The sequence below is a fragment of the Saccharospirillaceae bacterium genome, from assembly GCA_022448365.1.
In the GTDB taxonomy this organism is placed as follows: domain Bacteria; phylum Pseudomonadota; class Gammaproteobacteria; order Pseudomonadales; family Oceanobacteraceae; genus Bacterioplanoides.
Genome location: JAKVCS010000004.1, coordinates 173,015 through 230,685, shown reverse-complemented (window position 1 = coordinate 230,685; position 57,671 = coordinate 173,015). Strand labels below are relative to the sequence as shown.

Here is a 57,671-nt window from a genome sequence, read left to right as displayed (position 1 = left end):
GCCTGGAATTAGCCCGCAGCTATTATTTTCTTGGCCAATTGGATGCTTCTGAAGCGGAATTCCGTCTGGTACTGGCACAGAATCCCCCCAATAAAGTACACACGACCATCGACAAGTTCCTGCGCCGTATAGAAGAGCGACGCCAGGCACTTACCCCACGTTGGTCAGCGTTAGCGAGCTACGGTGGTGGCTACGATTCCAATATCAATTCATCCACTGATATCGATGAAATTGATCTCATTCTGGAAGGAACCGAACAGCGAGTGCGGCTGAATGACAGCCAGAAAGAAACCGCCAGTGGCTTTTATAAATTGCGTGGTCAGGCAAGCTACAGTGCCCCGATTACAAAACGCAGTGGCTTCGATGTTCGTATTGGTGGCCAGCGAAAAGCCAACGCAAAAACCAATACCTACGACCTTAACTCAGTATTTTTACAGGGGGGCCTGCAGGTAATTCGCGGCTACCATCACTGGCGTTTGGGCGGCGGCTATCAGCAATACTGGCTGTCCGATGAAAGTCTGCAAAATACTTTATCCGCCAATCTGAACTGGAAATATCGTCTGTCACCGACATGGCGCTTTAACTCTCGTGCAGAACTACGCAACAACGATAACCAGATTAACGACGACCTTGACGCTCTGCAGCTGGAAATCAGTGCAGGCCCTGAGTATGCGAATGGAAGATTTTCAGCGCAAAGCTCCGCTATGCTCAGTACCGATTCCGCCGATGACAGCCCGCTGGCTAAAGATATCCTGGGGATTAATCTGGCTGCACAATACGCATTTACTGGTGAATCCAGTGCATACAGCATGCTCGCCTGGCGCAGTTACGAATTCCAGAAGAAAAATCCAGACGATCTGCTGAGCAATGGCAAACAACGCAGCGAGACCCTGACGCAATATATCCTCGGCTACAACCAACAAATCATTGCTCACCTGACGGCCTATGGTCAGTTCAGCTATATGGATAATTCGAGCAATATCGACGTGTATCAATACGATCGTCTGCTGCTCGAAGCTGGTCTCACATTGGCATTCTAACGGAGGCAAAACGATGAATAGTCTAATGAAGTTCTTGCTGATATTTACACTGATAATCTGGATGCCACTGTCTCAAGCGGGTGGCGTTGCCGGACGGGTCATTATGGTCCGCGGTGAAGCTCAGGCCACTAATATTGATGGCGAAGTGCGTCAGCTGAAGCGCCGGGATATGGTGTATTCCAGTGATGTTATCTCCACCGGCGATAACAGCCGGGTCCAGATTCGTTTTGTTGATAAAGGTATGCTGGCTTTGCGCGCCAACTCCAAACTGAATATCAAAACCTATCGTCAACCAAGCGATGCCAGCGACGAGGGTGAAGTATTAATGGAGTTGATTGAAGGCGGCTTTCGTACGCTGACAGGCAGCATCGGTAAGGGCGATAAAGAGGCGTATAAGGTAGATACGCCGGTTGCCAGCATCGGTATTCGTGGCACGGTATATCGCGTAGCCCTGGTTACGCCTGAGAAATTGTATCTTGGGGTTTCCTCCGGTGGCATCACAGTAAACAGCTCGCTTGGACAGATGAACCTCGGAATGGGAGCAGATTTTGATTTTGCCCTGGTGGATGGTCAAGGAGTTCAGGGGTTGCTGTCGGCACCGGATGCCCTTCATCAGCCAGCACAGCCATTAGAGAAAGAATCAGAATCCAGCGACTCGGATAACGAGCAGCAAGCTCCAGAGACCGACCTTGATGATGAGCAAGCTCCGGAAGCCGATCAAACCGTGGAAAACCCAAGTATCCAACAGACTGAACTGCCTAATGGGCTGGATAAAGAACAAGACTCCGGCAGTGAAGAACAATTAACTCAGCAGGTAATCGAGGATAACGCAAATCTGGGAGGTGATTCCGACAACAGCGGTAACCCGGATGGTGGCAATGGTGAGCGGCCGGAGCTGGCCTCACCAGACCAGCGGTTAAGCGACAGCGAGTACGCAAAATTCCTCAATAGTGATCAATATGGCGCCTTTATTATCAACAATAAAGTGACGCCAGGGACCACATTTATAGACGAAAGAGGTCAGACAGTATTTGTCTCTCTGAAAGAGGACGCAGATAATGCACTGGATGTCACTCGCTTTACCGGAATCAGCACCACCAACCAGCCAATTGCGAATGTCAGCTGGGGGGTTTGGAATGACGTAGCTGAAGGCAGTATCGAACAATACCGTGACTCACAAAGCACAGAACATGTCGATCTTCAGGGGCCGGCAGTCTGGATAAAATCGAAGCCCGTTCGCGTAACCGATTTGATCGGTCTGTCAGGAACCATTTCTTTCGCCGGTAATGGCCTGGCACCCGCGACACTCAATGGAACGCTGGTTGAAAATACCACCGTGAGTGGCAGCTTTGATCTGAACCTCACTTCAGGCGCTGTCAGCAATGGTAACCTGCAAGCAAACTTCAACGGTGATCTGTGGAATGCCAGTTTCAGCGGTGATATTCGCCCAGGCAATGCCACTCAGAACACGCCGGTTCTCGATCTGGATGTGACTAACGGTAGCCATGGTGGAATCAGTCTGGATCTGAATAATAGCGAAATTGGTGGAGTCCTGACGGCACCGGCATCAGCTGGAGGTATACCCGGTGTGGCCGGGGGGTTCCAACTGCAAGACACCGCCGAAACACCGAACACGGCAACCGGCTTAATTGCTTGGCCCGGGGCAGTAAATCTGACCGAATGAGGTATGAAAAGCGCAGGCAGAGTGACTCCGCCTGCTTTTTATTTCTGTGTGTGGCGGAAAACACCATCCCAGTCGTGTGGAAGGTTCTCCTGACGTAAGTCTGCAACCCGGTCTTTGTAAACCTGATACAATTTTTGCTCCGGGTAACTCTGAATCAGTTCAGAAAACGCCGCTGCCGCAGCATCCCATTGCTGCTCCATATATAACTGATGCGCTGCTTCGTATTGAGTCAGCTCAGCGGAAAGCGCACTGGTCATATCCTTTTGTAAACATAAAGGTTCATAAACCCGGACCGGCTCATTCTTCCCTTTTACCTGAATACGATCAACGTAGCGATAGATAAATTCCGGAGCCAAAGCCTGAGTATGCTCACCAAGCAATATTTTTGCACCGTAGAACTTGGTAATACTTTCCAGTCGTGACCCGAGGTTGACGGAATCTCCGAGGACGGTATAAGCACGACGATAAGAAGATCCCATGTCACCCACATTCATTGGCCCACTATTCAGACCAACACCAATTTCAACGGCAGGCCAGCCTTTCTTTGAAAATTCATCGCGTAGCCTTTGTGTCATTTGCTGCATTTTCAATGCGGTCAGGACAGCATGATAAGCGTGTCGCTCATCATCAATGGGGGCTCCCCAGAAAGCCATTACCATATCGCCGACGTATTTGTCGATGGTACCTTCATTATCGAAAATAATCTGAGTAATCGGCGTAAAATAGCTGTTAAGAAACCCTTTCAGTTCGGCAGCAGATAACGTTTCCGAAATATTGGTGAAGCTTCGGATATCACTGAACAGTACTGTTAATTCTTTTTGCTCACCCTCAAACTGATAGGCACTGGGATCACTCATCATCCGGTCGATATGTGCAGGCGGCACATACTGGTCAAACATTCCTTTTAGTAGTTTCCGGCTGGCATTTTCCCGTAAAAAACCGTATCCAAGATTCAACATAGTCAATACCACCACCAGCAAAATAATAGCCGCCAGCGGTAAATCAAGATTCAGCTTATTCCAGAGATAAAAATTGCCGGCAACGGCCAATAACATGGCGGTACCGCTGACCATTATCGCCCAGATAGGTCCCAGTCTTGGTAGCCATAATGACAATACAGCACCAATCAATACCAGTTGCATTAATGTTGCCCCAGCCTCCCATTCAGGTCGGTACGGAAAACCATCATTTAACATGGCATCAATAATATTGGCATGCACCTCAACGCCAGGATATTGCGTGCCTACTGGCGTGGTTCGTAAATCCGCCAGACCAATGGCTGAGGTTCCGATCAACACAATCGCACCCTCTAATGAATCGTTATCAATCCGACCGTTCAAAACATCCGTTGCAGAAAAATAAGGAAAGGTTTTTTTACCGCCCCGGTAAGGAACAATCACCCGGCCAGAGCCATCAGAGCGTGCCATTTGTTCCGTCAGGCCAATGCGTCGTAACACCTCGACCTGCCCAACCTCGGCTGTTTCCAGAACCAATTCATTATCAAACAGATAGGTCATAACCGTTGCTAACGAAAGCGATGGGTAAACATAATTGCCGTACCGGATAATCAGCGGTGAACGGCGTACTGCACCATCAGCATCCGCAAATGTTGTAACGAACCCGCCACCCTGCGCAGCTTGTTGCAGCAAGGGTAAGTTGGCGGCATAACCCGGTTTCGTAATCATCACCAGGTTTTGGCGTTGCGCGCTATTCAAACGATAAACCGGTGCCGGTAGCTGGCCAACGGTTACTGAGCCCTCATCGAGAAAAAAGAACCCAAGCACAACATCGGTTGACGGCAATTCCTGAGCCAGTTGACTATCGCCGTCCACCTGACGGTACCAGCCGGGCGGTACCTTCCAGACTTCACCATCGATGGCAATGCGTTGCTGAACTTCATCCACGGGATTCCGTTCAGGTTCGGAAAATACCACATCGAATGCCACCACTACGGCACCGTATTCGCTCAGCGTGGTTACCAGATCAGCGAGTTTATGGCGACTCCAGGGCCAGCGCCCTTGTTCTGCTAACGCCTTTTCATCAATATCAACAATAGCGATGGGTTGCTCGCCAATCTGCTTGGGTTGCCATTGCAATGACCAGTTAAACCGCAGGTCATACCACAGATAATCCAGCCGATTTAACCAGTGGCCGGAGTTCTGATTCAGCTGCAGGCTCATTAAAATCAGATAACCAGTGAGTAGCACGCCAAGAATTGCGGAAACCCGTGTGCGCGGAATACCGCTCCACTGCATAATATTGCCTCAAAAACGTCCTTGAATTGGGCAAACCCTAGCACAGGTGCACCAGGGTGTCGCATTTATAGAGGGTTGTAATCAGGCCATCACAACCTGTCCGCGATAAATCCGTTGTGTGCGCTTAGACGTGCGTTCAGCATCATCAACTATCTGCTGCGCACCACGATAGACCCTTGGCTCGGTCGTAAAGGCAGGGACTGGCTCCTGAGTTGGCAAAAATGACTCAATCAGCTGCAGTAACTCTCGACTTACGCCGCTTTGAACTAACGTTCGGAGCTCATTTTCCAGTGTTGGCGAGTCATAATGAATCACGCAACCTTGCTCATTCTTCGCCAGGCGTTTAATTTTTTGCAGCGTTGCAATGCTTTGACGGTTAAATTCCACCATTCGCCCCTCAATTATTTTTCAACTAACATCAAGAGAGCAAACCTCATACCATGGTTTGAATTTGTTCTGCCTTTTGTTCATGTGAGTGATAAATCGCAGCATGGACGTGCTGATCAAATTGCTGAGTCACTTTTGCCCAGCTGGCCTGCTCTGCGTTTTCACGGGCCTGTTGTCCTGCTACCAATAAATCCATGGACAACAGTTTTCGACAGGCTTGAGTGAAGGCATCAGAGTCATCTGCTTTCGCCAAATGACCATCGACACCCTGCCTGATAAATTGTGCAGCCGCCGCTAAATCATAAGCAACAACGGGTAAACCGCTCGCCATGGCTTCGAGTGTTACCAAACCAAACGTTTCTGTCTGACTGGCAAACATAAAAAAGTCCGCGGAAGCGTAATAACGTGCCAGTGCTTCACCGGTTTGAATACCGGCAAAAATAATATCCGGGTGTTGCTGTTCCAATTGCAGACGCAGCGGCCCATCGCCAACCATCACTAATTTTAAATCCGGCGTATGCTGTAACAGCTGACGATAACTTGTCACAATTTGAGGAATGTTTTTCTCTGCGGCAATCCGACCAACGTACAAAGCAACGGGTTGACCGTCTTCAACTTGCCATTGATTACGCAGATAGGCAGATCGACATCGTGGATGGAATAACTCACAGTTAACACCGTGCGGCAGAACATGCACATCATCAAAACCGTTGCTGCGTAAAAATGTTGCGCTTTCTGAAGATGGCACCAGTGTACCCAACGTTGAATTATGAAAACGACGCAACCAGTTCAACGTGAGGGTTTTAATCCACCCCATCCCATAATAACTGGAGTACCGGTGGAAATTGGTGTGAAAAGCGCTGAGAACAGGAAGACCGCGCCGCTGCGCTTCTTTTAATGCAGAATTCCCCAATGGTCCTTCGGTAGCAATAAACACCATGTGAGGCTGAAACTGATCCCAAACAGCCGCCATACGTTTAGCGCACGGCAATCCAATCTGCAGATCAGGATACATAGGGATTGTCAGGCCTTTGACCCAAACTTCTTCAACCTCTGGTGTCCAGGCTGCTTTAGGACGGGTGCGAATAATCTGAATACGGTACTTGTTGTTATCTAAAGCCTGAATTAAATGACGCAACGAGTTAGCCACACCATTTACATCGGGAACGTAGGTTTCACTGACAATGCTGATTCTAACAGGTGTCATACTCAGGTTCTCTGGCCGCAATCTGAATAGTGTGGCCCCTGAGTGATGACAATTTAATGAAAGCGGCTATTTGAAAATCAACCGCGTTGTTAGTGCAGGAGATTCGCTTCAGGCAGACTCTTCAGATAATTTCGACAAACGGTATCGCAGCTGTCTCGGCGTCAAACCAAGAACCTTCGCAGCCATGGTTTTATTACCATTACATTTTTCAATAGCAGCGTGAATGTCAGTCAACTCATCCGCCTGTACTCGCTGATAAGGCCTCGCGTACAAGGTTTTAAAATTCGGTACAACCTGTGTTGCCAGCATCTGCGCAATTTGAGTTCCCAGGAAACTCACGGCAGATAATTCAACGGCCCCCGGAGCATTACGCAAATCCAGAACCAGAACGGCCAATACTGACTGACGCAGCAACAGCGGCATTAACAAACAACGGTCCTGCCCTGTCAGCATGCTGTGTTGTGGAACAAACACGTCAGCACATTCGCTGCCTTCTTTGATGACTAGCCATTCGTGTGACTCGAACTGGCGGCACAATGCGTGCTGTACCGCAAAGCTGTATACGCCATTGGTCACACCCGTGGAGCAGAACTGAGCGCGGAAGCGGCTCGGAGAATCAGGCACGGCAACCGACACATTCTGCAATCCGGAAATGTCACAAATTAACGAAAGAATCCGCTGAATGCTGTCTTCGTCCTGATAGCGCTCCTGCAGAATAGACGTCAAAGAATCGAGCATATCCGGCTGAAAAACCGCAACTTGGTTAACAGGGCGGTAATCCTGAATATCCGCAACTTTGTACATAAACTACTCCTTGGTAATCGGACTTAAGTCTTGAACTGACATAAGCCGAGTTCGCAAACTCCGTACCAACCCGGTGAGGCATCGTAATATTCGTTGGCAGACCCCATTAGCACTGACAATGTGGCAAATCGTACTTTATCCCCGGCATAAAAAATGGCGCATAAATCGTGCGCTATTTTCTAGCATCTACCTCAGCAATGAACCAAGGCAGTGCAATTGCATTTTCTGTTCAGGCAATACTGGGGTCATTATCCGGAAGGTATTCTTTTTTCAACCATTTTGAGAAGCCACGACAAGCATCCTGACTGGTGAGAATGCCAGCAAGACGCTCCTGTCTGAGCACCAGTACAGCCGTAATATTCTGCTCGGCCATACCATCAAGTACAACATCCAGACGAGTATGCAGGTCCACCTGTTTGATTTGTTGCTGGCACATGTCACCGGCACATAGTTCAGTAACCTCAGCAGCTGAGTGCCCTGGTTGACGAGCCAACATGATGTCTTCGGCGCTGAGCAAACCAATCACTTTATGCCCGGTCATAACCGGTAAGTGGTGACAGTCATGTTCTTTCATCAGGTCGGCCGCCTGAGCCAGCGATGTGGTTTCATCCACATGCACCGGGAAAGCCGTCATGATTTCGCTGACCGTTGGCATATGACGCATATCTGTCTCCTGCTTTGATTTTAAAACTTGCTCAATTCACTAGACACCAATGCGTTCCAGGGTATCAACGATCTGACGTAATATTCCGGATAAGGTTGGATATTCCTGCTCAAAACGAATTGCCTGCTGCTGAACCTGCACAGCCAGATCATCATCTGACTGATTGGCGCCGCGGTGATCGGCAATATCGTCAGCAATGGTTCTCAGTAGTTGCCGGCTTTCATCATCCAGTTGAGGATGCTGTTGTAAAACATCATGCAATTGCTGCAACTGCTGCTTTAAGGTTTCCTGGGGCATGTCGATACTCCTGTGATGTCAAACTTCAGCTTAGCAACGACAGCCGGTGGATTCCTAACCTTAATCAGTATTGGGCATGAAAATAGAAGGACATATCACAAGTTGAACTAATGGCCTGCAACGAATTGCGGTTTGCAAGGTCACCAATATAGAACAAGCTGACGTCATCCAGCTGCATTTCACGAGCGCATGGAACAACCTGACGTAAAGTATGGAATATCATGCTGTGGCTGGAGGAAACGGGCACCAAAATGTGATTGGTATTACGCAGACTTTGCATCAGTTTGAGCATCCGCTGAGTGTTATATACCAGACTTTCTTTAGGGTTAGCGTAGAACAGCTGCACCGACCGGTGAGCTAAATCATGGCGTTCAGCCAAGTGCCACACCAGAGGCATGACATCCCGAATCAGCTCACTGAGTTGAGGGGTATAACCGAGCAGACCAGCACCCGATTGGTTATTGGGAATATTATGGAGAAATACCTGCGATTGACGACCGCTAAGGGCCTCCGGTACCACATAAGCGTTGAATACTTCAGCTGCTTGTATCCGGTTAACGGCGTTCATAACCTATCCTTGTGTTGTATTTCGGAATCCGTGATCGTCCTGACCACCGGGGCAGCAGAGTCTGCAAGGATCGCAACTGGCAAGTCGCAAGATCAACACTCCGACTCATGCTTCAACCCTCAACGTGACAGACATCAAAGGTATAGTCAAAGACTTTCGCCAGCGCGACTTTCAAAAGCGACAAAGTTGCTAAAAATCGCATGAAAGTCAGTCAATTACAGAATCAGAGCATGTCACTCATAAAGTTTTCCAGCACCAGCTTAATAACAAAGCCAAGCACACCAACAAACAGCCCGAGGTACAATACAAACTGCCCAAACTTACCGGCATTTGAGCGTTTACCCAGATCATAAATAATAAAAGCCATAAAGCCGATGAGTAGGGTCAGACCGATGCGTAAAGCCCAGGTTTCAAACTGCTCTGCGTTCATGATGTATTGCTCTGATTAAACCGGCGCGAATAATACCACATCTCAATGATGGCGTTCCCTCACCTTGGGTAACCAATGAAGTATCAGTTATGATGACGGCAAAATAATAATCCACCGTTCACCCATAGGATGACAGCATGCGCATCTTGATCGCCATCATGGCATTAATCAGTTCCCTTCCCCTACTGGCTAGCGAAAACGGCAAGCAGGTTTTTTGTATCTTCGATCCGGTTGGCGCCCGCGGCCCGGTATACTCCGCCATGCTCGATTACCAGACTCAGGCACTGGAGTGGGGAGCCAATCTAGAATTAAAAGCTTACACCAATGAAGCCGTTGTGGTTGCAGATTTCCAGGCTGGTCACTGCGACGCGATGGGCGTTACCGGTACCCGTGTTCGTCCCTATAATCCGTTTACCGCCAGTATTGAAGCACTGGGCGGTCTGAACGATTACAAAGAGATGCAGCAATTACTGGGCATGTTGACCAAACCCAAAGCTGGTCGTTATATGGTGCAGGGCGATTATGAAGTGGCTGCCATTTTACCCGGCGGCGCGGTCTATATTTTTGTTCGCGACAAGCAAATCGATTCGGTTGAAGCAGCAGCCGGTAAACGTATCGCAACCCTGGATTATGACAAAGCGTCGGTAAATGTGGTTGAACACGTCGGTGCAACCATGGTGCCATCCACCGTCGCTACCTTTGCTCCTCGTTTCAATAACGGTGACGTTGATATCGCCTATGCGCCAGCGGTGGCCTACCAACCGTTTGAGATGTACAAAGGTCTCGGTGACAAAGGGGGGATCTACAAATTTTCCATGGCACAGATGAACTTCCAGATGATTATCCGCCACGATAAGTTTCCTCTAGGGTTTGGTCAGAAAAGTCGCGAATACACGTATAAGCATTTTGATAAAGCACTGGAGCACATCCGCAAAGCAGAAGCCGATATTCCCGCCAAATACTGGCTGAACATTTCTGCCGACAAAGAAACGGATTACAAAGAAATGTTGCGCCAAATTCGCATGAAACTCAGCGACAAAAAGATTTACGATAAACGTATGATGAAACTCATGTTCAAACTTCGCTGCCGCTCAAATCCTTCACATTATGAATGTGCAGAGCGTCAAGAAGGCTGAACCGACTTTATTAGCACAGCACTCAGATACCGAAAGCCTGCTGATGCAGGCTCTCGGTATCTGGCGAACAGCATTATTGTGGTCCGAGGGGAATCGCCAAAGCCAGCCACAGTGCCAGAAATACACTCCAACTGAACACCATCATTAGTGAAAACGGCATCATCATTGCCAGCACAGTGCCAACACCAGCGTCATTACGATACTTCTGCACCAACGCCAGAACCAGCGGAAAATAAGGCATCAGAGGGGTAATGATATTCGTACTGGAGTCGCCAATCCGATAAGCCACCTGAGTAACCTCTGGATTGATACCCAGCAACATCAACATCGGAACCAACACCGGCGCCAACAGCGCCCATTTCGCCGATGCGCTGCCAAGCAACAAATTAATGACAGCCACCAGCATAATAAGAACGACCAGCGTCAGTGTTTCCGGCAATGCCAGCACCTGTAATACGGAAGCTCCCTCAATAGCGACCAGTAAACCCAGGTTGCTCCAGCTGAATGCTGCCACAAACTGAGCCGCAAAAAACATCAACACCAAATACGGTGCCAACGACCGGAAGGTCTCCTCGAGGTCCTCCACCAGCTTGTGACTGCTGCTGTAACGACCACTCAAACGACCGTATAAGGCGCCACTGACACCAAACGACAAACCAATCAGCACACTCAGGTTGCGCATAAACGGAGACTTGAGAAAGCCCTCGCTTCCCGCAAGCCAGGCACCGGGTACCGTGCCTGCCAGCAGCAGTAACAGAGACAGTGCCATAAAAAACCACAGTGATACCCGCGCAGCACCACGCTGCTGATCATCAAATACCGGCAATACCTCGGTCTGATCGTTGCTCAGCATAGGCTCAACCCAACGATGTAAAACGAAGCTGATCACCAGCGTCATAAAAACAGTCGAGGTAGCCATAAAATAATAGTTCGACACCAGTGATACTGCAGCAGACGGGTCAACCAGACGAGCACTTTCTGTCGAAATACCCGATAAGACAGTATCCACCGGACCGACCATTAAGTTGGCACTGTAACCGCCAGATACCGCAGCAAACGAGGCCGCAACCCCGGCTAATGGCGACCTGCCAGCCAGCTGAAACAGCACCGCACTCAGTGGAATCACCACAACATATCCGGCATCAAACGCCAGGCTGGATAAAATACCCACCAACACAACACCGAGCGTCAGCCCGACGCCGGGTAAGTGCCGCATAAGCTGTTGCAACCATTGGCCGAGCAAACCGCTTCTTTCGGCAAGGCCCAGACCCAGCATTACCACTAACACTGGACCGACCGGGGCAAAACCGGTGAAGTTCTTCACCGCCGTCGATAACATCCAAACGACACCCTCTTCACTGATTAATGCATTGGGCTGTATCTGCGCCTGAGTAGCCGGATGCAACGCCTGCCAGCCTGCCCAACTCGCCAGTGACGACAATACGATCACCAGCAGCCATAACCCAACAAACAACAGTGCCGGCGCTGGTAAGCGATTTCCCCAACGCTCGATACCGGCTGAAAATCGTTGCCAGAAAACAGTTTGATTCATAGAGTTCAAAATCCGGTAAAATTTTAGTCACATTAACATCAGACAGATCAAACCCAAATGCAGGCAGATTTTCAATTCTGTGTCATCGGCGCTGGCGTCGTAGGTCTGGCCATAGCCTATCAGCTAAGCCAGTATGGCAGCGTGATTGTGCTCGAACGACACCCGATTACAGGTTCAGAAACGTCCAGCCGAAACAGTGAAGTGATTCATGCTGGGTTGTACTACCCGACAGGCTCTCTGAAAGAATCCCTTTGTCTGCGCGGCAAGCAGCTACTTTATGAGTTCTGCGAGCAATACCAGGTGCCACACCAGCGCATTGGTAAGCTGATTGTTGCGCAGCAATCGGATGATGCCAAATTACTGCAACTTGAGCGTAAAGCACGGCAGCTGAAGATACCGATTGAGCGCCTGAATCAAAACCAGCTGCAACAGAAAGAGCCACACATTTGTGGACAGGCCGCCTTGTTTTCACCAACCACAGGCATTATCGACAGTCATGCTTATATGCAGACATTGGCGCATCAGGCACAGCGCCATGGTGCTTTGATTATGTGCAAGAGTGAGTTTCTGCGGGCTAAGCAACAACAGAAGTGTTGGTCAATTGATATCCAGACTGCGGATGGACCGTTTTCCTTCACCAGTGAAAAGATCGTTAACAGCGCGGGGCTATCTGCCCAGCAAGTGGCGAAAACCCTCCCGGTTTTGGACCAGCCTGTTCCTGAGCTTCATCCCTGTCGCGGTCATTACTTCAGTTACTCTGGCAGCAACCCGTTTAATCATCTGATTTACCCACTGCCGGAGGCGAACCTGGCTGGTCTCGGTATTCACGCCACCATCGACCTCGGAAATCAATTGCGATTTGGACCGGACACTGAGTACCTGGGTGATTCGCCTTTGTGCTACGACGTAAACGAACAAGGACTGAAAGACAAATTCTGCAACGCCATTCGTCAATACTACCCCCAGCTGGACAGTGAAAGACTTCATGCGGACTACGCCGGCATTCGTCCAAAACTGCATTCACAACATCACCCTGCCGCAGATTTCGTATTCAGTCGTAATAGTAACGTGATGCATTTGTTCGGCATTGAAAGTCCCGGCTTTACTGCTTCTCTGGCCATCGCTGAAGAAGTCACACAATGGGCCAATTCGGCGCTCTGACCGATTTCAGGAAAATCAGAAACAACGTCCCAAAAGTCGTCGGTAAGGTATAAAAATCAGTAGGTTATAACAATTTTTCTGAAGGAAACCGGGAGCCTGTACAGATTAATTACAATACGACTACACTGTAATTTGTCCGGCTACGAACGATCACGCCTTGTTATACAAAAAATCACAAGAAGGCCCTGATACGACACAAGTATGATATCCCGGACTGCTAATCTAAGAACAGTTGTTAAACATTCTGATGTAGCAAAGAGAGAATTATGAGTCAGCCATTGCGCTCAAAAGGTCAGCAAGAACACCCAACCGTCAGTACCATTCTGTCGGGGCACGTAATGGTGCCTATCTGCTGTGATCACTGTGGCCGGGAAACAGACGTTAGCCTGCAACAACTGAAAGCGCAGCACCCTATCTTGTGCGAGCACTGCTACACCGTGCGAACCTTCAGCGATACCGAGCTGAGGCTGACACGTATGCTGCTAGCAGACGCCGGGTTCCACTTTGCGTGACCCCCGCCTTCAAACGTTACCCAACAGTATATGTTCTTGATCAGCTGTGGCGCTGGCGTATCAAGTCAGGAATGATCAGCGCCAGGTAGCGCTTCAGTGTCCGACCAATATGATCGAAGTCGGCATTATCAGCACCTACCAGCAAAACGGAGTACTCTATCGAGTGGAACAATCCCATTAACATCTCAGCATCTTCCCGAGGTGCCGGTGAAGCAACCAGTTGCATGAACTCTTCAATCTTGGCGGACAGTACCTTGCGGTGCATTAACGCCAACTCACGAATGCGATCATTCACAATCGCTTCGTAACGGAACGCCTGCTCAGCGATCAACATATCACGCTCGTTTCCGGTCTGTTCTTTGACGTAGTTTGTTAACTGCGTGACCAGATACTCAAGTACCTTATCCAATTCTTCTGCAGTGACATTGTCGCCAGAAGTCAATGTCTTCAGATTGCTGACAGACATCTCTTTCAGCGGTAGATAAAACTGATCAGCAAAACGATTCACGACACCCAACGCCTTCTCGGTGTACAACGTGAACGTATCAACAATCAATTCCTGAATATCTTTAAAGTAATACGTGGTGGCAGCCAGCGGCACATCTGCTTCCTTCGCGACCGCGCGATGACGAATACCGCGAACACCTTCGCGCACCACAATTCTCAGTGCAGCTTCAAGAATCAGACGGCGCCGGTGTTCGCTCTTTGCCCGGCTGGCTTTGCGTCCCTGATACGCTAAGGACTTCCCATTACCTGTGCCATCTGGCGCCATACCTGTCTCCGTATATTCAGTTTGAAGTTCAATTATGCCAACTGACCAAAATATTGAAATGTAATTTTCAGGTACCATGGTCCCATCAACAGCGAAAAGGGGCAAACCCGTTAAAAATGTACATACGTACAGTTTTGAGGTTATATAAACACCAATAATTATAAACAGACCACCAACAATATGATTCGTTCCTTTAAAAAGGCCGTTCTTCTCGGCTGTCTTATTCCCTCGGTAGCATTTGCTCAGGATCAGCCAAAATCAGAATTTATACAGCAGTATCTTGACCGCGAGTCAAAGCATGCTGAGTTATGGCAGAGCGGCTGGTTGGGTTTATTTGCAAGCGTCGCCACATTGCAGGGGATTGCCTATACGCAAACTGAAAATGAGCCGAACCTGACCGATCGTGCGGTCGGTTTTACCACCAGCTTTCTTGGGGCCGCCGATTTATTGATGAGCCCACTGAATACTCACAAGTACGCAGAACAACTCGCGATGATGCCCGATGAAACAGAAGAACAACAAACAGCCAAACGCCAACAGGCTGAGCGTTGGCTGGAAGCGGTTGCTCAACGCGAAGCTTACGAGCAAAGCTGGGTTAATCACCTCTTATCTGGCCTGGTCAATGGCATTGCTGGTGCGATCGTGGCCAATGAAGGTGATCGAACCGGCCAGGGAATCGCCACTTTTGTGAGTGGTGTCGTAACCAGCGAGCTGAAAATCTACACAGCGCCCAAAAATGCAGAAAAAGTACTGCAACAATATCGCCAGGGGAACTACTCATTGACGGCAATATCACAACAACAGCGGTGGCAGTTTGCCGCTACAGGTCCTGTTTTTCATGCCAGCTACCGCTTTTGATGCCGTATATTCAGCCCCAAAACGCATTCTGAACGATTGGCATAACTCCTGCTGAAGTATCATCAGCAGGAGACATATTATGCAATTAGGCGCACTATCAAATTACCTACAGAATCAGCCACTAGGCACCGGTGCTACCAGTGAAAGTGCGGCAACAGGTGGCGTCAGTGATGATCAACAACCACTCGAAACAGGCGCATACAACCTGTCTCAGCGAGCAATTCTGGTTAATGCCGTTGCCAGCGAATTCGACGTTCAGCAACTTGAAACCGATGATGTCGGCAAACTGCAGCTCAAACTTCAGCAATACGGTTTACTACAAGGTAATGATCTGGGTGGATTTGCTTTGCTGCACAACGCCCGAGGTCAATTACAAACGGATGAAAATCTCGATGCAGTGCAGTTGCTTAATCTGGCAAAACAACGTTTCGACGCTGATCAGGTGGGTTACAGCGAACGGGTTCAGATCAGTCGCATGCACACATTGGTCGAAAATCTCGCTTCTGCGCGCAGTCTTATTCAACCGAAATCCGCCTGAATAATACGGCAGCATTAACCAGTCGAACATGAGACAGTATAAGGCAGGAATACATCGGGCGAAGAAATTGAAAAATGGTGGGACTGTCAGGGTCGATATGTCATCCGTTGCTGCAAGTCGCCCTCTTTCAGACATTGATTCATAAACCGGACTTTGTTATCCAACTCGCGTTGTTTCCACATCGTCAGGCTGCCATGAGCACGGCAAAGTTGCACCGTTTCCTCAACAATCATACGGAGTGACTCCCGCACTTCACAAACAGACATACTGCGCAACAAATCGTCGACCACAAACGTCCATTTATTCCGTAATAAAATCCCTGGCTCCAGACCCTGGCACACCAGCCATTCATCCAGCAGGGTATCGAACAAAGGCACAGGCTCACGCTCAATGCCAGGCTGATCCAGACCCGATTCAGTCAGTGCAGAATCAATCTGTGCCATGACTTCCAGCGAAGTTGGAACATTCGGTGTTTGAGGCATAAAGATAATCACATGTAAGGAATTAGTTGTTACGGTCACTCACCATCGCATAGGCTTGTCAGATGATTAGTGCTTTACTAATAATTAAGCATAGACAGCAAACTTAACTTTGAGAAAATTCCGCTCGGGAAATTCCTATGACAACGGGCCCTTCAACCTTTGACATCGAAGCCTTCCTTAACTCCCTGATACAGCGCCTATTCCCGGTCTGGTATGCCGCCCAGGCTGTAAAAGAAATGCCTTTGGCTGATATGGGCGTTCTTAATCCGAACAGTTTTTTGTGCCATCGCTGGCTCAGTCTGCACAGTGTTGTGCAAGCCATGCAGGGATCTCTGGAGAACGCCGGCAGTGAATGGCAAACGCTGCATCAGCTGCTGGGCAAACTGATTGTTGAACAGGATTATCAGCGACCGCTATCAATTACTGCAATCCAGGGCGTCGAGTTCTCCGGCCATGATGCTCACCTGCCAAACATCGCCAGCTACGCCGAGCACTACCTCAGTGATTTTCCATGGGAATCCGCAGAAGACTTTGAGCGTAATGTTAAAGCCGCTTTTCCCGATAGCGAGCAGCCATGCCGGGTGGTTTATCGCGAATGGGACGGTCGTTACTACTGGGTTAACAAACAAGAACCGGAACATTTTGCCGCTGCCCTGCTACACGCCCAACAAAAACAGCGTGATGCCACTATTACAGCGAATATCAACGTTGAAAGCCTGCACATGGCATCCCTGGACACATTACGTAATCAGTTCTGGCTGCTACTGATGACCCGCGACGATGCCTACCGGGTTCTCGAGCTCCTCAATCAAACGCCATTTAAAGTGATTTTGTGCGAATTTGAGTGGCGTCGCAGCGATCTGGTGGTGCTTTGCGCAGCAAAAAACCAAACCAAGCTGAATAATATCTTACTCAATCTGCAAAATGATCGCTCAAGCCAACAAGTGACCGATCTGGGGCGCTATCTGAACCGGCATCACCATCCATTCCGCAACCAATGAGAGCGGTGAATTCCGGCCATATTGTATAATCCAATTCGACATTTACAGCCACACGACAATCTCTAGCGCTTGATTTAGCGGAAAAGCCTGTCATGCTTAGGCCGTTATAAATAAAACAATAAACGGTAAGCGCATGATCAGAGGTACCTGGAGTCTTACTGAACCACTAGTGCCAGTTAACGTTCCGGCGACAATGGTTCGGGTCGGTCGAGAAAAAGGACTGCAACAGGATATTTTGTTAGATAACACCGGCATCACAGAAGAAATGCTGGCGGATCCTACTGCCCGTCTGACGTATCAGCAGCTGTTGTTATTAACTGAAAATCTGATTCGCAATTACCCCGTCAACACGCTGGGGATTGACCTCGGTGCTGCCGTCAATATTAATCAGTACGGCATGTTGGGCTATGCCATTCTCAGTTGTGCAGACGTCCGCAGTGCATTGCAACTTGGACTAAAATACCACTCACTGATTGACCCGGCTTTTACCTTTGAAGTGGTGGAGCAACAGCAAAACACCGCAATTCGTCTGACGACACACATTCCTCTTGATCATATTTATCGCATGTTATGCGATGTGTTTGTGGTGAACTTTGCCAGTCTGGGGCGCTTCCTGACCGGTAACAGTGCACTGCAACCGACAGAGGTGCACCTGAACCACCCCGCACCCGACTATATCGACGTGTATAAAGAGTATTTTGATTGCCCGATTCTGTTTGATCAGCCGCGTACCGAATTGCTGATTGATTCCGGCTATCTGGATTTGCCACTGATTATGGCTGACCAGGCAACTGCCGCGATGGCAGAAAGCCAGTGTGCCGAAATTCTTACCCGCATGGGACCTAAAGAAGGTATCGCAGCTAAGGTACGTCGCATTCTGCTATCCAATCCGGGTCAGTTTCCTCCGGTGGATGTGGTCGCCAGTCATCTGGCAACATCGACCAGAACTCTTAGCCGCAGCCTGCAAGAAGTTGGCACGTCCTACCAGCGCATTCTCGATGAAGTACGCAAAGAAATGGCTATCGAATATCTGCGCAATTCAGCCCTGCCAATCGAAGAGATTGCAGCGCTTGTTGGATACTCCGACCCCTCGAACTTCCGCAAGGCTTTCCGTCGCTGGACCACCCATGCGCCATCGTATTACCGCGAAGAAAACGATTAAGCATTTATCGCTGATAACCCCGTCAAAGCCCCTGTCTAATAAAAAGTCAGGGGCTTTTTAGTACCTGCAGCCCGACTTCACTGGACTGTCACAGCACTGCAAGAGAAGTGTCACATTTCAATCGCACAGTAGAAAAAAGACTGAAATGGCACATCGCTGCAAGGCTGAGAATGGATCTGACACTGACACGTATCACGCTGATTACAGAAACCTTTGCCCCGGAAATTAACGGTGTGGCGAATACACTCGGTCATTTGGTGCGTGGCATGCTGGCTGCTGGCATTGAAATTCAGGTAATCCGTCCGCGTCAGCACAAGCAGGACAAAAGCCATCAGAAAGGCCGTTTAACCACGACTACGTTACCCGGCTTGCCATTGCCCGGTTACAACGCACTGAAATTCGGCTTACCTATGAAGCGTCAGATTCTCGATGCCATGGCCCAGTTTAAGCCCCAAGCGGTTTATGTAGCCACGGAAGGACCCATGGGCTGGGCTGCTGTAAAAGCGGCACAACAACTGGGTTTAGGAGTGCTCAGCGGTTTCCACACCAATTTTCATCAATACATAGAACATTATCATCTGGGCATGCTGGAAAAACTGGCGTATCGCTATTTACGCTACTTCCATAACCAGACCCAGGGGACGCTGGTACCGACACGCAAACAACGTGACGAACTGGAGCAGCATGGCTTCGACAATGTCCGGGTGTTGTCCAGAGGTGTTGATAGTGAATTATTTTCACCGACAAAACGCAGTGATGCATTGCGGCGCCAATGGGGGGCAAAACCCCAGGATTTAGTGCTGCTTTATGTTGGCCGTATCGCTGGTGAGAAAAACATGGATCTGGCGTTGAAAACCTATCAGCAGCTTTTGAATACCGACGAGCGGGTAAGACTGGTTTTGGTAGGTGATGGACCTGAGCTCGAAAATATCCGCGAGCAATATCCACAAGTGATTTGCTGTGGCATGCAACGCGGAGAAGATCTTGCCCAACACTATGCCAGCGGTGATATTTTTCTGTTCCCGAGCAAGACCGACACCTTCGGTAATGTGGTAACCGAAGCTATGGCCAGTGGTCTGGCAGTAGTCAGCTTTGATTATGCCGCGGCCCACGAACACATTCGTAACAACGATAACGGCATGCTGGCCGACTTCGATAACGATCAGAGCTTTATTCAGCAAGCAGCCACTCTCCTCGACAGCCCGAATTTGCTGAATCAGATCCGGGCTCATGCACGTAATACCGCCAGGAACATTTCCTGGAAAACGATTGTAGAAGAATTTATTGCACGCCTTAACAGTACGCAAACTGAGGTAAATAACCATGGCACTCGCAAAACCAATGCAACCAAAAGCAGCGCTACTGTTTAGTAAAGCAGATCGCCTGGAACTGACGCTATGTCAGCAAATGAACCGTATGGGCTACTACCGTACGATCCGATTATTTTTCAGAGCAATCAGCCGCCTTGGTGACGGCGTATTCTGGTATTCACTGGCACTGGCATTGCCGTTTGTTTATGGTGCTGAAGCCATTCTGGCTCTTGGTCACATCACCCTGACAGCACTGTTGTGTGTTGCCGTGTATAGCCAGTTAAAAAATCGTCTGGTGCGTCAGCGACCGTTCATTTCTTTTCGTGATATTACCGCCCACACTGCACCACTGGACCTTTACAGCTTTCCATCTGGTCACACCATGAATGCGGTTAATTTTGCAGTTTTGTTTAGCGTCTTTTTTCCGGCGCTCTTGTGGATTGTTGCTCCGTTTGCCCTTCTTGTCGCTTTATCGCGGGTTATTCTGGGTATGCACTATCCGACCGATGTATTGGTCGGTGCCGCGTTGGGCAGCCTGATCAGTATCGGTTCATTGATCTTGTTTCCAACGGGTATGTTCGCTTAACAAGCGAAATCAGAATAAATTCAGTTGCTGCTCGTTAATTTGCGGGCAGCGACCACCAATACCCAATAACCTGACGCCCTGATCCTGACGTTTTATCGCTTTTTTGAATAGTCGGGCGAAGCCTTCCTCAGTCGCCAACTCATGAACATCCGCCAACGTTGTCTGAGTAAAATCAGTGAATTTCACTTTCACGTATGGCGCTAATTGCTCAACGTCAAATTCGGTTTTTTCCACTCGTTCCAGCCATAACTGCCAAAGACGGGGTAACTGTTCCAAGCAGGCCTGCTCGCCCAATAAATCTTCGGCAAAGGTACGCTCAACACCGATCGATTTACGCTCTCGCCCCATACTCAGCTGGCGCCGATCAATACCTCGACAGCGCTGATACAACATCGCCCCCATACGGCCAAACTGACGAACCAAATCCGTTTGGCTCCAGCCTTGTGCATCAGCACACGTGACAATTCCTTTTTGCTCCAGTTTTTTCTGCATCGCCGGACCAATTCCCGGTACCTTGCGAACATCCAGTAACCGCACAAAATCATCTACACGATGCGGTTTCACCACACATTGACCGTCCGGTTTATTCCAATCGCTGGCTACTTTTGCCAGAAACTTATTCGGCGCAATACCCGCCGAAACGGTAATGCCAAGATCTTCACGCACCTGCAGGCGGATTTGCTCAGCTACATCACTGGCATTTAATTCCGGATTTATTTCCAGATAAGCTTCATCTACCGATACCTGCTGCAACAACACATCGCCATCTCTGCGCCAGGCGTACTGATGCAGAATAGCCATGACCTCACGGGAAACATCGCGATACAAGTTCATCCTACCAGCGACCAGCGTCAGGTGCGGACACAACTTCAGCGCATGAGCCGTTGCCATGGCTGAGCGTACACCAAACTCACGAGCGGGATAATTACAGGTAGAGATCACCCCTCGACGTTTGGCATCACCACCAATCGCAATCGGAATATCACGGTATGTCGGGTTTTCACGCATCTCAACCGCTGCAAAAAAACAGTCACAATCGATATGAATTACTTTTCGACTGGAGAAGGTATCGGGTCGGAGTAACGTCATTGGCTTGAAGACAACACTGTTTATACATACAGCAGAATAACCGATATCAACGGGTAGAAACAAGCTGGCCAGAATCCCGACAACGGCACACGGTTAACATCCGGCTAAGCCTTGTGGCGCCGTTGCCTGCAAGTGCATCCCTGACGATCGTGTATACAGATTGGATTTAACGCAATACAGACTAACGACAAGCCAGCCATTGCTGATTTTGTTGTGCGTATTGCATTGCCAGATTGCAATCAAGATCGTATGCCTGCTGCAACACATCCGCATCGGCCAATAATTGCCGGCCACCGGATGCGAGTTCAGCACCGTGTTTTAGAATCAGAACATCGTCGGCCCAGCTGGCAGCTAATGCCACATCATGCATCACTGCTAACACTGCTACACCCTGTTGAGCAAACTGACCCGCCAGCGTCATAATCCCATGCTGATGAGCCGGATCCAGCGCCGATGTACATTCATCCAATAATAAATACCGCTGTTTAAGCGCGCCATCTTCTGTATCCTGGTTTGGCTGCCAGATCTGTAATAATACCCGAGCCAATTGCACCCGTTGTTGCTCACCGCCGGATAACAGGGGATACGAACGATCACGTAAATGCCAGACATCAGTTCGCGACATCGCCTGCTGAATTAAATCATGGCTCTGGTTTTCATCGCCATAAGGCGACCTTCCCATCGCCACTACCTGATACACCTGGAATGGAAATGTCAGCTCAACCTTTTGTGGCATAACCGCAAGATGTTTTGCCCGCTGTAAAGCAGGCCATTGATGAAGAGCATTCCCCTCAAGAAGAATCTGACCATGGTAATCACTGATTTCCCGACTGATGCACTTTAATAAAGTTGATTTACCCGCACCATTCGCTCCCAAAATCGCCAGTTTTTTTCCCGTAGAAATGACACAACTGACATCATCGAGAATATTCTTATTGCCACGCTGAACGCTAAGGTTGGTTATCTGAATCATTGAGTTTTCCAGTCAATCAACGGCTACGTACCGATTTAATTTGTTGGGTTAATAATAATAAAAATACCGGACCACCGAGTATTGCCATTACTAAGCCAACCGGGATATCGGCTGGTGCTAACCAGGTGCGGGCAATCAAATCTGCCAACAATAATAAAGTGGCACCGCAGATCATGCTGGCAGGCACCAACTGACGATGATCAGGTCCAAGTAATAAACGCATCAGATGTGGAACGACCAAACCGATAAAACCAATCATACCGGCAACCGCCACGCCAGCACCTACCATGAGTGCTGCAGCCGCCAATAAAGTGAATTTCCCCCGCTGTACCTGAAAACCCAAATGGGTAGCCACGGCTTCACCCATTAATAGTGCATTTAATAAACGAGAAAATCCTGGCAAGATCAACAATGGTAATAAAACACAAAGAAACAGTGCGGAAATTTCTGACCAGCGACCGTATGCCAAACTGCCCATAGACCAGAAGGTCATGGAACGTAATTGCTGATCATCGGCCACGTACGTCAGAATGCCGGTTAATGCTCCGGCAATCACATTAATAGCAACCCCCGCGAGTAATAACATCGCAATTTGTGTCTGGCCGTTAATGGTACCTAACCGGTAAATGATCAGACTCACTATCATAGCCCCCAAAAAAGCGGCCAGAGGGAGTGCAAATATCCCAGTCAGTTGTACCCAAAACGCCAGCCAGCTATTACTGAGTACAATAACGGCAACTGCTGCCAACGCTGCGCCACTGGAGACACCAATTAAGCCGGGATCAGCCAGAGGGTTACGAAAAATACCCTGGGTAACAACACCCGCTACCGCCAGACCAGCGCCTATCAAAATGGCCATCACTGCACGCGGTAGTCGCAGTTCACGAACCACCCAGTCTGACTGTCCCTGAATTTCTGCTCCACTGATGGCATTTGACAGCGATTGCAATACTTGAGAAAAATCCATCGGGATGGGACCCGACGATAGCGCCAGTAAAAATAGAAATAAAAAGGTAATAACCAGCAATCCCCCTTGCCAGCCAAAAGCGCGGACAGAACCGAAAAGAGCCCGCAAGCGCCGCGCTGTTTGCATTAATCGCCACCGACAACATTTTGGGGATACAACACAGTAACTAACTGCTCAACCGCTTCAGCCAAACGAGGACCAAAACCGAGAACCACCGAGGTATTAATCGTATGAATGCGATTATTTTTCTGGGCATCTGTCATTGCCAGCGATGCTGTCAGGCCTTCAGGATCAGCCGGTCCGGTGTAGGCCACCAATACAACTTCCGGATTTGCAAGTAAGGCACCTTCCGCAGAGACCGGTTTGTAGCCTTCGTATTCCATCACGTTATCGGCAGACACTAAATCCAACATCGCCTGTGCCTGGGTGTTCTTCCCGGCAGCCATTAAACCGCGGTTACCAGCCCCGAGAATGAATAACGATTTTCTTGAAGCACCTTCGGGAATTTCGGCGAGGGCCTGTTCCGTTTTTTGGCGAATGTTCTGCTGTAATTGTTTACCTTTTTGCTGCTCTCCTAATGCTTGTGCAACCTGATCAACTTTCGCCAATACACCGTCAAGACTGTATTGACTCTGAATACGCACAACCTCAACTCCCGCTTGCTGCAGCTGAGTAAATACCTCCGCAGGCCCGGCATCCTGAGATGCAATAACCATATCGGGTTGCATCGATAAAATACCTTCCGTCGATAAACGGCGCATATAACCAACATCGGGTAATTCAAGAGCTGCTTTCGGATGGCGACTGGTGGTATCGACGGCGACCAGCTGACCACCGGCGCCCAGCTCGTAAACAATTTCAGTAATTGAACCATCAATACTGATAATACGCGGCTGGTTATTGCTCTCGGCACTGGTATTTGCATGAGTCAGCGCACTGAAACAGACAATAAAAGCTGTAAATATTTTTAGAAGACGAGTCCAAGTAATATTAACTGGCATGGCCTGACTCCTTAGAATGTTGAGCAATTAACTCATGCACTAACTCTCGCCAACCAGCCATTTCTGGTTGACCATTTTCACGCTCACCGAATAGCAGGACCAACTGTTTGCCCTGATTATCAAATGCTTCCAGCGAGGTGATAATACCGTCAGAGGTTGGCTTACGGACCAGCCATAAATGACGGATCATGTCGGTATTAGCGTGCAGATTAAACTCCGGATCAAGAATATTAAACCAAGGTCCAGTGCGCAGTAATTTATTGATTACACCGGTGTGAATCTGGATCACACCATCGCTACCAACAAATATCATAATTGACTGCTGTCGTTCAGCGGCCTTCTCTAATGCCTGTTCAAACGCCAGTGGGTCGAGTGGTAACGCATAATCCGCTCCAATTGCCTGATACGCAGGAACACGCGCTAACTTGTGTCTCTTCAGTAAAGTCTGAAAATGATGCACATCTTTCAGTTCGTCCCACCCCTGACGCAACGCAGTAATATCAAGATCATCGGGAGCGGATAATAAATCCTCTGCTTCAGTAACCGGCTCTATCTTGATGACGTGTTGCTGCGCCGCACGATAACGTTTAACCAGTTCTTCAAATTCATGAATGTCCGTACCCTCTTTGGCATAGATTTTATGAACTGCTTCTCCCTGAGCATTAAAGAACTGCAGACTGCGACGAATACCTTGTTCTTGTTTTTCCTGAACATAAAAACCATGCACAAATCGACTGAAAAACAAGCGCAAATCAATCACACCTAGCGCTAATCCCATGTTACCGTGAATCGATAAGTCTTTATATTGACCGATTTTTTCATGGACCATGGCGTCGTTACGAGTGAGTGCCATTACCGTTCCCAGAGCTTCTACTTCCGTCAGTAATCTTTTGAAATCACCAGACAATAACGTAATGTGCTCACCGCCCAGCTGCAGAACCAACAAGTCTGCTTCACTAACGCCCAGTCTTTCTGCAGCATTACGAATGCGTAATTTAGGCTCCTTAGCAAGCAGTTGCTGCCACTGCTGTAACAAGCTCTGTTGTTTTTCAGTCGTCATAAATGCTCTCTTTTATTGCGCAGCCACTTTTTTAAAGCGAATTTCGGGTGTACCAGATTCACCCAAGCCGTAATAGTTAATGACTTGTAGTGTGTATTTTTCTGAATTATCAGATGTTTTATCTGTATCAATCAGATAGGTACGATAGTTTGGCAGCAGACGGTGTTGACCAGATAGGTTGTAGGCATACCAACTGCTACTGTCGAAGACACTCTCAGCGCGATCGGCACTGTAATGTGAGCTGATGTCGTTACCAGCAATCGAAGTTGCACTGGTCATAGCGGCCGCGGCCTCTTTGGTTTGCGGACCAAATACTGCACCGCTGCCATCTCCAAATACACCACCATTGGTCCATAAGCCGGTTCCCGAGCGGGAAATTTCCAGACGCAAATCCCAATTAGCCGACTCACTGTCGCAATCAACTTTTGCTTTACTATCCAGATCCAGACAAAGTAGCGACTGACCCGGGCTCATAGCAGCAGTCAGTGTTTGCTCGCCACCCGCAAACTGACTGGTGTCGGCTGCCTGAGTTTCAAATTTTAATTCAACACTGTAAGTGCGGTCTGGCTGAGGTGTCAGACTGGAAAAAGAGAATTTTGAATAGGTTTTACTATCGGCATGGCGCACTAACCAAACATTACTGGTATTGGCCGATAAGGTGTGAGTTTCCTGATTGTAGCTATACCAGTCTTCACCTTTAATGGCAGGTTTATTCGCATCCTGTGCAAACGTTAAAGCTGCGATATCATAGTCTTTTATAAGGTCAGCTTCGTATTGTCCCGCTACCGCATTCAGGAAGGTGTTATCAACGGGTTGTCCATCGCTGTAAAATTCATCCTGGCCATCCACAACAGCAACCTGCACATTGCCACTGCCTGAAGCACCTCCATTAGAACGAATGGTATGACGACGAAATGCCAGATGCCAATCGCCTGAACTACTCGCCTGTTCTGACGTTAGCGCCACCATTTCACCACGATCAAGATTAACATAGGCCCAGTTTTCACGGCTCACAGCATTGACCTTCAAGCTGGAAAAGCTCGCAGCTGGAACACCATCTCCTGTATTACCGTTATTATCAGAATCGCTGGAATCTGACCCACAACCAGTTAATAACACCGGTATTGCGGCCATTGATAGTAAAACTTTTTTCATAATATTCTCCCCAATAGTGATTTGATGAATTGAGTTAAAGTTTCTAAAAGGAATAGGACAAACCGACATAAGGGAATCGGCCACGACTAGGCCGTCTGTCGGATGCGTTATTAGTGTTGCGAACAATGTCATTAAAATTATTAATGCCACCGTATAACCCGAATGTTTTATTCAGATTAAAATCTGTTTTTACGTCCCAGCGTTGATATCCCGGACTGATATTGCGTTTCTCTACGTCGGTATAAAATTCACTCTGATATTCACCGGATAACGTTATATTCCAGCGATAGCTGATGTCCCAAAGCAGCAATAATTTAATACTTCGTCGCGATCGGTTGGGTAGCGCCTGATGTTTTTCCAGATCACGTGAATCAAGATAATTAAACGAAATCTGCTGTTGAAAACCCGCTATAGGCGAGTGCTGAACACTCACACCATAGCCACGAGTCATGGCTTCAGGGAAATTGGTTGATTGATAAATAGCAACCCTACCATTATCTTCACGACGACCAGTATCTACGGCTTCAATAAGATCTGTAATACGGTTATGAAAGGCGGAGAATTCAACGTTAATAGAATTATTATCGGTAATATTCAACGATGTCTGAACACTACGGGACTTCTCGGGTGTCAGATCTTCCGACCCCAATACTTTGTAACCATTAACACTGTGGTCGAACTCGAAATAACTTTCTTTCAGATTCGGTGCCCGATAACCAGCGGCCACACCACCGCGTAGCTGAACGCTCCATTCATTCATTTCAAAGCCGTGGCGTATATTCAGGCTGGGCGCTGTGTGATTCCCAAAGCGACTGTCGTTTTGCCAACGAGTACCCAATGACAACTCACTGTCGTTGTTCAGTGGGACGGTACTCTGAACAAAGGCTTCGGTTGTGCTGCGGGTTTCAAGTTTTACTTCCTCGGTATGGTGTAAATACGTGCCGTTACCAAGGTCATCAACTTGTTTTACTCCGGAATCCTGAGTCGCAGACAATTTTACTTCAGCTTTATTCTGCGATAAGTCTTCCTGATACCATTCCACACCACTGACCACTGATGCCAGACCCGCCCCCCATTGCTGTGGTAACCAGCGCCATTGAAAGGTGGCTTTTTTCTGATGTGTTTTCGCATCACGATACAGATTGCCTGCGGTGATCAAAGGATCATTCTTTAACTGATCCGATTTATCCTGCTGGCTTTCATACAAACCTGAGAACGCCAGAGAATGTGCTTCTGATAACGACCACTGGTTATGCAAGCTGACGTGGTCGCGATCCAGTTGTTCGAATTTCTTTGCCTTAAAATTCCCCTTGGCTTCGGTGCGGTAAGCAGTATCTTCAATGAAACGTTTCAATATCAACCTATGATCCATTGACTCGCTCTGATGACTGACACCGACTTGATAGTTACTTTTTTCGCCATTAAATCCGTTGCTGCGGTAAGTATCTTTGTCCAGATCAAAGTCATCGGCCTGGCGCTGATCAACGCTCAGTTTCCAGTTGAAGCCAGCCAACTCACTGTGAACATCGGCTGCCAGATGTCGCTCACCTGGGTGGTTATCTCCCTGAATCTCTCGCTCACCAAACGTACCCACGTCAGCACGAATACGCCCACCAGAGCGGCTCTCAGCTTTCCGGGTTATTACATTAATGACCCCGCCCATGGCCGCACTGCCGTATTGTGAAGAACCCGCACCGGGAACAATTTCAATGCGCTCAATATCCAGTGAAGAAACCTGCGACACGTCCACAGTTGAGCCGGTTGTGGCAGTCACAGGCAGCCCATCGATCAAGATCAATACCCGATTGCCATCAAAGCCCTGCAAGTAGACCTGCTCACCGGTTTTGCCATGAACCTCCCGCAATTGCACACCAGGCATGATGCGCAGTGCGTCGCGTAAATCGCGGGTGTGCAGTTTTTCAATGGTCGCGTTATCCAGCAATTGCGTTCTGACCGGCGTATCGGCCAGTGGACGTTCAATACGCCCCGCTGTCACCACAATATCAGACAGGTTAAACGGTAGATTTGCAGACTCATCCTGAGCAAACGAGACATCCCAGGCAACAAGCAGAGAGAGTAGTCCCCCTATTTGAAGCGCACCAACATGCTTATTCATAATCTTACACAAAACGTAACGAGATTCATTTGCGGGTTCATGAATACATCAAACACAAATGATTCTCAATAAGCTTTACAAAGTTTAGAAACCTGCTGTACTGCTGCAGTGGGTCTGATATTCTGCTGCAAAGCCAAGCAGGAGCCGCCATAGTGGCGAAAGAGCCAGCCGATATTCCCGGCAGAAACACACATCAGGACGGCAATCCGTCGCCCCTCTCTCCTCCTGTTACGGGTTGGCGTTTGTGGTTGCAGCAGCGTGCCCAGAACGAGCGTGCAAACTTACGGTTATTTGTCAGTGGCGCCGCCGCATTTTTTATTGGTTTGGGTGGCGTGCTGTATGCCGATCAACGCCTGCTGCCCTCGGTTATTCAGGAATTACTGGCCGGTAGCGGCTTATTTCTAAGTGTTATCGGCGGCCTGCTGGCATTAACCGGATACATATTTTTGAGCTTCTCGAGAATCTTTCGTGTAGTTCGTACAGATGAGAAACACCATGACTGAACGTTTTCCCGATATAGAAATTTACCTGATGAAAGCAGAGGCTGCTGCGGTAAAAGAATGGCTTAATTCAGCGCTTGGTGAGGTGACTGTAGTAAAGGCAGGGACAACCTGTCACTGGCAGTTCTCCGGTATGGATGTCTTTTTTACCGAACAAGCGGAAAAGAACTTTTCCAGTCTCTGGTTTAAACAAAACCGGACCCCCTGGTTAACCGACCTCGATTGTGCTCGTATTGCACACGCCGCATTGGGCTGTGAAATACGCTGCTCTGATTCAGGCTGGCAAGAAAAGGAAGGGGATGACCAGTCTGGTCAAGGCTGGATAAAACTGATTCGTGGCGAAGAAAAAAGCTTTATCTGGAAGTAACCACAAGCGCGATTGAAGCGGGCCAATCATCAGAGGTATTCATCGTGGCAACCATATCCTGGTTTGAATTGACATGGTGTTTGATACCGGTGTTACTGGTGTGTGCGATTTATATGGCCTGGCAGGGACGGCCGAGTGAAATTTTGTTCGCTGCGGCGCGAATGTCAGTACAGCTGATTGCTGTCGGCTATGTGTTAATCAGTATATTTAACACCCCATCACCCTGGATCAGCTTAGCCATCGTCGGTCTGATGATGGTGGTTGCCACCTGGATTTCTATTCGTCCGGTACGCCATCATAGGGGCTATTTTACTCCGGCGTTAATTGCACTATCGGTCTCGGTTGGCATTCATTTGGTAATTTCTCTGGCGCTGGTTTTAAAGGCCGACAGCTGGTTTGAACCACGATTATTAATCCCATTAGCGGGTATGTATTTCGCCAATACAATGAACGCTGTTAGCCTCGCAGCTGAGCGTTATCACTCGGAACTACATGCCCAGGTTGATGAACCCAAGGCCAGATTCACCGCATTTCACGCCGCTATGATCCCACAACTTAATAGCCTGCTGGCTGTTGGACTGGTTGCTCTGCCAGGCATGATGACTGGACAGATTTTGTCCGGTGTTTCGCCTCTGATTGCAGTACGCTACCAGATTATGATCATGACAATGGTACTGGGATCCACCGGCGTTGGCAGTGCACTGCTGTTGTATATTCTGGGAAAAAATCGTCGTAATCAGGAGTCACATTGATGACGTCGCTGCAATCACTGATAAATCAAATCAGTCACTACACAGAGCAACAGCAACCTTTGCCATTCTCTCTGTTTCGCTGTTCACAGCCCCAACAGCTGCATCAGGTTCCGATTCTGTCTCCGACACTGATTTTTGTACTTTGCGGCCAAAAGCAACTCAATAATAGTCATACTGCCAATGCAGGAGAGTTCATTTTTTTACGTGGCGGGCAAAATGTGATGCTCAGTAATCTGCCGGACCAGCAACAATACCTGGCACTGGTATTAGAGTTACAGCCACAGGATCAACTGGCAGCGCCCCCATCCACGACAGAGTTCAACTCAACTTTTGGTGCTCAACTGGTTACCAGCGAAATCCAATCATCATCCGGTCAGCCTGGTAGTGACTTTATCGCCACGATCCCGGACATCATCATTACCAGCCTGCAACAAATGGCAGACTGGTCGGTACAGGTCGACCAGAGCCAGTGGTATATCCGTCGACGAGAGATTTTGCAGCTGTTGCTGGATGCAGGTTATCGACAGGTCTTACAGGCGTTTAATGACGATTTATTCACAACAAAGGTTACGCACCTGTTGCAACAACAACCCGATAAAAACTGGAGTCAGGCTGACTTGTGTGAACAGTTAGCCATCAGTGAAGCAACGCTGAGACGTCGCTTACTCGCAGAAAACACCAGTTTCCGGGACTTATTGGAGCGTGTTCGTATGGGAGTCGGTCTGGATTTGCTGCAGACTACTCGACTGCCCATCAGTCTGGTGGCAGAACGTTGTGGTTATCTGTCAGCCAGTCGCTTCTCAGAGCGTTTTAAGCAACGCTTCCTGCTAACACCATCACAATTGCGCAGAACCCAATTCGCCTGAAACTGACGTTTACCGGGGCGAAAATGACGCTTTGCGGCGACTGCAATTTCTTTCTCTGATTATCATTGGTTTACCAACTCCATCGAGGAATTACTGTGAATATTAAATCACCATCAATGATAAAACTGACTTCTGCCGCCACTTTTTTCTGCCTGACATTCAGTGCCTTACCGGCCTTATCGTTAACATTGACGAGCCAGGACATCGAACACGGTAAACCCATGACTAAGCAGCAGGAATTTCGGGGGTTTGGCTGTAATGGTGGCAACCAGTCACCGCAACTCAGCTGGTCCGATGCGCCACAGGGAACCAAAAGCTTTGCTCTCACCGTTTATGATCCGGATGCACCCACTGGCAGTGGTTGGTGGCATTGGCAATTGGTTGATATACCAGCCGATCAAACCGAGCTGAAAGCCAATGCTGGCATTGCAGACAACAGCGGCATCCCAAAGGGAAGCCAACAAATACCGAATGACTATGGTATTGCTGCATTCGGTGGCGCTTGCCCACCAGAAGGCCACGGCAAGCACAGATATCAATTCACGTTACACGCTTTGTCTGTCGATAAGTTGCCATTACCGAAGAATCCCTCTTCGGCACTGGTCGGTTATATGATCGGCGCACATAGCCTTGAAACGACAACACTTGAGGCGAGCTACCGTCGCGATAAATAAGTTTGAGGGTGATATGATTCGCCATCACACATGAGTGACGACATCTTCTTTGCAACTACCAATGCTAAAACTTATTAAGAACCACTGGGCACTGCTCAGCATGTTGATGCTGGCAGTGGTCACTCTGGTTTCGTTATACCCGGCGGATCAGTTACCTGAAGTACCGGGCAGTGATAAGACACATCACCTGGTCAGTTACGCTTTGGTGGTATTCCCGGCAGCGCTGGCCAACAGCAGGTGTTTATTTGCGATTGCTCTGATCATCTTCGGTTGGAGTGGTGCAATAGAACTGATCCAACCTTACGTTAACCGCTACGGAGAGTGGTTGGATCTGGCAGCTAATGGGGCCGGTATCGCGGTGGGTTTAATCGCGGGATTAGTCATTCACAAACGAACCAGCGGTGCCTGACCGTTGCAGATTCTCGGTTGCCGATATGATGTAACAGTATCTTTAAATCCGTCTTACTTAACGTCGATCATTCCTGCATTCATCAAAAGTCACGCAATTGATTCCGCCAACCGACTGACATCGCCTGATTGTCACTAAATATTTACAGAATTCCACACCTCCCAAACTTGCAAATGCGAATTGTTATCATTAAAGTAAGAGACGTTATCGCAGGAGATGCCTATGTCACTTTCAGCTCAGGACAACAACGTCGTAGCTCTGCACAGCTTTCGCAAGTTTGCACCACACAAACGCGTCAGTCGCCAACAGATCGTCAACAATGGACAGGATCACGCCATTCGTCGTCTGGAGGTACTGGAAAGTCGTATACAGCGCTACGGTGGCGATATTCTTCATCCGGAATGGATTGATGAATACATTGATCTCGGTCTGGAACTGGCTGAACACGCAGGGCAGCGCAACTTTCAACCGTTGCAGGAAAGCTGGCTGAAGCGCATCTACAGAACCCTTCGCGATACGGCATTTAATCTCGATTGCCATGAAAACTGGCGGCAGCAGTGCCTGGACTTTTTATACCAGCCATCGTTTGCACTGCAGCATTTTTATCGGGAACAACCCAACGGCAAGTTGAAGATTCGCCTGCTGTTTAAAGATTTATCAATGATTACACGTTACGTCGTTTGACGGCTTTCTGGCCGCAGGTACGTGGCGACATAAGATGGATTGAGGGGTGCAGGGATGCCATTTACTCAAACTGAACACCAACCGTAAACAGTGCGTCAGCACTCTTGAGGAAGACATGCAAAGAATCGGATTAATCTTTGGTACCGATACCGGAAACACCGAAGAAGTCGCTAATAAACTGCAGGAAAAAATCGACTGGGCCATTGTAGAACTACATGACATCGCGTCTTGTGCCGTGGAAGATATTCAACAGTATCCGGTACTGATCCTTGGTATTCCAACCTGGGACTTTGGCGGTATACAGGCTGATTGGGAAGATTTTTGGCCGATTCTTGATGATATGAGCTTTGCAGGAAAAATCGTTGCACTCTATGGATTGGGAGATCAATTCGGTTACGGGAACTATTTTCTCGATGCCATGGGTTTGTTACACGATGCTGTTCGTGACCGTGGCGCCACCATCATTGGTCACTTTTCGACCGAGAGTTTCGACTTTGAAGAGTCTAAAGCACTGACTGAAGATGGTGAACATTTTGTTGGTCTGGCTCTGGATGAAGACCAGCAATTCGAGTTATCTGACGGTCGTATCGATACCTGGTTAAAACAGATTCACGTTGAGCTGGATAACTTACAAGCCTTGTCCGCGTAAGTCTGCAATTGCGATAAGGTCAAAATAAAAAAGACCGGATCTGGTCTTTTTTATTTACCTGACCATAAAGTCAAAATTCAATATTAAAACTACCTCCCCATAACCAATCGTTTGTTCTATGACGATGCCAGCGCCGCAAAAATTGCGGTTCGCAGCACACTCAGTGCCGTTCTTAGCATTCTCCACTCGTCAATAAAAAGTCGAATTGATTCACTGTTGACTACTCATAAACACAGACAATTCGGCCCCTAATACCCCCCTGTTTTCAACAATTGGCAGTTATGACACCCTGACTCTGATACGTTCACATTATTAAGGTCTAAACTGGAAGGGTTCCTGAATAATAAATTGAGACGTACGATATGAAGTTGATAAAAAACACAAAAATCCTGTTTATCACACTTTTCCTGAGTTGCTTAAACGGAACCCATGCTACTGAACTTGGCTCTCTTGAATTTCTGACCGAGTCTTACCCACCGTATAACTTTAAAGATGGTGGAAAATTACAAGGAATTGCAGTGGACTTGCTGACCCAAGCCAGCCAATCTGCAGGGGATCCAATCACCAGTAGCAAGATCAAGTTGTTACCGTGGCCACGGGCTTACAGTAAAGCGACGGAGGGACCAAATATTGTACTGTTCTCTACCACCCGCACCGAACAACGCGAACCGCTGTTTCATTGGGTTGGGCCTATCTCAGCGACACGTGTGGTATTAATGGCACGAAAATCTGACAAAATTATCATCAACTCTGAAGCAGACATCAAAAAGTACATCATTGGCGCCATTCGGGATGATATTGGCGAAGTTCTGGTCAAGGCTGCGGGCGTACCGGATTCATCGATTAAGAAAATTCCCCGAGCCAATTCTCTTGTTAAAATGTTAAATTCAGGTCGTATTAATTTATGGGCCTATGAAGAAAACGTGTCTCGCTGGTTTATTAAACAAGAAGGTCTGAAAAACTCGGACTTCGAGGCCGTGCATGTATTAAAAGAAAGTGACTTGTATTACACCTTTAGTAAAGACATCAATAAAGAAGTCGTTGATAAATTACAACAGGGTGTGGATGCCATTCGTGGTGATAAAAGTCGCTACCAGGATATCGTTAATAAATACTTGTAATATTTTTAAACTTTGTATTTTTAAAAATACGCCAATGGAAATATCCTTTGGCGTTTTTTACGGAACAGCAATGCCTAAATTGCCACGAGAATCACGAAAAGTTTCACAACGTTGATCATGGCGATTGTTTGCCTAAAGAAACATCGGTCAACCTAAATATCTGGCGAAGCATCAAAAGCCAAGCGTTAGAACCTGTGGGTCATGATCGGATGACCTAAGATAAGGTACCAGACCAGTTTGCTTTCCTTCTGTGGAATTAATATTCCAGCTGAAAAAACGTTGTGGTTTAAACCCGTGAATACTCTGACTGTTAATTTGATATAAGATATGATCCAGACTGCCTAAACGGCCACGGAAGCGATAAGAATATTGTTCAGAAGCACTCAAATCAGCCGCGTTTTCCCAGCCTTGGCGGTAGAAAATTCGTAATGGCTGTTCCAGTTTATAGGCATTAAAGTCTCCCAATACTAACTGAATGTCCGTATCACGGAAATCGAGCATCTTCTCGACAATCGCCATTGCCGCACGACTGCGTTTCATATTACAGCGTCCACCGAAATTGCGCTGCTTTTTCGTTTCTTTGCAACTGGAACCTTTTGACTTCAGGTGTACCGCTGCGATAGCCAGGCTGACATGTTGATAACGAAATTTCTGAATAATAACCGGGCGATTACCATAGTCATCAAACAGAGCTTTACCTTGTCCATCAACAGACGAGGTGCTCTTATTTAGAACACTGGCTTCGCCGACACCAGTTACTTTATGGGGGCGATAAATAATGGCACTGCGTATCAAGTCCGTTCCCATATATCCTGCATTCACTGCACGATACATGAGCTTTCTATCTTGTTGTTGATTTAACTGGTTGATCAGAAACTGTAATGCACTACTGTCTTGATAGCCATCGTTCTCTATTTCGTTAAGCACCAGAATATCGGCATTCAGCGCCAGGATAGCTTGCTCTATACGATGACTCTGTTGTTCAAAACCCGGGATACTTTTTGCTCCACGGGAACCTTTAAAACTTGTTCCATAAACAGTGCGCTTGCCATTAAAGTAATTATTAAGATTGAAACTGACAACAACTAACTCCGTTTGTTTGTCGTAAACCGGTGGTTCTGGTCGTTTGGATTCAATCAGCTTATAGCCATCCATATAAAGACCTGGCCAGACTTTTCCTTTTTGGTTCTTCTTAGCATAACTATGTACGATACCGGTTAGATGCTGAAATTGATCTCCGATTCTTATAGGTTCTTTTGGTGTAAATCCTGTCAGTAGTAACCGATCCTGCAGCCAGTCCTTATGCAAACGTTTAGCCTCGCTGGACCCAGGAATTGCAACCTGCGTTGGTTGATAATGCAATTGATGAGATAACACCAATTTGCTGTCGCCATGACTACGACTGTTGAAGCCCGATACAACAGCAACAGCACCATTGGGCTTTTCACCAAGCAACTCAATTCTCATCCCTTCATACTTTTCCCAACTCTTTTTGGAAGTAAGAGGTAGTTGAATTTTCTGAGGCGTGGGAAGGATTGCAGAACCACAGGTAATGATTTGCTGAATATCATTAAGCTGGGTCACCTGATGTACTTCTGTCACCCGCCCCGCAAGGCGAACGAGTTGTCCAGACGATAAACGTTTTACCGGGTGTGTCGCGTCGCTGATAAACAAACCTTCAGAGGTTTGCTGGTTATTATCCTGTTGTTCGTCCGGTGTTTGAATCCAGAATCCAGATTCCATCAATCGGGTGATCACACCTTCGGTTTCAAGTTGTTGTCCCAGTAACGGACTCAGCCGCTGGTCACTTTGAATGTCATAAATGGGAGTATAGGGAGAGCCACATTCCATCGCTGCGGCGGAAACCATCAGCGACGGAAGTAGAAAAATAGTAATTAACTGGTTAAACACGCAAGCAGTGCCTGTTGCAGCTCACGCTCATCCAGCGAATCTGCATTGATCAGCTCTAAACGACTTTCATCAAGCGTCCGGGTTGGCATCTCTGATAAGACCCCCTCACGCAGATTGAACACGTACGCGCCTTGCTGGGTTCTTATCAGGCCTTTTGCACGCTCGATATCTAAGCTGGATAACCAATCACGCAACTTTTCCAGACAAAAGGTCTTATCTCCTGCAATCAACCAGCCCAGCGAAAAGTGTCCCTGGCCATGATTACTCAGAGTACGAATTTCTTCCCCTTCCTGTAGTGGTGTTTGCGAATCCAACCCTGAGTCTTTTTTATGATGATGATCGTGGGCATGCGGGTGCACAGCCAGGCGTTGTTCATCCGCTGAATGTGCCAATAACGCAATATCGACCTCCCCCTGAGTAATCCAGGCACTGGCCGCTTTTGCTGGCTGTGAGTTATTGAGCAAATGTTCGAAACCCGTTTTATCGTCATCACTGGCCAGATCGGTTTTATTCGCCACCAGCACATCAGCGAGCTGAATCTGATCAACGAAAGTTTCATGCTGAGTGTAACGACTGTCCTTTAGATGGCGTGGATCAATCAGACAAACACTCGCTCCCAGTGCCAATACATCCTTATAGTGCTCACTGCGCAGAGTTTCCAGAATATTACGAGGGTGTCCCAAACCGGTTGGTTCAATTAACAATACATCTGGTTTTTCTTTTGCGATTAACAGGTTGAGTCCCATTTGAAATGGCAAACCCGAAACACAGCATAAACAGCCTCCGGGAATTTCTTTGGTTACTACGTTATCGTATTCACCGGTTTGTGACTCAAGAATGGCGCCGTCTACCCCAACCTCGCCAAACTCATTTACCAGTACCGCCCACTTTTCAGATTCTGGCTTTTGTTTTAATAAATTAAGAATGGCGGTGGTTTTCCCCACCCCTAAAAATCCGGTAATAATATGGGTTTGGATCACTCGCCTTTCTCCAGCATGTAAAATAATCGGTTAATTGAAGGTGATGGAATCAGTCCAGCTCTCTGAGTACGGTTAATGGCGCAATATGGACCGCCGCCCGCATTAAGTGAGAACCTAACATAATTAACGCGACAGTCGTTAGTGGTGGCAGCCATAACCAGATCCAACCCAAGCCCTCAAACACGCCGTCATAAGGAATATTGAGCAGGAACTGATACAAGCCAAACACAATCACTTCACCAGCCAATAACGCTAAGATCGATGATAACAACCCCAATAAAGTGAACTCAGTAATCTGCGCGCGACGAATCACTGAACTACCAGCACCCAGTGTTCGTAAGATCGCTCCCTCACGCAATCGTTCCGTCAGGCTGGCAATCAAAGTTGCTACCATCACCAATGCTGCGGCAATCAATACAAAAGTCAGAATCAATTCAACCGCCAGACTCACCTGTGCCAGTAATGTTTGAATCTGGCTGAGTACAATCTGCATATCCAACAGAGTTACGCTCGGGAAATCACGAATTAACTGAGTTAATTGCGCTTGCTGTCCGGGCGGAACATAAAAACTGGTGAGAAAGCTGCCGGGTAGCTGATCCAGTACATCTGGCGAAAACATCATATAAAAGTTCGGCGACAGCGAACCCCAATCCACTTCGCGGATACTGGAAATCGTCGCCTGAAAATCCACACCACCAGCCCGGAAAAATAACCTGTCGCCCAAACCAACTCCGAGTCGTCCCGCCAGACGCTGTTCGATCGAAACCTGATTTTTCCCGGTTAATAACGCCTGCCAATCACCTTCGATAATTCGGTTGGAATCCGGCAGTTTGGTGTCAGAAGTTAATGCCAGATCACGATTAATCGCCGGGTCAGAAGCGACTTCGAGCGCCTGCACATCCTGGCCGTTAATTTTTAACAACCTACCCGGTACCATCGTATACAACCGCTCCGTACGATAACCGGCCTCCTCAATACGCTGATAGAACTCTTCTTTTTCATACGGCTGGATGTTAATCGCGAACACGTTGGGCGCATCATCCGGCAAGCTCGCCTGCCAGTCAGCCAGCAAATCGTTACGCACTACTGCAATCACAACCATCACCATTAACGTCAGAGAAAATGCCAATATTTGTCCTGCAGTCTGGCGACTGTTGCGACTCAGGTGCTGCCAGGCAAAGCGCAGGGTCAGCGGCAAGTCTGCCTGCCCTAAACGCTGTCTCAGTGCAGCAATCAGTGCGTGTAACAAGGTCAGCAGAATTAATACAACGGCACCACCACCCAGCATCATACCTACTGTTAATGGCAGATCCTGAGTAAAGAACCATAACAATAACGTCAGTGCTGCCAGCGCGACTAACGTGATTAACCAACCCGATAATGGCACCGGTGTTAAATCACGACGCAATACGCGTAATGGCGTCACCCGCGACAAGGGCAGAATATATGGCAACGCAAACCCGAATAAGGTCAATACACCACTACTGGCTCCCAATAACCACGCAGCCACAGGCGCCTGAGGTAGATTTTCTGGTAAAACACCGCGTAATAATTCAATAAGCGCCTGTTGTAATAATGCCGCCAATCCGCCACCAATAACGATGGCGACCACGGCCAATACCACCAGCTGAAACGCATAAATGCGATAAACCTGAAATTGTTGTAATCCAAACGTACGCATCAACGCACTGATGTCGAAGTGTCGTTGAGCATAACGCTGGGCACAAATGGCAACGGCGATGCTGGCTAAAACAACCGCCAGCAGCGCGGCCAGGCCTAAATAACGACGCGCTCGATCAAGCGCGTTTGACATTGCCTGGTTGCTGTCTTGCAGGGATTCGAAACTCTGATTAGCTTCCAGTTGCCAGGAATCGCGCATTTGCTGCAACGCTGATTGGTCGCCTTTGAGCAGCAACCGATACTGAAGACGGCTGCCCGGCCCCAGCAGAGAAGAGTTTTCCACGTCTTGCCAATGGATCATAACCCTGGGCGAAAGGGTATAAAAATTCCCCCCCCGGTCACTCTCCTCAAGAATTACGGCCGAGATACGGTAGTCGGAGTCTCCCAACTCAATCTGATCACCCACTTCGGTGTTGAGAAGCGCCAATAACCTTGGCTCAACCCAGACCTCACCCGACTGCGGGCCTCGCAACATCAATTGCTGTGACGCCTCGTCTTCGTATGCCTGATCAGACACCAATAAGCGACCGCGCAGTGGATAGCCATCATCCACCGCTTTGATCGCCGCCAGGGACATCTGATCACCTTTCAATACCACACTTGGAAAAGTTAAGGTGCGCGCGGTTTCAATTCCGGCTTGCTGTGCCTCAAGACGCCAACCATCATCGATTAAGCTGGTCGATTTTAATCTCAGATCGGCACCCAACAAATCGTTAGAGCGTGACTGCATCGCAAGATCGAGACGGGCACTGAATAATGCAATGGCGGTTGTGGAAGTCACTGCAATCAGCAGTGCCACCAGAATCAGGGTTAATTCGCCACTGCGTGCTTCGCGCATTAACAGTCGCAGCGATAATGCCCACTGCTGAAAGACACTCATTGATCAGCTCCATTTGTGTGCAATTGGCCATCAATCATCTCAACCTGACGGCCACAACGAGCCGCGAGTTCCGGATCATGAGTCACCAGAACCAGCGTTGTGCCTTTATCTTTGTTCATCTGAAACAGCAATTCCTCGATCTGATGGCCGGTATTGCGATCAAGGTTACCGGTTGGTTCATCGGCAAATAAAATTTCCGGCGATCCGGCGAAGGCACGGGCAATCGCAACACGCTGTTGCTCCCCACCCGAAAGCTGCGCCGGGTAGTGCGTCTCACGTTCTGCCAGACCGACCTGAGCCATCAGCGCCTGCGCCTGACTACGGGCATTTTTTTCACCGCGTATTTCCAGCGGCAACATGACATTCTCCAGAGCCGTCAGACCGGGTAACAGCTGGAAATTCTGGAACACAAACGACACCCCCTGAGCACGCACTGCGGCACGCTGATCTTCGTTTAATCGATCAATACGCTGCCCCAACAAGCTGATTTCCCCAGCACTGGGCTGATCCAAACCGGCCATCAAACCCAGTAACGTCGATTTGCCACTGCCCGAGGCACCAATTATCGCAACGCTTTCGCCGGACTTGATCTCAATATCGACGCCCTGCAAGATGACCAGTTCCTGACTGCCTGCCTGTACGCGTTTCTCCAATGCGCGGATCATTAGGGCAGCATTTTTCGAAACTGTTGTAGCGCTGGAGATTGTTGCCGTGGCTGTTGTCATATCGATTCGTAACCTGTGTTGGCTGCCATTGATGGCGTTGATACTGAGTCTGGTTTCATTACAAAATATGGCTCAGGACGCTGCACCCAGCGCTGACCTGGCCTTAAAAAACGATGCGAGAACTATCTTAGTGCTGGGAGACAGCATTAGTGCCGGATTTGGCATTCCGATGCAACAGGGATGGGTCGCTTTGCTCAGTAAAGAATTGCAACGAAATGACGCGAAAACTCGAGTGATTAATGCCAGCATCAGTGGCGATACCACTCAGGGTGGCGTAAGCCGATTGCCTGAACTGTTAGCCAAACACCAGCCAAACTTGGTGATTATCGAGCTGGGTGGCAACGATGGCTTGCGAGGCACCCCAATTCAGGTGATAACGCACAATCTGACAACATTGATACAACTTTCACGTGAGGCAGGTAGCGACATTTTATTAGCCGGAATGCAGATTCCGCCTAACTACGGCCGTCGATATACCCAGTCTTTCCGTGAGATATTTCCTACGCTGGCACAACAACACAATACCTTGCTGCTGCCCTTTATCCTGCAAAAAGTTGTGAAAAAACAAGGACTGATGCAAGCCGATGGCATACATCCGACCGCCGAAGCCCAACCACTGATATTGCAATCTGTTTTACCTGAGGTAACGAAGTGGTTGGAGAATGTCCCACCAGCCTGAAATCGCTACCTATACTGATACCTGGCTTTAGCAATTATTCGCCGGGTATCTATGACAGCGATCGCCAGATTTTCTTCTCCTGACTCTCAGGAATCGCCGGGAAAGAAAAAGCAATCAGTAACCTCACAACGCTATTTATTGGCTGTTTGGCTGATAGCGACACTGGGGTTACTGGCGAACCTAGCCTTCCAATGGCAGGACAATCAGCGCTTGTTCGAGCAACGGCTGGAGTTCACTCATCAGCTCTACCTGGACCGCTTTATGTCTTCAACCAGCGCTGCCAACTGGTTACAGCAGCCATTGATTAATGAATCTGAGGCAACGGTGGTATTGGTGAATCCCGACGGCCTGCTGCTCCAGGCTGTCCCCGACCAACCCGAATTACAACACTTGCTGGGGGAAGAGATACCTCTCAGGATATTCAGCCCGATTCAGAACAATGCGTCCACCGAAACGGTTATCGCCATTCCAGAAGTGGCCAGCGATCAAACACGACTTGCGCGGGTTTCCGTTTTACCAGACAGTCGTATCTTTATGGTAGTTTCATTACCGGAGACACTGCGCAACCACGCCTTTATTCAGCGATCTGCTTACGACATCGCCATTTGGCTATTGTTAACCATTGCTGTGATTCTGATCTTTGCCAATCTGAAGAATCATCTGCACCGAACCAAAACCCGGGAAGAAACCTACTTAAAAGCACTGAGTAAGGCGGAACAACGATCGTCTCTGCTGGTAAATAATATTCCCGGCTGTGCCTATAAAATTAACTACCCTCATCATCGGATTATACTCACAACCCGTGGCTGTAAAGATATTCTCGGCGAAGACAGCCAATCATTAATCAGTCATAAGAAAACCATGCTGGACTTTATTCATCCGGATGAGCGCCAGAAATACCTGAAAGAAATCGAATACCACGTCCAATCACAAACAAACTTTGAACTGATTTATCGTGTTTTTCTGGATAACCATGACTTTCGTTGGGTAATGAACCGAGGACAAATCGTTGTAGAAAAAGATCGTCAATTAACCATAGAAGGGCTTTTACTGGACATTACTGACCACAAGTTGTCACAACAGCAGGTCGAATACCTTGCAACCCGCGACCCGTTAACCGAGCTGGCTAACCGGTATTTCTTTAATGACGAACTGATCAGGCAAATTCATTCTGACAATGTACAAGAACTCTCTTTCGCACTGTTATTTATTGATCTTGATCGTTTCAAAACCATCAACGATTCGCTTGGTCATCAAGTGGGCGACAAACTATTGAAACAAGCTGCCAATCGGCTTAAAACAATTCAGGATAAAAACCATCTGATCGCCAGACTCGGCGGTGATGAGTTTATCGTTATGTTAAAAGATCCTGATAACAAGCGTGAGATTAAAGAACTGGCAAATACCATCATCAGAACACTGAACCAGGTATATCAGGTGGAATATAACCGTTTGAATACATCCTGCAGTATTGGTATCAGCTTGTTCCCGCAGGACTCCCGCGATCCCCATGAATTAATTCGTCATGCAGACACCGCAATGTACAAGGCAAAAGATAAAGGAGGTAACTGTTACGAATTCTTCACCGACGAAATGAAACATCAGGCCAATGCCCGATTAAGTCTGGAAAATGATTTACGTAAAGCCATTCAGAATCAGGACTTCGAATTGTATTATCAGCCTCAGGTTGCCACCCTTGATAATCGTCTATTAGGAGCTGAAGCCCTGATTCGCTGGAGACACCCGACCCAGGGACAAATTCCTCCATCGGATTTTATTCCCATTGCTGAAGAAACCGGCCTGATAAAAGAGATTGGAAAATGGGCGTTGATGGAGGCTTGCAGTACCTTCTCCAGCTGGAACCGAACCTATGGACTGGATTTAAGAATCGCGGTAAACGTATCGGTAAAACAACTCGATGATCTGTTTGTCTCGCAAGTTCAGGATACGTTAAGAAAAACCCGAATTGCCGCCAGTAATCTGGAGTTGGAAATCACTGAAAGCCTGCTGATGAATAATGTTGAGGGATACATCGAACTGCTGGAACGTATCAAATGTCAGGGAATCAACTTCGCCATGGACGATTTTGGAACCGGTTATTCATCACTGAGCTACCTGAAACAATTCCCGATCAGCAAACTCAAAATCGACCGGGAGTTTATACGCAACATTAATAATGACCAGGACGATGCTGCGATTGTCCGTGCCATTATTGCTATGGCCAAAACCCTGAATCTCGGAATCGTTGCTGAGGGTATTGAGAATATTGATCAGTTATCACTGCTACAAGACCTGAATTGTGACAGTTATCAAGGGTTTTATTTCAGTCGCCCACTACCCAAAGAAGAATTTTTTACTCAATATATTGGCAAAGAGAAGAGCGTCATCGTGCCCGAAAGGGCAATCAATTGAGTAATAAAGCCAAAAGATATGGACAAACCAGCTACATCATTCTTAATTCAACTCGCACAACAAGCCGGCGACCTGATTAACGCGCAACGACAGTCTCTGGATATTCAGTTCAAAGGGGAAGGTGCTACCGAACTGGTCACTCAGGCCGATATTGCTGCAGACCAATTCATCACCGAACAGATATTACAGCACTACCCACACCATCAGATTCTGTCGGAGGAGTTGTCGCCGGAGTTATCATCTGAAAATGATCATTTGTGGGTGGTTGACCCAATCGATGGAACCGTTAATTATGCCCATGGTCATCGTCAGGTTGCTGTTTCCATCGCTTATTTTTATCAGGGAGAAGTGGAATCGGCTGCGGTTTATAACCCTTTTGATAATGAAATGTTCTCAGCAACCCTGGGCCAGGGTGCACAACTGAATTCCAGGCCAATTCAATGTGCTGGCAAAAATGAATTGCATCGGACAATCATCGCAACCGGCTTCCCTTACCAAAAAAATGATTTGGATAAGCTAACCAATCGCCTGCACCATATTCTCTCGCACTGTGCGGATATCCGCCGGCTTGGCTCTGCGGCACTGGATATTTGTTGGGTTGCATGTGGTCGTCTTGATGGCTACTACGAAACTGTAAAGGCCTGGGATTTTGCCGCAGCCCAGCTAATCGCCAGAGAAGCAGGTGCCGTATTCGGACATCTCTATCCACCCGCGGAGAATCCACAGCTGGATGGTAATAATATTCTGGTAGCTAACGCCGGTTTATACCCTCAATTGCAGCAGTTGCTTATAAATGCGGATCAGGAGTTGTCTGCATAAATCTGCGTTGCCGCCTTCAGACGCTTGCGTTCCTCCTCACTGAAATGCTTTTGTCGATAGATCGATAGCAGCTTTTCCTGATCTGCACGGTCAAGCTGTTGCGAGCTGAGTGACTTCTGATAATTCATGTAGTCCTGAATTTTCTTTCGCCAAACAAACCGCCGTTCATCCAGTTTTTGCAAACGTTGTGCGGCTTCAGCGCCGTATTGTTGCTCACGCCATTGCTGAATATCAGCATCACTGCCGCCTTCCTGGCGCAGTCGCTGCTCGCTCTCCTCCAGATGAACCAATTTACGCGTCTCGCGGCGCATTAACTGTATAGCTGGAGGTAATTCAGCTTCTAACTGATTGAGTTCCTGCTGGCTTGCACCGCGTTTTTTAGCCATCATACGGTCAATTGTATGATTATCGAGAAGCTCATCTCCACGGAAAAAGGCTTCAACAACAGTCGGAGAAAACCATTGCTGTCGCAATCGTTGCTGCCAACGTGTACGGGCAACCACCTCTTCGAAACTTCCACCGGAAACACGTTTCTGCTGTTCATAGTCGTAGCGCTGAAGTGCCTCCAGATAGCCCAGATAATCTTGCAAAAGTTCATTGGCCTGAGTTCGGGCGGGTTCCGGTAATCGCGCTATCTGTAATTGCATCGACTCAATAATATCCGCCAATGGCAACTCCCCCTGAGCGGCCAAATGAAAGTCTATCCAACGACGTAGCTCAAGAGTGATCATCAAAGTGCCGTCATCATTGACACGTAAAGCGCCGTCTACATTGGCTCCACGGAAAGTACGCAACCCTTGCAACTGAATATCTGAGACTGTATCTGCACCGGCAGAAGACGGAATATTTCCCGCTGCCGTCAGAGGTAATGTGTCCACCTGAATATAAGACGTGTTTTCGCTGAGAACGCCATATACCCAGATACCAAGTCCTGAAATGGTAAGAAACACCACCGCCAGCAGCGGGTTCATATTACAAGCCAGCCTGTTTAAGTCGATTTGCGTGAGTGCGGAACACCGTTAACGGATCAGTTTCAGTCAGATGGTGAATACCCAGCAACATATTCACTTCATCCAGATGATTCATTCTGAAATCGTCACGAATCACCATACCCAGATGAGAAGAACAGCGTCCGACTAAGCCATCATTCTCAACTCCATCGGGGAAAAAGTTCTGAGTCGTCCCGGTCAAAAGATCCAACGGGTCGAGAACGTTCGTAACCGGTTGACTGCCACTCCAGGAATAGTACCGAATACCATTTACAACATAAGCACCCTCGCCACACTCGGTTGTCGGAATGCCTGCACCGTGTTTTTTATTAAATTCGATCGTGTCTGCCGTCGTCAGAGAGCGCATTGATGCAATGATGTCCTGTGGATACCCACCCCCGGATATTCCATCAATAACGGTTGCCAGCAAATTACCGAAACTGGCAAGTAAGCTTTCAAAAGCCGCTGAATTATTACTCCATTCCGTCAGCGTATCTGCCACGGCTGAACCGCGGTTTACACCCGCAATCGTTGTTACAGAAGCAATAAGATCGGGACGAACAGAGGCGACATAACGGGTAGTAGGCCCACCATGGCTATGACCAATCAAATTCACCTTATCGGCACCGGTAATCGCCAGAATCTTTTCGACTTGTGGGATAAGCTGTTCACCACGGATTTCCGGGGTATTGGAATTAGATACCGTTGTCACAAATACTTCAGCACCGTCCTGGCGCAAGGTCTCTGGTACCTTATGCCAGTAGTCAACACCTAACAAACTATCAAAACCGTACAAACCATGTGTCAGTACAATGGGATATTTGGTTTCGGTATAACCCGTACTGGGCGGTTTAGACATGGCCATAACCTGGCCGGATACAACTAATGAAATTACCACTGCGATAGCAGCACATACTCGCGTCAACATACAGAATCCTTCGCTTGTTATTTTTTTAAAGGCAGTTCAACCCGTCTTTGCAGGTTTGTCGACAGTTTAGACAATCAGGCCAATGGTCAAAGGTTGTACAGCGCCGGGAGTATAATTATTCAGCAGAGTCGCAGACCGTGTGAGTCCCTCTGGCTATTTCACGCCAGCGAGAGTCAGCTTCCCGTCATTACTGGCGTGTTTTTTCTGACGATGATGAGCTTTTTTCTCTTCGTACATAGCGCTGTCAGCGATCCGCATAAGGTCTTGTAACTCATAGCCATGCACACGGGTATAGGCAAAACCCAGGCTGGCAGAGACATGATAAGGGGAAAATTCCGCACTGTTGGCAGCAAGAATCAGACTACGAAGCTTTTCAAGGATCATCAGTAACCGATCCATATCAGTTACCGGGTCAACAATAACAACAAACTCATCACCACCGACACGTGCGGCCATATCCCCACGCCGCAACAGGCTGCTGAGAGAATTACCAACACGACTCAGTATTTCATCCCCGGCTTCATGACCCAAATTATCATTAACCGCTTTAAATCCATTTAAATCGATGTAAAACAACGCCATATCGGTGTTGGATCGATGTGCAGTGGACAATAATCGTTGCGCATATTCTTCAAAGTGAAACCGGTTAGGCAAACCGCTTAAAGAATCGTAGTTTGCTTGTCGGTACAGTACTTCCCGCTGCAACTCCTCATCCGCTTCGTGCCTGCTGTGCAGTACGAACATCAAGCGGTAAAGCGTTGGCAGCAGAATAAGCGCAATACTCAGCAAAACCAGCCAGCCCCATTCAATCTCTTGCCAGCCAGTGCGCCGTTTGAATGTCAGCTCTAGCCGATAATCAATGAAGTCGACTGGTTTCACAACTTCGAATACCGGAAAAACACTCCAATCAGGCGTATTATCGGTACGGAATGCGGTACGAACCAATTGGAATTTTTCGTTAACACTCAACACGTTCAGGCTAACATCCAAACCGCTCAGACCCGCGATAGTGGGCGGCAGCAAATCATTTACCTTAACCACTAATAAACTGAGAAACTGCGGAGACTGGTCACTTACAACCGTTTGCATCATAACCATAACCTTATCTTCATCCAGCATCTGGAAGGGTTCGGTTAACACAATACGCTCGCTGATTTCCTGCGGTATGTGATTATTGATAAAGTCGATGGTCCGCAAATCCAGACCCAGCCTCGATGCTTCAACCGTGGGTTCAATCATGATCACTGGCAGTGCATGATCTCCGTCATTAATGCTTTGCTGTACAACGCCCTCACCACCGATGAAACGTAAAAGAGATGCTTCACTGTTCTGGCTATGCATCAGATCGGCAAATCGATCCCAATTACCTGACCGCACAAATTTAGCCGCCTGAAACATATAAATATGCGGAAAGCGCTGGCTCATTATGGTGGCATAGTTTCGCACCGCCTTGGGATCTACCTGCTTTTTCCCCTTAAAGTAAGTCGATAAACCAACCAGCAATGTTTCATTTTGCGCCATTTTCTCACGAACATATTGGCTGATCACGTGGCTTTGCGCGACGAACTGGCTTTCGAGCTTTTGAATATTCCAAAACCAGGACATAACGAAGGCAGCCATCAGCCCCAATAGGGTAATAGCTGTGAGTAGTCCATACAGGATTTTCAAGCGAGAACGCTTGAGACGTTTTGTGATCATAACTCAGCTGGCTTCGATACTCATGTATGTAGCCTAGCTGAGTTCAGGAAATTATCTGTGATTCAGTTCCACAAATTCTTTTGTTGGCGGTGGATGTCTTGCGCTTCTTGCAGAATCCGATCAACAACCTGCTCAACCGTTGGGATATCTTCAATCAACCCCTGCGTTTGCCCCACAAACTGAACCCCTTTGTCGAGGTCACCGTCAATAGTTGCCGCCCGCAGACGAGGAACACTCGCGCCGAAATAAGCCAACAGCTTCACTTTATCCACCATCGCCAGCATGCCTATCATGATTTTCCAGATCGGTTGCTTAACGATTTTCGCCGCTTTCATTGCCTCAATAGAAGCCAGAATAAAATTCATTGGACGGCGGGTTTCTTTTATAGAGCGAGGTGTACGCATCACACGAGCAGGAATACCATCGAAGTTCTTGCTGTAAATGGTCTCCTGCTCTGACTTGGTAACGACCGCGTCTTTGGTAGTCTGGTTCAGTGGGCTGTCCTGGGTTGTGGCAAAGCGTGATCCCATAGCAATAGCATCAGCCCCCAAAGAAAGTGCAGCTAATAATCCGCGTCCATCAGCAAAACCACCGGTAGCAATCACCGGGATATCGACTTTTGAAGCAATCGCTGGAACAAGAACCAGGGATGTCACATCACCGCCGTGTGCCGCCGCTTCATGGCCGGTAACCAACAGCGCGTCAGCTCCGATAGATTGCGCAGACAAAGCGTGCTTTTCACTGACAACCGTCGCAATAACTTTGCCACCATACTCATGAGCGCGTTTGACCAACCAGTCCCCTTTACCGAGCGAGAAATTAATCACTGGCACCTGCTCTTCTAAAGCGATTTCAGCATTTTCTTTAGCACCCGGCATGAGCAACGTCACGCCGATGCCAAAAGGCTTATCCGTCAGTTCACGGATTTTCCGAATCGATGTACGGGTTTCATCTGGCGTCAGAGGACCACTGGCGAGAATCCCCAAACCTCCGGCGTTAGAAACCGCAGCGACTAACTCCGGCGTAGATATCCAGCTCATACCTGGTAACAACAAAGGATGCTTGATACCTAATAATTCAGTAATACGGGTTTTCATCGGATGGCCTATCTAAACAAGCAAAAACGCAACTTTACAGCCCATAAACAAGTTGTCTATGGCCGAAGTGACAGGGACGTTCTGGGGAAATTAACGGTAGGAAGGCTCGACACCCCGATGCTGAACAAAATCCTGAAAACGTTGTAAACGTTGCTGTGGTGACATATCTCGCAACTGTTCAATGCTCTGCTCTCGTTGCAAGCGCTCTAGGGACTGTTGCATCTGTAAGCTTTGCAGAGAACGATAGAAATCATCCAACGCTTGACGTTGTTGTGGCGCCTGATTGTTCCATTCAAGCTGCCAGCCCGGATGATTTTGTGGTTGTTGAAGCTGCATCTGCTGCATCATTTCAACAGCGCGAGGGCTGCCCGGCTCAGCAAAAGCAGGCAGTACACAGGCCAAAATCAAAAAAAACGATAAACGCAGCAAGACTGGGTTCCGATAACAAACTGTATCGCTATTGTACTCAACCCCTGACTAAATTGTAGTCAGGGGTTGGTAAAGGGAGCGCTGCCAACTTTATTTGGTTAGCCGTATTTCCCTGGTAATACCATTGGAGGTTACTGAAACGGTTATATATTCTTCAGAACCGTCTGACGTATAAGTCGCTTGGTGGAACATGCCGAAATCATACTCATCCATGACTAGAGGACTATTAGTTGAATCAATCTCATTAATGGAGTTAGTCACCGTTGTACTGCCCGAACCAATCTCAAAGCCTTCACCAGAAATAGACAGCGTTGTCCCCGCAGGAGGGATATTACCGTTTACATCTTGAACCAGTACATACAAGTTACCAGTGCCGTTATATTTCGCATGAGCATTATCTGGATCAACCAAAGCATTGACTCTCTGGACCGCAGCTGTCGTATCGAACAGTTTTTTAATCACTGCGGTTGCAGCAATATTATTGGCTGTCGCGACTTCATCGATCGCATAAACCCGGATGATCATCGCTTCAGTTCCTTCGCTTTGTACCAAACGCAGGCTGCTAGAAATAAATGCTAGCTCCCCACAATGCCCAAGACTTTTAGCACCATCAGAACACAATGCACCTTGATAGAGTGTTGGAGCAACGTCATGAGTATTGTCGCTATTATAATCTGCGAAGAATTCTACGTTAACGCCTGCATTTTTATCCGGCGCTTCATGAGCTGCAGTAGTTCGACTACAACCACTGCACCAATCATCATTTCGTATTGGCTCAGGTAATGATTCTTTAGACTCATTAGCATCGTAAAGCCCATTGCCATTACCATCGTTAAATCCAGCTTCGCCTTCCATATAAGCCATAATTGTCGTCATGCCAAAGTGAGTATTATTGGCTACACGGTAGGAAGAATTAGTCCAATCCGAACGGGTTTCATTCACATAATTTAATACCGGATTTGTCATCCCAGGGCGATCACCGGATGCTTTCCATTGCACGGAACATGATCCGCCAGAAATCTGGCAGTTAGATTCAATCTGCCCTGATTCTGCTGTAAAGTTCACAACCGTTCCATCGGGTACTCGATTGTTAAATTGATCCGATGCAAATGCCGTAATGGTGACAGTGCTTCCAGAGAAGCTCGCGGCATTAGGGTTCAAAACATCAGCAGCTATCTGGAAGCTATCCTGATCTGCAATTCCCGTTGTGATTGCAATTGTCTGTGAGTTAGTTGGCTGAATTGCAGGCTCGCTTCCAACTCTTTCAACTTCAGCTCGAACAGCAACCAAAGCATGAGTTGAGCCAGAGTTTATTACTGCTGTGACCAAACCATCAGCATCAGTTACATCTGAATTTGTCGCAAGTTCAACACCACCAGTCTTGTTTGTTAGTTCAAAATCAACAACACGACTCTCGATAGGGTTTTGAGATTTATCAACAACTTTGAATGTTACTGCGGCTTGTGTCGGTAAACTGCTCGACCCAACTCCCTTAATTGCAAGAGAACTACGATCGACCCCTTCAAACGAAATTGCTCCAACTTCAGGTGATCCAACAGTAATGGAACCTGTCGCGGTACCCAACAGAGAAGAACGATTAATCTGACCATTTTCCACTCCGTATAATGAAACCGTTATCGCATCGGCACCGACACAGCCTTCAGCAGTATAAGAGAAGCTGACACTGCTCCCCTGTGATACAACCTGCTCAGTTTTGTTAAACGTCGCTAATGCAGGAACCTGAGAGGCACAGTTCGATTCAATCTCCAAACCATAGGGCTGGTTGGTAATCGCCGCATTGGAATTATTGGCATCAACAATGGTCAGGTTAATGCCCGCAGTTGCGCTGGAAGCAATCGTTCCAGGACTGATACCGAGATTTCCCTGACTGAATGCTCCGGCTACACCATTACCGATACGCGCATCGACGCCTTGGGAAGCCGTTACGACAACATTCAGAGTATCTAAAATCACAGAAGAGTTATTTTTATCGAACAACGTCAGGGTCAGGTTATTAGCCCCCTGACAAGCATTACGATACGTCGTTTCAATATCACGATCGGCATTTTGTGCACCAACCGAGAAACTTGCGGTATTACAGTCGGTCGCCCAGCTCACTCGATAGTTGGCCGCCTGAACCTGTTCATTCGCCAACAGCGGATTTACAATCGTGGCAGACAATTGTGTCTGAGTCGCGCCAACCAGATTAACCACACCTCCGATCTCGTTGTCTGCGTAGGCCGCCCCACTGCCACTGCCGAGTGATGGCGAGGCCGTGGTAATCGTTCCCTGAGCCGTTGCTAGTGGCGTGGCGCTGGAAGCGTCAGCATTGAAGGCATACAGACTAGCGGTAATGGTGTCACCGTTGGCACAGTTGGTATTGCGATATGTTGTCGATACACTACCTGATCCGAAGGTACGGGAAACAGAGAATACCGCATTACCCGCCGCCTCACAGGTTGAGGTAAAGGTGAACTGATAGTTAGCAGCCAACAGCGCATTACCAGCATTTTTATCAACTGCAGAGACTTCAATGACCGTCTCGCCGCCAATCAACACCTCTTCCGAGCTGATACTCAGCACGCCTTCATAAAACGAGGCGCCTTGCCCGGCACCTAATGTAGGTGATGCAGTGACTTCACCATCTTCTGAACCGCCGCTGCTATCGACATCGCCGCTGGTTTCGTTGTTTGTGTCCGTACCGCCCGTTGAACCTACAACGGGTGTATCCCCATCACTGCCACCACAGGCGGCCAAAAATAAGGTGAGTAGCGGAATCGCTACAGCAGTAGGCTTAAACATACACGTACGCTCCATCTGAGGTTTATGCCATCCAGTATCTAATAGCCCGCAAGCATAGCATCGGACCTAGTTCACAAGCCATAACAAAAAAAGCGCGTAAGTGCCTAAACACCAACGCGCTTTTCATATTTACTGATTATTTAAGTATCGCTGCTTAACGATCAGTAATCATACATCCAGATAATCCAGAATACCTTCTGCCGCTTGTCGACCTTCCCAGATTGCCGTAACAACCAGGTCGGAACCACGCACCATGTCACCACCGGCGAATACTTTCGGGTTAGTGGTCTGGAACTTGAACTCCTGCTCTTCTGGAGCAACAACACCATCCCAGCTGTTCAATTCGATACCAAAATCCTTGAACCAAGGCGCAGGGCTAGGACGGAAACCGAAAGCGACCAGTACCGCATCTGCCGGCAGAATTTCTTCTGAACCTTCTACGACTTGTGGACGACGACGGCCGTTTTCGTCCGGTTCACCCATTTCTGTGGTGACAACCTTCACGCCTTCAACCTTGTCTTCGCCAACGATGGCAACAGGCTGACGATTAAACAAAAACTGTACACCTTCTTCACGAGCGTTCTGAACTTCACGCACGGAACCTGGCATGTTTGCTTCGTCACGACGATACGCACACGTAACTGAATCGGCATCCTGACGGATCGAGGTACGGTTACAGTCCATCGCGGTATCACCACCACCCAAGACCACAACTTTTTTACCCTTCATGTCGATAAAGTCAGCGGCGTCTTTTTCAAACCCCAGATTGCGATTGACGTTGGCAATCAGGAAGTCCAGCGCGTCATGCACACCCGGCAGATCTTCGCCCGGGAAACCACCTTTCATGTAGTTGTAAGTTCCCATCCCCAGGAATACGGAATCGAATTCGTCAACAATGCTCTGGAAGTCGATGTCTTTGCCCACTTCGGTATTCAAGCGGAACTCCACCCCCATGCCCTCAAACACTTCGCGACGGTTAGCCATCACGCTTTTTTCAAGCTTGAACTCTGGAATACCAAACGTCAGAAGACCACCGATCTCCGGGTATTTATCGAATACAACCGGGGTAACACCGTTACGTGCCAGAATATCTGCCGCGCCCAGACCCGCAGGACCGGCACCAATAATGGCAACACGCTTACCGGTTGGCACAACTTTGCTCATATCCGGACGCCAGCCCATAGCAAACGCCGTGTCGGTAATGTATTTCTCAACATTACCGATGGTCACAGCACCAAAACCGTCATTCAGGGTACAAGAACCCTCACACAGACGATCTTGTGGACAGACACGACCACACACTTCAGGCAGCGTGTTGGTCTGATGGCTCAGTTCAACGGCTTCCATGATATTTCCTTCGCTGGCCAGTTTCAGCCAGTTAGGAATGAAATTATGAACCGGGCATTTCCATTCACAGTAGGGGTTACCACATTCGAGACAACGGTGTGCCTGATCGGTTACCTGCTCCTGCTGAAACGGCTGGTAAATCTCAACAAACTGAGCTTTACGCGTTGCTACCGATTTCTTTGTTGGGTCCTGACGACCCACCTCAACAAACTGAAAATTATTATTCAGACGGTTTTTATCTAAACCTAGCGACATCTTGAACCTCTCTCTCTCGTCCTGACCACTTACTCAGGACGAGCACGGGTATTGTTCAGCAGTTGTTGTAAGTCAGCAGCTTTTGGCTTAACCAGCCAGAACTTGCCAATAAAGCCGTCGAAATCATCAAGGATTTCCTGACCCCAGGCACTGCCGGTCTCCGCCACAAACTCTTTGATTACGCCACGCAGGTGATTGCGATGACCACCCATTTCTTCGTTAGCGATGCGATGGATATCCACCAGTTCATGGTTGTACTGATCAACAAACGTATTGTTCTGGTCCAGTACGTAAGCAAAGCCACCGGTCATGCCCGCACCGAAGTTGTAACCGGTATCACCCAGCACACAGATCATGCCGCCAGTCATGTATTCACAGCAGTGATCACCAGCACCTTCAACAACTGCGTGAGCACCGGAGTTACGTACACCAAAACGCTCACCCGCGCGGCCAGCTGCCAGCAGCTTACCGCCGGTTGCACCGTACAGACAGGTGTTACCAACAATAGACGTATCGTTGGTTTTGAATTCAGAACCCTGTGGTGGACGAATGACCAGCTTACCACCGGTCATACCTTTACCCACGTAGTCGTTAGCGTCACCTTCCAGGATCATTTCCAGACCACCGGCATTCCAAACACCAAACGACTGACCGGCAATACCAGTCAGGTTCAGGCGTACTGGCTTGTCAGCCATGCCCTGGTTACCGTGGCGCTTAGCAATTTCACCCGACAGACGAGCACCAACAGAGCGATCGCAGTTGGTGATGTGGTATTCGAACTCACCGCCCGCTTTGTTTTCAATCGCAGACAGAGTTTCCTCCACCATGCGCTCGGCCAGCAGACCTTCGTCGTACGGACGATTTCGGTCAACCTCACAGGTATGTGGTTTATCCGCTGGAATCTGATCGTTGCTGATAATAGGCGTCAGATCCAGGTTGCGCTGCTTCGCAGTACTACCCTGTAGCATTTCCAGCAGGTCGGTACGACCAACCAGTTCTTCCATGGTGCGTACACCCACAGAAGCCATCCAGCCACGAATCTCTTCAGCAACAAACCGGAAGTAATTTTTCACCATATCCGCGGTGCCGATGTAGTGTTTCTCCCGCAGGTTATCGTTCTGAGTGGCAACCCCAGTAGCGCAGTTGTTCAGGTGACAAATACGCAGATATTTACAACCAACCGCAACCATAGGCAGCGTACCGAAGCCGAAAGACTCTGCTCCCAAGATCGCAGCTTTAACCACATCAAGACCAGACTTCAGACCACCGTCAGTTTGCACACGAACCTTGCCGCGCAGATCATTACCACGCAACGCCTGATGGGCTTCAGACAGACCGAGTTCCCATGGCGAACCCGCATACTTAATGGACGTCAGCGGAGACGCTGCAGTACCACCGTCATAACCCGAGATGGTAATCAGGTCGGCATATGCCTTAGCAACACCGGCAGCGATGGTGCCAACACCCGGCTCGGATACCAGTTTCACAGAAACCAGTGCTTCAGGGTTTACCTGCTTCAGATCGTAAATCAGCTGGGCTAAATCTTCGATCGAATAAATATCATGATGCGGTGGCGGTGAAATCAGCGTCACACCCGGCACCGAATAACGCAGAGTCGCAATCAGGTCGTTAACCTTACCACCCGGCAGCTGGCCGCCTTCACCGGGCTTCGCACCTTGCGCCACTTTAATCTGCAGCACTTGAGCGCTGGACAGATAATGTGGGGTTACACCAAAGCGGCCGGAAGCGATCTGCTTGATCTTAGAGTTACGGGCAGTGCCGTAACGCAGCGGATCTTCACCACCTTCGCCGGAGTTGGAACGGCCACCCAGTTCATTCATCGCTTCGGCTAATGCTTCGTGAGCTTCCGGAGAAAGAGCACCCAGCGACATTGCAGCAGTATCGAAACGCGGGAAAATCTTCTCAGCAGGCTCCACGTCGGAGATATCAATTGCAGTCACATCTTTACGCAGTGACAGCAAGTCCCGGATAGTCGCCGCTGGTCGTTCGTTAACCAACTCTGCAAAACGGTCATACGCCGCCTGACTGTTGGTTTGTACCGCTTCCTGAATGTTCTTAATTACATCCGGGTTGTAAGCGTGATATTCACCACCGTGTACGTATTTCAGCAGACCACCCTGCTCCAGCTTCTTACGCTTTTTCCAGGCAACATTTTTTATAATGCCCAAATCGTCTTCGAAGTCGCAGAAATCGGCGCCTTCGATTCGGCTGGTAACGCCACAGAAACACAAATCAACCACATCTTTGCTCAAACCAACCGCTTCAAACAGCTGAGAGCCACGATAAGAGGCAATCGTGGAAATGCCCATCTTGGACATGATCTTCAGCAAGCCTTTACGGATTGCTTTACGGAAGTTCTGATGCGACTTCAGCGGATCGCCCAGCAGTTCATTGGTGCGATGCAGATCGGTTAATACATCATACGCCAACCATGGGTACACAGCAGTTGCACCAAAGCCCAGCAACACAGCAAAGTGATGCGCATCTCGGGCAGCACCGGTTTCAACCACAATATTACCATTGGTACGCAGACCTTTTTGTACCAGACGGTGGTGAACCGCGCCCGTCGCCATCGGCGCCGGTATCAGCATCTGATCCTGAGTTACTTCACGGTCAGACAGAATCAGAACGACATTGCCATCACGTACTGCCTGTTCCGCTTTATTTGCCAGATCAACAATCGCCTGCTTCAGACCAACAGCCGGATCGAATGCCATGCTCAGTTTGATGTGCTTGAACGCGTCACGACCCGTGTTCATCAAGCCAACGAACTTCAGCGGCGACAGCACTGGTGAGGTCAGAATGATCCGGTTAGCGTGTTCCGCGGTTTCATCAAATACGTTCTTCTCACCACCAATGCAGGTCTCAAGCGACATAACGATTGCTTCGCGCAGGGGATCGATTGGCGGGTTGGTTACCTGAGCAAACTGCTGACGGAAATAATCCGCAACATGACGAACACGGCTTGAAAGCACCGCCATCGGCGTATCGTCACCCATGGAACCGGTTGCTTCCTGGCCACCTTCGGCCATAGGACGCAGAACCTGATCGCGCTCTTCGTTGGTGATTAAGTGCAATTTTTGATGAGTGTTTAACTCATCGCCTTTCATATCTTCCAGACCAGCATGCTGCAGCTGTAGCTGACTTTCGATACGAATGGCGTTTTCTTTCAGCCATTGTTTGTAAGGCTGGGATTGCTTAAGCGCGTTGTCGATATCATCCGTGTGAAG

At 48.4% G+C, this 57,671-nt stretch carries 53 protein-coding genes (2 of these 53 running past the window's edge); 23 read left to right on the top strand and 30 right to left on the bottom strand.

Going from position 1 to position 57,671, the window contains the following annotated elements:
* Together MK185_12215 and MK185_12210 are read left to right on the top strand one after the other, a co-directional pair.
* On the top strand, positions 1 to 1,040 hold the 3' portion of the coding sequence (locus MK185_12215; GenBank protein ID MCH2041390.1) for a tetratricopeptide repeat protein. It extends 337 nt beyond the left edge of the window; only the last 1,040 of its 1,377 coding nucleotides appear in the window; its start codon lies off the left edge, out of view; the stop codon is at positions 1,038 to 1,040.
* Between the two features lie 13 nt (positions 1,041 to 1,053).
* Complete coding sequence (locus tag MK185_12210; protein MCH2041389.1) at positions 1,054 to 2,724, top strand: FecR domain-containing protein; 1,671 nt, start codon at positions 1,054 to 1,056, stop codon at positions 2,722 to 2,724.
* A gap of 38 nt (positions 2,725 to 2,762) precedes the next feature.
* Here the strand turns inward: MK185_12210 and MK185_12205 are convergent, their stop codons facing one another.
* The 8 genes from MK185_12205 to MK185_12170 all read right to left on the bottom strand — a co-directional run bounded on the left by MK185_12205 (position 2,763) and on the right by MK185_12170 (position 9,336).
* The gene (locus MK185_12205) at positions 2,763 to 4,979 is read right to left on the bottom strand and encodes an adenylate/guanylate cyclase domain-containing protein (protein MCH2041388.1); all 2,217 of its coding nucleotides are present in this window, start codon (positions 4,977 to 4,979) and stop codon (positions 2,763 to 2,765) included.
* A gap of 81 nt (positions 4,980 to 5,060) precedes the next feature.
* Entirely contained in the window at positions 5,061 to 5,369 is a 309-nt protein-coding gene (locus MK185_12200; GenBank protein MCH2041387.1) for a hypothetical protein, read from the bottom strand.
* Between the two features lie 43 nt (positions 5,370 to 5,412).
* Positions 5,413 to 6,573, bottom strand: a complete 1,161-nt coding sequence (locus MK185_12195) for a glycosyltransferase family 1 protein (protein ID MCH2041386.1) — start codon at positions 6,571 to 6,573, stop codon at positions 5,413 to 5,415.
* Between the two features lie 108 nt (positions 6,574 to 6,681).
* The gene (locus tag MK185_12190) at positions 6,682 to 7,377 is read right to left on the bottom strand and encodes a hypothetical protein (GenBank protein MCH2041385.1); all 696 of its coding nucleotides are present in this window, start codon (positions 7,375 to 7,377) and stop codon (positions 6,682 to 6,684) included.
* A 229-nt stretch (positions 7,378 to 7,606) separates the two neighbouring features.
* Positions 7,607 to 8,041, bottom strand: coding sequence for a CBS domain-containing protein (locus MK185_12185; protein MCH2041384.1), 435 nt, complete (start codon positions 8,039 to 8,041; stop codon positions 7,607 to 7,609).
* Between the two features lie 39 nt (positions 8,042 to 8,080).
* Positions 8,081 to 8,338, bottom strand: coding sequence for a DUF4404 family protein (locus MK185_12180; protein ID MCH2041383.1), 258 nt, complete (start codon positions 8,336 to 8,338; stop codon positions 8,081 to 8,083).
* Between the two features lie 64 nt (positions 8,339 to 8,402).
* The gene (locus MK185_12175) at positions 8,403 to 8,906 is read right to left on the bottom strand and encodes a hypothetical protein (GenBank protein MCH2041382.1); all 504 of its coding nucleotides are present in this window, start codon (positions 8,904 to 8,906) and stop codon (positions 8,403 to 8,405) included.
* A 223-nt stretch (positions 8,907 to 9,129) separates the two neighbouring features.
* The gene (locus tag MK185_12170) at positions 9,130 to 9,336 is read right to left on the bottom strand and encodes a DUF2788 domain-containing protein (protein ID MCH2041381.1); all 207 of its coding nucleotides are present in this window, start codon (positions 9,334 to 9,336) and stop codon (positions 9,130 to 9,132) included.
* Positions 9,337 to 9,473: 137 nt separating this feature from the next.
* Here MK185_12170 and MK185_12165 point away from each other — a divergent pair, with 137 nt between their 5' ends.
* Positions 9,474 to 10,472, top strand: a complete 999-nt coding sequence (locus MK185_12165; GenBank protein MCH2041380.1) for a DUF6091 family protein — start codon at positions 9,474 to 9,476, stop codon at positions 10,470 to 10,472.
* 73 nt (positions 10,473 to 10,545) lie between these two features.
* On the opposite strand, the gene MK185_12160 is transcribed toward MK185_12165, so the two are convergent.
* Positions 10,546 to 12,024, bottom strand: coding sequence for an AbgT family transporter (locus MK185_12160; GenBank protein MCH2041379.1), 1,479 nt, complete (start codon positions 12,022 to 12,024; stop codon positions 10,546 to 10,548).
* A gap of 57 nt (positions 12,025 to 12,081) precedes the next feature.
* Between MK185_12160 and MK185_12155 the strand changes: the two genes are divergently transcribed.
* Together MK185_12155 and MK185_12150 are read left to right on the top strand one after the other, a co-directional pair.
* Positions 12,082 to 13,185 carry an NAD(P)/FAD-dependent oxidoreductase gene (locus tag MK185_12155; protein MCH2041378.1) on the top strand — a complete coding sequence of 368 codons (1,104 nt, stop codon included), beginning with the start codon at positions 12,082 to 12,084 and terminating at the stop codon, positions 13,183 to 13,185.
* A gap of 266 nt (positions 13,186 to 13,451) precedes the next feature.
* On the top strand, positions 13,452 to 13,697 hold the full coding sequence (locus MK185_12150; GenBank protein MCH2041377.1) for a hypothetical protein: 246 nt from the start codon (positions 13,452 to 13,454) through the stop codon (positions 13,695 to 13,697).
* Positions 13,698 to 13,737: 40 nt separating this feature from the next.
* Here the strand turns inward: MK185_12150 and MK185_12145 are convergent, their stop codons facing one another.
* Positions 13,738 to 14,469 carry a TetR family transcriptional regulator gene (locus MK185_12145; GenBank protein MCH2041376.1) on the bottom strand — a complete coding sequence of 244 codons (732 nt, stop codon included), beginning with the start codon at positions 14,467 to 14,469 and terminating at the stop codon, positions 13,738 to 13,740.
* 180 nt (positions 14,470 to 14,649) lie between these two features.
* Here MK185_12145 and MK185_12140 point away from each other — a divergent pair, with 180 nt between their 5' ends.
* Both MK185_12140 and MK185_12135 read left to right on the top strand, forming a co-directional pair.
* Positions 14,650 to 15,327: a hypothetical protein gene (locus MK185_12140; GenBank protein ID MCH2041375.1), complete on the top strand. Its 678-nt coding sequence runs from the start codon at positions 14,650 to 14,652 to the stop codon at positions 15,325 to 15,327.
* A 79-nt stretch (positions 15,328 to 15,406) separates the two neighbouring features.
* Positions 15,407 to 15,865: a hypothetical protein gene (locus tag MK185_12135; GenBank protein MCH2041374.1), complete on the top strand. Its 459-nt coding sequence runs from the start codon at positions 15,407 to 15,409 to the stop codon at positions 15,863 to 15,865.
* 86 nt (positions 15,866 to 15,951) lie between these two features.
* On the opposite strand, the gene MK185_12130 is transcribed toward MK185_12135, so the two are convergent.
* Complete coding sequence (locus tag MK185_12130; protein ID MCH2041373.1) at positions 15,952 to 16,347, bottom strand: hypothetical protein; 396 nt, start codon at positions 16,345 to 16,347, stop codon at positions 15,952 to 15,954.
* A gap of 137 nt (positions 16,348 to 16,484) precedes the next feature.
* Between MK185_12130 and MK185_12125 the strand changes: the two genes are divergently transcribed.
* The 4 genes from MK185_12125 to MK185_12110 all read left to right on the top strand — a co-directional run bounded on the left by MK185_12125 (position 16,485) and on the right by MK185_12110 (position 20,406).
* Positions 16,485 to 17,348: a hypothetical protein gene (locus MK185_12125; protein MCH2041372.1), complete on the top strand. Its 864-nt coding sequence runs from the start codon at positions 16,485 to 16,487 to the stop codon at positions 17,346 to 17,348.
* Positions 17,349 to 17,481: 133 nt separating this feature from the next.
* Positions 17,482 to 18,510, top strand: a complete 1,029-nt coding sequence (locus tag MK185_12120; GenBank protein ID MCH2041371.1) for an AraC family transcriptional regulator — start codon at positions 17,482 to 17,484, stop codon at positions 18,508 to 18,510.
* Positions 18,511 to 18,680: 170 nt separating this feature from the next.
* On the top strand, positions 18,681 to 19,880 hold the full coding sequence (locus tag MK185_12115; protein ID MCH2041370.1) for a glycosyltransferase family 1 protein: 1,200 nt from the start codon (positions 18,681 to 18,683) through the stop codon (positions 19,878 to 19,880).
* Positions 19,834 to 20,406, top strand: coding sequence for a phosphatase PAP2 family protein (locus MK185_12110; GenBank protein ID MCH2041369.1), 573 nt, complete (start codon positions 19,834 to 19,836; stop codon positions 20,404 to 20,406). Before MK185_12115 ends, MK185_12110 begins: the two co-directional genes overlap by 47 nt.
* Before the next feature lie 9 nt (positions 20,407 to 20,415).
* On the opposite strand, the gene dinB is transcribed toward MK185_12110, so the two are convergent.
* The 7 genes from dinB to MK185_12075 form a co-directional block, all read right to left on the bottom strand.
* Positions 20,416 to 21,558: a DNA polymerase IV gene (gene dinB / locus MK185_12105; protein MCH2041368.1), complete on the bottom strand. Its 1,143-nt coding sequence runs from the start codon at positions 21,556 to 21,558 to the stop codon at positions 20,416 to 20,418.
* A gap of 118 nt (positions 21,559 to 21,676) precedes the next feature.
* Positions 21,677 to 22,468: a heme ABC transporter ATP-binding protein gene (locus MK185_12100; GenBank protein ID MCH2041367.1), complete on the bottom strand. Its 792-nt coding sequence runs from the start codon at positions 22,466 to 22,468 to the stop codon at positions 21,677 to 21,679.
* A gap of 16 nt (positions 22,469 to 22,484) precedes the next feature.
* A complete protein-coding gene (locus tag MK185_12095; GenBank protein ID MCH2041366.1) occupies positions 22,485 to 23,561 on the bottom strand; it encodes an iron ABC transporter permease in 1,077 nt (358 codons plus the stop codon).
* The gene (locus MK185_12090) at positions 23,561 to 24,436 is read right to left on the bottom strand and encodes an ABC transporter substrate-binding protein (GenBank protein ID MCH2041365.1); all 876 of its coding nucleotides are present in this window, start codon (positions 24,434 to 24,436) and stop codon (positions 23,561 to 23,563) included. Before MK185_12090 ends, MK185_12095 begins: the two co-directional genes overlap by 1 nt.
* Complete coding sequence (locus tag MK185_12085) at positions 24,426 to 25,496, bottom strand: hemin-degrading factor (protein MCH2041364.1); 1,071 nt, start codon at positions 25,494 to 25,496, stop codon at positions 24,426 to 24,428. Before MK185_12085 ends, MK185_12090 begins: the two co-directional genes overlap by 11 nt.
* Before the next feature lie 12 nt (positions 25,497 to 25,508).
* On the bottom strand, positions 25,509 to 26,651 hold the full coding sequence (locus MK185_12080; GenBank protein ID MCH2041363.1) for an HmuY family protein: 1,143 nt from the start codon (positions 26,649 to 26,651) through the stop codon (positions 25,509 to 25,511).
* 43 nt (positions 26,652 to 26,694) lie between these two features.
* Positions 26,695 to 28,767: a TonB-dependent receptor gene (locus MK185_12075; protein MCH2041362.1), complete on the bottom strand. Its 2,073-nt coding sequence runs from the start codon at positions 28,765 to 28,767 to the stop codon at positions 26,695 to 26,697.
* 152 nt (positions 28,768 to 28,919) lie between these two features.
* Between MK185_12075 and MK185_12070 the strand changes: the two genes are divergently transcribed.
* From MK185_12070 to MK185_12030, 9 genes are all read left to right on the top strand, one after another.
* Positions 28,920 to 29,270, top strand: coding sequence for a hypothetical protein (locus MK185_12070; protein MCH2041361.1), 351 nt, complete (start codon positions 28,920 to 28,922; stop codon positions 29,268 to 29,270).
* A complete protein-coding gene (locus tag MK185_12065; GenBank protein ID MCH2041360.1) occupies positions 29,263 to 29,634 on the top strand; it encodes a hypothetical protein in 372 nt (123 codons plus the stop codon). The genes MK185_12070 and MK185_12065 overlap by 8 nt, the downstream gene beginning before the upstream one ends.
* Before the next feature lie 44 nt (positions 29,635 to 29,678).
* Positions 29,679 to 30,386 carry an ABC transporter permease gene (locus tag MK185_12060; protein MCH2041359.1) on the top strand — a complete coding sequence of 236 codons (708 nt, stop codon included), beginning with the start codon at positions 29,679 to 29,681 and terminating at the stop codon, positions 30,384 to 30,386.
* Positions 30,386 to 31,252, top strand: coding sequence for a helix-turn-helix transcriptional regulator (locus MK185_12055; protein MCH2041358.1), 867 nt, complete (start codon positions 30,386 to 30,388; stop codon positions 31,250 to 31,252). Before MK185_12060 ends, MK185_12055 begins: the two co-directional genes overlap by 1 nt.
* Before the next feature lie 95 nt (positions 31,253 to 31,347).
* On the top strand, positions 31,348 to 31,926 hold the full coding sequence (locus MK185_12050) for a YbhB/YbcL family Raf kinase inhibitor-like protein (protein MCH2041357.1): 579 nt from the start codon (positions 31,348 to 31,350) through the stop codon (positions 31,924 to 31,926).
* A gap of 61 nt (positions 31,927 to 31,987) precedes the next feature.
* On the top strand, positions 31,988 to 32,335 hold the full coding sequence (locus MK185_12045) for a hypothetical protein (GenBank protein MCH2041356.1): 348 nt from the start codon (positions 31,988 to 31,990) through the stop codon (positions 32,333 to 32,335).
* A 222-nt stretch (positions 32,336 to 32,557) separates the two neighbouring features.
* Positions 32,558 to 33,019 carry a hypothetical protein gene (locus tag MK185_12040; protein MCH2041355.1) on the top strand — a complete coding sequence of 154 codons (462 nt, stop codon included), beginning with the start codon at positions 32,558 to 32,560 and terminating at the stop codon, positions 33,017 to 33,019.
* 115 nt (positions 33,020 to 33,134) lie between these two features.
* Positions 33,135 to 33,668 carry a flavodoxin FldB gene (fldB, locus tag MK185_12035; protein MCH2041354.1) on the top strand — a complete coding sequence of 178 codons (534 nt, stop codon included), beginning with the start codon at positions 33,135 to 33,137 and terminating at the stop codon, positions 33,666 to 33,668.
* 362 nt (positions 33,669 to 34,030) lie between these two features.
* On the top strand, positions 34,031 to 34,789 hold the full coding sequence (locus MK185_12030; protein ID MCH2041353.1) for a transporter substrate-binding domain-containing protein: 759 nt from the start codon (positions 34,031 to 34,033) through the stop codon (positions 34,787 to 34,789).
* 171 nt (positions 34,790 to 34,960) lie between these two features.
* Here the strand turns inward: MK185_12030 and MK185_12025 are convergent, their stop codons facing one another.
* From MK185_12025 to MK185_12010, 4 genes are read right to left on the bottom strand one after another with little or no spacing between them, the layout of a single operon-like run.
* Positions 34,961 to 36,700, bottom strand: coding sequence for an ExeM/NucH family extracellular endonuclease (locus MK185_12025; protein ID MCH2041352.1), 1,740 nt, complete (start codon positions 36,698 to 36,700; stop codon positions 34,961 to 34,963).
* Positions 36,685 to 37,680, bottom strand: coding sequence for a GTP-binding protein (locus MK185_12020; protein MCH2041351.1), 996 nt, complete (start codon positions 37,678 to 37,680; stop codon positions 36,685 to 36,687). Before MK185_12020 ends, MK185_12025 begins: the two co-directional genes overlap by 16 nt.
* Positions 37,681 to 37,729: 49 nt before the next feature.
* Complete coding sequence (locus MK185_12015) at positions 37,730 to 40,240, bottom strand: hypothetical protein (GenBank protein MCH2041350.1); 2,511 nt, start codon at positions 40,238 to 40,240, stop codon at positions 37,730 to 37,732.
* Entirely contained in the window at positions 40,237 to 40,965 is a 729-nt protein-coding gene (locus tag MK185_12010) for an ABC transporter ATP-binding protein (protein MCH2041349.1), read from the bottom strand. Before MK185_12010 ends, MK185_12015 begins: the two co-directional genes overlap by 4 nt.
* On the opposite strand from MK185_12010, the gene MK185_12005 reads away from it, so the two are divergent.
* From MK185_12005 to MK185_11995, 3 genes are read left to right on the top strand one after another with little or no spacing between them, the layout of a single operon-like run.
* Positions 40,952 to 41,644 (top strand): arylesterase, encoded by a 693-nt coding sequence (locus MK185_12005; protein ID MCH2041348.1) that lies wholly within the window; start codon positions 40,952 to 40,954, stop codon positions 41,642 to 41,644. The two genes, MK185_12010 and MK185_12005, sit on opposite strands and share 14 nt — an antisense overlap.
* Positions 41,645 to 41,695: 51 nt before the next feature.
* Positions 41,696 to 44,056: an EAL domain-containing protein gene (locus MK185_12000; protein ID MCH2041347.1), complete on the top strand. Its 2,361-nt coding sequence runs from the start codon at positions 41,696 to 41,698 to the stop codon at positions 44,054 to 44,056.
* An 18-nt stretch (positions 44,057 to 44,074) separates the two neighbouring features.
* The gene (locus MK185_11995) at positions 44,075 to 44,875 is read left to right on the top strand and encodes an inositol monophosphatase (protein MCH2041346.1); all 801 of its coding nucleotides are present in this window, start codon (positions 44,075 to 44,077) and stop codon (positions 44,873 to 44,875) included.
* On the opposite strand, the gene MK185_11990 is transcribed toward MK185_11995, so the two are convergent.
* The 8 genes from MK185_11990 to gltB form a co-directional block, all read right to left on the bottom strand.
* A complete protein-coding gene (locus tag MK185_11990; protein ID MCH2041345.1) occupies positions 44,857 to 45,846 on the bottom strand; it encodes a hypothetical protein in 990 nt (329 codons plus the stop codon). The genes MK185_11995 and MK185_11990 overlap by 19 nt on opposite strands.
* Position 45,847: 1 nt before the next feature.
* Positions 45,848 to 46,792, bottom strand: a complete 945-nt coding sequence (locus MK185_11985; GenBank protein MCH2041344.1) for a triacylglycerol lipase — start codon at positions 46,790 to 46,792, stop codon at positions 45,848 to 45,850.
* Between the two features lie 153 nt (positions 46,793 to 46,945).
* Positions 46,946 to 48,490, bottom strand: a complete 1,545-nt coding sequence (locus tag MK185_11980; GenBank protein ID MCH2041343.1) for a GGDEF domain-containing protein — start codon at positions 48,488 to 48,490, stop codon at positions 46,946 to 46,948.
* 62 nt (positions 48,491 to 48,552) lie between these two features.
* A complete protein-coding gene (locus MK185_11975; protein ID MCH2041342.1) occupies positions 48,553 to 49,587 on the bottom strand; it encodes a nitronate monooxygenase in 1,035 nt (344 codons plus the stop codon).
* Between the two features lie 90 nt (positions 49,588 to 49,677).
* Positions 49,678 to 50,016 carry a hypothetical protein gene (locus tag MK185_11970; GenBank protein MCH2041341.1) on the bottom strand — a complete coding sequence of 113 codons (339 nt, stop codon included), beginning with the start codon at positions 50,014 to 50,016 and terminating at the stop codon, positions 49,678 to 49,680.
* 90 nt (positions 50,017 to 50,106) lie between these two features.
* Positions 50,107 to 52,818 carry a hypothetical protein gene (locus MK185_11965; GenBank protein MCH2041340.1) on the bottom strand — a complete coding sequence of 904 codons (2,712 nt, stop codon included), beginning with the start codon at positions 52,816 to 52,818 and terminating at the stop codon, positions 50,107 to 50,109.
* 168 nt (positions 52,819 to 52,986) lie between these two features.
* The gene (locus MK185_11960) at positions 52,987 to 54,420 is read right to left on the bottom strand and encodes an FAD-dependent oxidoreductase (GenBank protein MCH2041339.1); all 1,434 of its coding nucleotides are present in this window, start codon (positions 54,418 to 54,420) and stop codon (positions 52,987 to 52,989) included.
* Positions 54,421 to 54,449: 29 nt separating this feature from the next.
* On the bottom strand, positions 54,450 to 57,671 hold the 3' portion of the coding sequence (gltB, locus tag MK185_11955) for a glutamate synthase large subunit (protein MCH2041338.1). It continues 1,227 nt past the right edge of the window; only the last 3,222 of its 4,449 coding nucleotides appear in the window; its start codon lies off the right edge, out of view — the gene reads right to left on this strand; it ends in the stop codon at positions 54,450 to 54,452.

What these genes read in the sequence shown, in the direction of transcription:
- MK185_12210 (MCH2041389.1), top strand. Translation starts at nt 1,054, where the DNA reads ATGAATAGTCTAATGAAGTTCTTGCTGATATTTACACTGATAATCTGG.
- MK185_12205 (MCH2041388.1), bottom strand. Translation starts at nt 4,979, where the DNA reads ATGCAGTGGAGCGGTATTCCGCGCACACGGGTTTCCGCAATTCTTGGC.
- MK185_12200 (MCH2041387.1), bottom strand. Translation starts at nt 5,369, where the DNA reads ATGGTGGAATTTAACCGTCAAAGCATTGCAACGCTGCAAAAAATTAAA.
- MK185_12195 (MCH2041386.1), bottom strand. Translation starts at nt 6,573, where the DNA reads ATGACACCTGTTAGAATCAGCATTGTCAGTGAAACCTACGTTCCCGAT.
- MK185_12190 (MCH2041385.1), bottom strand. Translation starts at nt 7,377, where the DNA reads ATGTACAAAGTTGCGGATATTCAGGATTACCGCCCTGTTAACCAAGTT.
- MK185_12185 (MCH2041384.1), bottom strand. Translation starts at nt 8,041, where the DNA reads ATGCGTCATATGCCAACGGTCAGCGAAATCATGACGGCTTTCCCGGTG.
- MK185_12180 (MCH2041383.1), bottom strand. Translation starts at nt 8,338, where the DNA reads ATGCCCCAGGAAACCTTAAAGCAGCAGTTGCAGCAATTGCATGATGTT.
- MK185_12175 (MCH2041382.1), bottom strand. Translation starts at nt 8,906, where the DNA reads ATGAACGCCGTTAACCGGATACAAGCAGCTGAAGTATTCAACGCTTAT.
- MK185_12170 (MCH2041381.1), bottom strand. Translation starts at nt 9,336, where the DNA reads ATGAACGCAGAGCAGTTTGAAACCTGGGCTTTACGCATCGGTCTGACC.
- MK185_12165 (MCH2041380.1), top strand. Translation starts at nt 9,474, where the DNA reads ATGCGCATCTTGATCGCCATCATGGCATTAATCAGTTCCCTTCCCCTA.
- MK185_12160 (MCH2041379.1), bottom strand. Translation starts at nt 12,024, where the DNA reads ATGAATCAAACTGTTTTCTGGCAACGATTTTCAGCCGGTATCGAGCGT.
- MK185_12155 (MCH2041378.1), top strand. Translation starts at nt 12,082, where the DNA reads ATGCAGGCAGATTTTCAATTCTGTGTCATCGGCGCTGGCGTCGTAGGT.
- MK185_12150 (MCH2041377.1), top strand. Translation starts at nt 13,452, where the DNA reads ATGAGTCAGCCATTGCGCTCAAAAGGTCAGCAAGAACACCCAACCGTC.
- MK185_12145 (MCH2041376.1), bottom strand. Translation starts at nt 14,469, where the DNA reads ATGGCGCCAGATGGCACAGGTAATGGGAAGTCCTTAGCGTATCAGGGA.
- MK185_12140 (MCH2041375.1), top strand. Translation starts at nt 14,650, where the DNA reads ATGATTCGTTCCTTTAAAAAGGCCGTTCTTCTCGGCTGTCTTATTCCC.
- MK185_12135 (MCH2041374.1), top strand. Translation starts at nt 15,407, where the DNA reads ATGCAATTAGGCGCACTATCAAATTACCTACAGAATCAGCCACTAGGC.
- MK185_12130 (MCH2041373.1), bottom strand. Translation starts at nt 16,347, where the DNA reads ATGCCTCAAACACCGAATGTTCCAACTTCGCTGGAAGTCATGGCACAG.
- MK185_12125 (MCH2041372.1), top strand. Translation starts at nt 16,485, where the DNA reads ATGACAACGGGCCCTTCAACCTTTGACATCGAAGCCTTCCTTAACTCC.
- MK185_12120 (MCH2041371.1), top strand. Translation starts at nt 17,482, where the DNA reads ATGATCAGAGGTACCTGGAGTCTTACTGAACCACTAGTGCCAGTTAAC.
- MK185_12115 (MCH2041370.1), top strand. Translation starts at nt 18,681, where the DNA reads ATGGATCTGACACTGACACGTATCACGCTGATTACAGAAACCTTTGCC.
- MK185_12110 (MCH2041369.1), top strand. Translation starts at nt 19,834, where the DNA reads ATGGCACTCGCAAAACCAATGCAACCAAAAGCAGCGCTACTGTTTAGT.
- MK185_12100 (MCH2041367.1), bottom strand. Translation starts at nt 22,468, where the DNA reads ATGATTCAGATAACCAACCTTAGCGTTCAGCGTGGCAATAAGAATATT.
- MK185_12095 (MCH2041366.1), bottom strand. Translation starts at nt 23,561, where the DNA reads ATGCAAACAGCGCGGCGCTTGCGGGCTCTTTTCGGTTCTGTCCGCGCT.
- MK185_12090 (MCH2041365.1), bottom strand. Translation starts at nt 24,436, where the DNA reads ATGCCAGTTAATATTACTTGGACTCGTCTTCTAAAAATATTTACAGCT.
- MK185_12085 (MCH2041364.1), bottom strand. Translation starts at nt 25,496, where the DNA reads ATGACGACTGAAAAACAACAGAGCTTGTTACAGCAGTGGCAGCAACTG.
- MK185_12080 (MCH2041363.1), bottom strand. Translation starts at nt 26,651, where the DNA reads ATGAAAAAAGTTTTACTATCAATGGCCGCAATACCGGTGTTATTAACT.
- MK185_12075 (MCH2041362.1), bottom strand. Translation starts at nt 28,767, where the DNA reads ATGAATAAGCATGTTGGTGCGCTTCAAATAGGGGGACTACTCTCTCTG.
- MK185_12065 (MCH2041360.1), top strand. Translation starts at nt 29,263, where the DNA reads ATGACTGAACGTTTTCCCGATATAGAAATTTACCTGATGAAAGCAGAG.
- MK185_12055 (MCH2041358.1), top strand. Translation starts at nt 30,386, where the DNA reads ATGACGTCGCTGCAATCACTGATAAATCAAATCAGTCACTACACAGAG.
- MK185_12045 (MCH2041356.1), top strand. Translation starts at nt 31,988, where the DNA reads ATGCTAAAACTTATTAAGAACCACTGGGCACTGCTCAGCATGTTGATG.
- MK185_12040 (MCH2041355.1), top strand. Translation starts at nt 32,558, where the DNA reads ATGTCACTTTCAGCTCAGGACAACAACGTCGTAGCTCTGCACAGCTTT.
- fldB (MCH2041354.1), top strand. Translation starts at nt 33,135, where the DNA reads ATGCAAAGAATCGGATTAATCTTTGGTACCGATACCGGAAACACCGAA.
- MK185_12030 (MCH2041353.1), top strand. Translation starts at nt 34,031, where the DNA reads ATGAAGTTGATAAAAAACACAAAAATCCTGTTTATCACACTTTTCCTG.
- MK185_12015 (MCH2041350.1), bottom strand. Translation starts at nt 40,240, where the DNA reads ATGAGTGTCTTTCAGCAGTGGGCATTATCGCTGCGACTGTTAATGCGC.
- MK185_12010 (MCH2041349.1), bottom strand. Translation starts at nt 40,965, where the DNA reads ATGACAACAGCCACGGCAACAATCTCCAGCGCTACAACAGTTTCGAAA.
- MK185_12000 (MCH2041347.1), top strand. Translation starts at nt 41,696, where the DNA reads ATGACAGCGATCGCCAGATTTTCTTCTCCTGACTCTCAGGAATCGCCG.
- MK185_11995 (MCH2041346.1), top strand. Translation starts at nt 44,075, where the DNA reads ATGGACAAACCAGCTACATCATTCTTAATTCAACTCGCACAACAAGCC.
- MK185_11990 (MCH2041345.1), bottom strand. Translation starts at nt 45,846, where the DNA reads ATGAACCCGCTGCTGGCGGTGGTGTTTCTTACCATTTCAGGACTTGGT.
- MK185_11985 (MCH2041344.1), bottom strand. Translation starts at nt 46,792, where the DNA reads ATGTTGACGCGAGTATGTGCTGCTATCGCAGTGGTAATTTCATTAGTT.
- MK185_11980 (MCH2041343.1), bottom strand. Translation starts at nt 48,490, where the DNA reads ATGATCACAAAACGTCTCAAGCGTTCTCGCTTGAAAATCCTGTATGGA.
- MK185_11975 (MCH2041342.1), bottom strand. Translation starts at nt 49,587, where the DNA reads ATGAAAACCCGTATTACTGAATTATTAGGTATCAAGCATCCTTTGTTG.
- MK185_11965 (MCH2041340.1), bottom strand. Translation starts at nt 52,818, where the DNA reads ATGTTTAAGCCTACTGCTGTAGCGATTCCGCTACTCACCTTATTTTTG.
- MK185_11960 (MCH2041339.1), bottom strand. Translation starts at nt 54,420, where the DNA reads ATGTCGCTAGGTTTAGATAAAAACCGTCTGAATAATAATTTTCAGTTT.